This is a genomic window from Burkholderia perseverans (genome assembly GCF_022870505.1).
Taxonomy (GTDB): Bacteria; Pseudomonadota; Gammaproteobacteria; order Burkholderiales; family Burkholderiaceae; genus Burkholderia; species Burkholderia plantarii.
This window is the reverse complement of the sequence record NZ_CP045094.1, coordinates 1436812-1493063: the sequence shown is the minus strand read 5'-3', so window position 1 is coordinate 1493063 and position 56252 is coordinate 1436812. Positions and strand designations below refer to the sequence as shown.

Genomic DNA, 56252 nt, shown 5'->3' with positions numbered 1-56252 from the left:
CCGTGAACCTGGTGCGCCTGATGCAGCTGCCCGACCTGGTCGACCTGCCCGAGCTGAAGTTCGTGCCGCACACGCCGTCGACGCCGGCCGCGGTCGCCAACACCACCTCGATGTTCAGCGCGATCGATCGCGGCGACATCCTGCTGCATCACCCCTACGAAAGCTTCCAGCCCGTGCTGGAGCTGCTGCGCGAGGCCGCCAAGGATCCCAACGTGGTCGCCATCAAGCAGACCATCTATCGCACCGGCACCGATTCGCCGCTGATGGACGCGCTGATGGAAGCCGCGCGCAACGGCAAGGAAGTGACGGTGGTGGTGGAGCTGCTCGCGCGCTTCGACGAGGAAACCAACATCAACTGGGCCTCGCGGCTCGAGGCGGTGGGCGCGCACGTGGTGTACGGCGTGGTCGGCCACAAGTGCCACGCCAAGATGATGCTGATCGTGCGCCGCGAGAAGCGCGGCGGCAAGACCGTGCTGCGCCGCTACACGCATCTCGGCACCGGCAACTACCATCCGCGCACGGCACGCCTCTACACCGACTTCGGCTTCATGACGGCCGACCAGAAGATCTGCGAGGACGTCCACCACGTGTTCCAGCAGCTGACCGGCATCGGCGGCGAGCTGAAGCTGCACGAGCTGTGGCAGTCGCCGTTCACGCTGCATCCGCTGCTGATCGACGGCATCCGCAACGAGGTCGCCAACGCGCGGGCCGGCAAGCGCGCGCGCATCGTCGCGAAGATGAACGCGCTGCTGGAGCCGTCGGTGATCGCCGAGCTCTACGAAGCCTCGCAGGCCGGCGTCAAGGTCGACCTGATCGTGCGCGGCGTGTGCGCGCTGCAGCCGGGCGTGCCGGGGCTCTCGGAGAACATCACGGTGCGCTCGGTGATCGGCCGCTTCCTCGAGCATCACCGGATCTTCTACTTCCACGCGAGCGGCGCCGAGCGCGTCTACCTGTCGAGCGCCGACTGGATGGACCGCAACCTGTTCCGCCGCGTCGAGGTCGCGTTCCCGATCCACGATCGCAAGCTCAAGCGCCGCGTGATCGCCGAGGGCCTCTCGGTGTTCCTCGGCGACAATCAATCGGCCTGGCTGATGCAGAGCGACGGGCACTACAAGCGCCGCCGCGCGGGCAAGACGCCGCGCAGCGCGCAGCTCGGGCTGCTGGAGAAGTTCGGCGGCTGAGTTCAGTGCTTGAATTCAGCGGTCCAAATTGAAAAAAGGCCGCCCGATGCGAATCGGGCGGCCTTTTTTCCGGTGGGCGCACGGCCTCAGGCCACGTGCTGGCGGCGAATCGTGCGCTGCGCCGGGAAGCGCGCCGTGAACGTGCTGCCGCGCCCTTCCTCGCTCTGGATCAGCAGCTGGCCGTCGTGGCGCTGCAGCACGTGCTTGACGATCGCAAGGCCCAGGCCCGTGCCGCCGGTGTCGCGCGAGCGGCTGCGGTCGACGCGATAGAAGCGTTCGGTGAGCCGCGGCAGGTCCTCGGCCGGAATCCCGAAGCCGCTGTCCTTGACCGAGAACACGGCCTGCGAGCCGTCGCGGCGCCAGCTCACGCGGATCCTGCCGCCCTCGGGCGTGTAGCGCACCGCGTTGGTGACGAGGTTGCCGAGCGCGCTGAAGATCTCGGTCTCGGCGCCCGTCACGGTCAGCGTCTCGTCGATCTCGAAGCTGATCTCGTGATGGCCGGCCGACAGCGTCTGCGCGACGTCCTCGAGATGGCCGAGCACGTCGTCCATGTCGACCGGCTTGTCGGTCGGCGGCTTGCCCTCGCCTTCGAGCTTCGCGAGCACCAGCAGGTCGGTGACGATCTTGCGCATGCGCGAGGCCTGCTGCTCCATCATGTCGAGGTAGCGCGCGCGCTCGTCGTCGGACAGCGGCAGCTCGCGCAGCGTCTCGAGGAAGCCCGAGAGCACCGTGAGCGGCGTCTTCAGCTCATGCGAGACGTTGGCCACGAAGTCGCGCCGCATCGCGTCGGTGCGCTCGACCTCGGTGATGTCCTGCGTGAGCAGCAGCTTGCGGTTGTCGCCATAGGGGAACACCTGCACCGCGATCACGTGCTGGCGCCCCTCGCCCATGCCGCGCATCACCACCATCTCGTCGTAGTGCTGCGAGTTCAGGTAGCGCACGAAGTCGGGATGGCGGACCAGATGCGTGATGTGCTGGCGCAGGTCGCGCTTCGCGTCGAGCCCGAAATGCAGCTCGGCGATCGCGTTGCACCACTCGATCTGGTCGTGGTCGTCGAGCATCGCCACGCCGTTCGGCGAGGCCTGGATCGCCTGGATGAAGCGCGAATGCTGCTGCTCGACCTGGCGCACCTGCGCGTGCCATTGCTTGGCGAGCTTGTGCAGCCGGTAGTAGATCTCGCCCCAGATGCCGGGCGCACTCGGCACTTCGCCGTACACAGGCGCGTCGAGCAGGCGCCAGAGGCGTTGCGTGTGGAAGGTGGCGAAGAATGCCTGGGCGACCAGCAGCAGGACGCCGACCGTGAGGCCCGCGCGCAGGCCGATCGTCACGCCGGCCAGGATCGCGACCAGCGCGAGGAGGACGAGCGACACCAGGAAGCGCACCCAGATGATGTTCATGGCTGGCGCTCGAAAGAAGACGGGAGAACGGTGAGAGACGGCGCGCGGCACGCGCGCCGTGCCAGGTTACGCGTGCTTGGCGAGGCGGTAGCCGCTGCCGCGCACGGTTTCGATCATAGCATCGCAGCCGGCGGGCTTCAGTGCCGCGCGCAGGCGCTTGATGTGGACGTCGACGGTGCGTTCCTCGACGAACACGTGGTCGCCCCACACCTGGTCGAGCAACTGCGTGCGGCTGTGGACGCGCTCCGGATGCGTCATGAAGAAATGCAGCAGGCGGAACTCGGTCGGGCCGAGGTCGAGCTTGATCTCGCTGCCTTCGGCGCTGGCCGCCACGCGATGCGTGGCCGGGTCCAGCCGCAGGCCGTTGATCGACACCACGTCCTCGGTCAGCTGCGGCGCGCGGCGGCGCAGCACCGCCTTGATGCGCGCCATCAGTTCCTTCGGCGAGAACGGCTTGGTGACGTAGTCGTCCGCGCCGATCTCGAGGCCCAGCACCTTGTCCTGCTCGTCACCGCGCGCCGTCAGCATGATGATCGGGATGTGCTTGGTGCGCTCGTTGTTGCGCAGTTCGCGCGCGAACGCGATCCCCGACTTGCCCGGCAGCATCCAGTCGAGCAGGACGAGATCAGGCAGCACGTCGCTGATCAGGTTCTGGGCCTGCTCCGCGTTGTACGCGCGAATCGCACAATGTCCCGCATGCTGAAGGTTCACCGAAATCAGTTCGGAAATCGCGGGCTCATCTTCGATGACGAGAATGTTGCTGGGCATCGGCACCTCTGTCCGTCCTTGTTCTGACGTAGGTTAGCTATTGGCTTCGCGATCGAGCAGGTCGCGCGGCTGGTGCCGGACGTCCGTGCCCTTCACGATGTAGATGATGAACTCCGCGATGTTCTTCGCGTGATCACCGATCCGCTCGATCGCCTTCGCGATGAACAGGAAGTCGAGGCCGACCGAGATCGTGCGCGGATCTTCCTGCATGTACGACACGAGCTTGCGCACGAACGCACGGAATTCCTGGTCGATTTCCTTGTCGTCCTTGACGATCTGCGCGGCGGCCACCGTATCCAGGCGCGCGAACGCGTCGAGCGCGCGGCGCAGGATCGTCACGGCCATCTCGCCCGACACCTTGATCTCGGCGATGTTCACGCCGCGCGCGAGCGGCTCGTCGGCGAGACGGCGCACGCGCTTGGCGATCTTCTCGGCCTCGTCGCCGGCACGCTCGAGGTTCGTGATCGTCTTCGAAATCGACATCAGCAGGCGCAGGTCGCGCGCGGCCGGCTGGCGGCGCGCGATGATGTTGCCGCACTCCTCGTCGATCTCGACTTCCATGTGGTTGAGCCGGTCTTCGTTGGTGATCACGCGCTCGGCCGCCTGGCGGTCGAACTCGTTCAACGCGAACATCGCCTCGGTGATCTGCGCCTCGACGAGGCCGCCCATTTCGAGAACCTTCGACGACACCGCGTTCAGATCGGCGTCGAACTGGCTCGACAGATGCTTATCGGTCATTGTGTGTACTCCGCCATCAACCGAAACGGCCGGTGATGTAGTCTTCCGTTTCCTTGCGGGCCGGCTTGATGAAGATTTTCTCGGTATCGCCGAACTCGATCAGCTCGCCCAGGTACATGTAGGCGGTGTAGTCGGAGCAGCGCGCCGCCTGCTGCATGTTGTGCGTGACGATCACGACCGTGTAGTCGCTCTTCAGCTCCGCGATCAGTTCCTCGATGCGGCCCGTGGAGATCGGGTCGAGCGCCGAGCACGGCTCGTCGAGCAGCAGCACTTCCGGACGGATCGCGATGCCGCGCGCGATGCACAGACGCTGTTGCTGGCCGCCCGACAGGCCGTAGCCGCTCTGGCTCAGCTTGTCCTTCACTTCGTTCCAGAGCGCGGCCTTGGTCAGCGCCCACTCGACGCGGTCGTCCATTTCCGAACGCGTGAGCTTCTCGAACATCTTCACGCCGAACGCGATGTTGTCGTAGATCGACATCGGGAACGGGGTCGGCTTCTGGAACACCATGCCGATGCGCGCGCGCAGCAGCGAGATGTCCTGCTTCGATTCGAGCAGGTTCTCGCCGTCCATCACGATCGCGCCTTCGGCGCGCTGCTCGGGATAGAGCGCGTACATCTTGTTGAAGGTACGCAGCAGCGTCGACTTCCCGCAGCCCGACGGCCCGATGAACGCGGTCACCTTGCCTTCGGGAATGCGCATGTTGATGTTCTTCAGCGCGTGGAACTTGTTGTAGAAGAAGTTCAGATTGTTGACTTCGATCTTCGCTTCAATCGGCGCGAGCGGGCGCTGTGCCGACGCGCCGTTGCCGTCAGCGGGCGCGCTACCGTGTTCGATGGGGTTCAGGTGGCTTTCTGCCATGTTCATCGGATTGCTCCGCCGTTACTTTTTCGAGAAGATCGAGCGCGCGAGGATGTTCAGTCCCAGCACCCCGAGCGTGATCAGGAAGACGCCTGCCCAGGCCAACGACTGCCATTGCGCGAACGGGCTCATTGCAAACTTGTAGATCGTGACCGGCAGGTTCGCGATCGGCTTGCTCATGTCGGCCGAGAAGAACTGGTTCGACAGCGCCGTGAACAGCAGCGGCGCGGTTTCGCCGGCGATCCGGGCAACCGCGAGCAGCACGCCGGTGGTGATGCCGCCGATCGACGCGCGCAGCGTGATCTTCAGGATCATGCGCCATTTCGGTGTGCCGAGCGCGAACGCGGCTTCACGCAGTGCGTTCGGCACCAGGTTCAGCATGTTCTCGGTGGTGCGGATCACGATCGGGATCTGCAGCAGCGCGAGCGAGATCACGCCGGCCCAACCCGAGAAGCGGCCCGAAGGCGCCACCACGACTGCATAGACGAACAGGCCGATCACGATCGACGGCGCCGACAGCAGGATGTCGTTGATGAAGCGCATCAGGCTCGCGAGCCAGTTGCGCTGGCCGTACTCGGCGAGATAGACGCCGGCCAGCACGCCCACCGGGGTGCCGACGCAGGTGCCGAGGCCCACCAGCAGCAGGCTGCCGACGATCGCGTTGGCCAGGCCACCGCCATCGGTGTCCGGCGCCGGCGTCGACTCGGTGAACAGCTGCAGCGACAGGCCGCCGATGCCGAGGTGCAGCGTCGTATAGAGAATCCAGACCAGCCAGACCAGGCCGAACAGCATCGCGGCGAGCGACAGCGTCAGCGCGATGGCGTTGGTGCCCTTGCGGCGACGCTGCAGGCGCTCGCGCATCGCGTCGAGCGCGGCGCCGGACTGGCCGCCCGGCATGTTCAGAACGCGTTCGCTCATTTCTTGCCTTCTCCCTTCTGGAGGCGCAACAACATCAGTTTCGAGATCGCGAGCACGATGAACGTGATCACGAACAGGATCAGGCCGAGTTCCATCAGGGCCGACGTATGCAGCCCGGGAGCGGCTTCAGCGAATTCGTTCGCGAGCGCCGAGGTGATGCTGTTGCCGGGCGAGAACAGCGACACGTTGTCGAGCAGGTTGGTGTTGCCGATCACGAACGTGACCGCCATCGTCTCGCCGAGCGCGCGGCCGAGGCCGAGCATCACGCCGCCGATCACGCCGCTCTTGGTGAAGGGCAGCACGATCTTCCACATCACCTCCCAGGTCGTGCAGCCGATGCCGTAGGCCGATTCCTTCAGCAGCACCGGCGTGACCTCGAACACGTCACGCATCACCGAGGCGATGTACGGGATGATCATGATCGCGAGGATCACGCCCGCGCAGAGCAGGCCGATACCGATCGGCGGGCCCTGGAACAGCGCGCCGATCAGCGGGATCGGGCCGAGCACCTGGCCGAGCGGCTTCTGGAAATAGCCGGCGAAGATCGGGGCGAACACGAGCAGGCCCCACATCCCGTAGACGATCGACGGGATCGCGGCGAGCAGCTCGATGGCGATGCCGAGCGGGCGTCGCAGCCAGACGGGCGACAGCTCGGTGAGGAACAGCGCGATGCCGAAGCTCACGGGCACCGCGATCACGAGCGCGATGACCGAGGTCGCGATCGTGCCGTAGATCGGCACGAGGGCGCCGTAGACATCGGCGTTGGGGTCCCATTCGGACCGCCAGAGGAAACTGAGACCAAATTTTTCGATGGTCGGCAGCGACGCGATGATCAGCGACACGATGATGCCGCCCAGGACCAGCAGCGTCACGATTGCCGCAATGCGCGTAAGACCGCCGAAAATGACGTCGCCGAGCCGGCCGGGCGCACGCATCTGGCTTGCGGAGCGCGACGTGATAGGAAGATCGGACATGGGGGCCTGATTGTTCAGTGGCGGGACGACATCGACTGCCCCGCTTCATACCGCACGCGCCGCCCGGCACGATTGCCGGGCGGCGCGACCACGACTTGCTGCTACGAAGCGCTTACTGGGCGACCGGCTTGCCCGAAGCGTCCGTGACCTTCGTCTTCCACTGCTTGCGGATTTCGGCCGTGACCGACGCCGGCAGCGAGATGTAGTCCAGATCCGTGGCAGCCTTGCCGCCGTTCTTGAACGCCCAGTCGAAGAACTTCAGCGTTTCGGCGCCCTGCTCCGGCTTGTCCTGCTTGGCGTGCAGCAGCACGAACGTTGCGCCGACGATCGGCCATGCGTCCTTGCCTTGCTCGTTCGTCAGGATCTGGTAGAACGACTGCGACCAGTTCGCGCCGGCAGCGGCGGCTGCGAACGTTTCGGCCTTCGGCGACACCACGGCGCCCGATGCGTTCTTCAGGTCCGTGTAGATCATCGCGTTCTTCTTCGCGTAGGCCGATTCGACATAGCCGATCGCGCCCGGCAGGCGCTGCACGAAGGCGGCGACGCCGTCATTGCCCTTGCCGCCCGTACCCGTCGGCCAGTTGACCGTCGTGCCTTCACCGACCTTCGCCTTCCAGTCGGCGTTGACCTTCGACAGGTAGTTCGTCCAGATGAACGACGTGCCCGAGCCGTCAGCACGACGGACCACGGCGATGTCCAGATCCGGCAGCTTGACCTTCGGGTTCAGCGCAACGATCTCCGGATCGTTCCACTTCTTGACCTTGCCGAGGTAGATGTCGCCGAGCACTTCGCCCGACAGCGTGATTTCACCCGCCTTGATGCCCGGGATGTTCACGACCGGCACGATACCGCCAACCACCGTCGGGAACTGGAACAGGCCTTCCTTCGCGAGTTCGTCGTCCTTCAGCGGAGCGTCCGAGCCGGCGAAATCGACCGTCTTCGCGATGATCTGCTTCAGGCCGCCGGACGAGCCGATGCCTTGATAGTTGACCTTCGCGCCGCCGGTTTGCTGGTATTCGGCTGCCCATTTCGTGTAGATCGGCATAGCGAACGTGCTGCCCGCGCCAGTGATGTCGGCTGCGTGAGCGGCGACAGCGAAGAGCGCGCCGGCCAGGCCAGCAAACGCGGTTTGCATCAATTTCATGAGACCTCCAGTGTGTGAGCGGATGACTACGGCACCGCGAAGATTAGGGGGTCATCATGACAGTCACGTGACAATTGATGAACCTGATGTGACAGCAACATGACAGTCCGAAAGGTCTCGCGCGTACTCCCGCACGCCCCCGAATAGCTGCTTTCGCCAAGCCGGACAAGGCTTTTCGGACTGGCTGCGAAAATCGCCGGCGGCTCCCGGCACTTTCGGCGCCGGCGCTCGAGCCAACAAAACCGGCATGACAGCGCCGATTGTTCACCGTGTCCCGACGCTGGCGGCGATGCTCAACCAGATTAGGAGAAATGTCACAAAATGGCAGATTTTCCAGCGCGCAAACGATTTCGTCTGGGGAATCGCCTGCATCGATACTTGAGCGCTTCGGTCGGAAAAGCGCGGCGCGGCATGCAATCGGCTGGGGAAAATCGGGAAATCGCGATGCCCGCGACGGCTTCGACACGCCTGCCTGTGACAACAAGGTGCGCTGAACTGCCGCGGAAATGACAACGGCCGGGCGCCGGCATGGATCGCATCCGGCCGCACTGGTTCATCGGCGGCGAAGCAGCTGGCGGGTGAGTCGAACGCACCCGGCGATCAGGGTAAACATACGCGGCGAATCGACGTAGCGAAAACGGGCAGCGAAGCGCCCGGAGACGTCAGGGTTCGCCGCGCCCTTCAGCGCCCTTCAGCGTCCTTCAGCGCCGGCCAGCGGCGCGCGGCCTGAGCCGGCCCGCAACGCGGGCGCCCGCCCCCGACCGGCATCTGCCCCGCCGCGCCGCCGTTCAGGCCGTCGCGAGCCGCACCGCGCCGGCGATCGCCTCGGCGTGACGCTGCGCGTCGGCCGCGTCGCGCGCCTCCACCATCACGCGCAGCACCGGCTCGGTGCCCGAGGCACGGATCAGCACGCGCCCGCTCTCGCCGAGTTCGCGCTCGGCCGCGCCGATCGCGGCCTGGATCGTGGTGTCGTCCTTCCAGTTCGCGCCGGCCTTCATGCGCACGTTGATCAGCGTCTGCGGGAACAGCGCCACGCCCTCGAGCATCTGCGCGAGCGTCTTGCCACTGCGCTTCATCGCCGCCAGCACGAGCAGCGCCGAGACGATGCCGTCGCCGGTCGAATGCCGGTCGAGCGAGAGGATGTGGCCCGAGCCTTCCGCGCCGAGCAGCCAGCCGCGCTCGCGCAGCTGTTCCAGCACGTAGCGGTCGCCGACCGCCGCGCGCACGAACGGCACGCCGAGCTTCTGCAGCGCCACCTCGACCGCGAGGTTCGTCATCAGCGTGCCGACCGCGCCATGCACCTTGCCGCTGGTTTCGAGCCGATCCTTCACGAGCACGTAGAGCAGTTCGTCGCCGTTGTAGAGACGCCCGTCGCCGTCGACCACGAGCAATCGGTCCGCGTCGCCGTCGAGCGCGATGCCGAGGTCGCCGCCCTGCTCCTTCACCGCCGCGATCAGCGCCTCGGGCGCCGTCGCACCGACCTTGTCGTTGATGTTGAAGCCGTTCGGCTTCACGCCGATCGGCACGACGTCGGCCCCGAGTTCATGGAACACGTGCGGCGCGATCTGGTAGGCCGCGCCGTGCGCGCAGTCGATCACGAGCTTGAGCCCGCGCAGGTCGAACGCGGCCGGGAACGTGCTCTTGCAGAACTCGATGTAGCGGCCGTTCGCGTCGTCGAGCCGGCGCGCCTTGCCGAGGCCGTCGGACGCCTCGCAGGCGAGCGGCTTGTCGAGCCACGCCTCGATCTCCTCCTCGGTCTCGTCGGGCAGCTTGTTGCCGTCGGCCGAGAAGAACTTGATGCCGTTGTCGTGATACGGGTTGTGCGACGCGCTGATCACCACGCCGGCCGCGAGCCGCAGCGCGCGCGTCAGGTAAGCCACGCCCGGCGTCGGCATCGGGCCGGCCAGCATCACGTCAACGCCGGCCGCCGAAAAGCCGGCCTCGAGCGCAGCCTCGAGCATGTAGCCCGAGACGCGCGTGTCCTTGCCGATCAGTACCGTCGGGCGTCCCGACGTGCCGCGCGCGTTCGCGTGCGCGAGCACCTTGCCGGCCGCGTAGCCGAGCCGCAATACGAAATCGGGGGTGATCGGCGCCACGCCGACCTCGCCGCGAATCCCGTCCGTACCGAAATAACGACGTCCCATGGATCGATTCCTCCTTGTCTGTCCGTCCGTTGTTGCTATGCGTGTTGCGCCGCGGCCCGCACGGCGCCCCAGATCTTCAATGCGTCGACCGTCGGCGCGACGTCGTGGACGCGGATGATGGCCGCGCCGCGTTCGGCCGCGCAGACCGCCGCCGCCACGCTCGCGGCGACGCGTTCGGCCGCCGGCCGGTCGATCAGCGCGCCGAGCATCGACTTGCGCGACATGCCGGCGAGAATCGGGTAGCGCGCACCGTCCGGGCGCGCCGGCGCGGTGTCGGGCAGCTTCGCGAGCAGCGCGTAGTTGTGTTCGACCGTGGCCTTGCCGAAACCGAAACCGGGATCGACGCTGATCCGCCGCGGCGCGATGCCGGCCGACACGAGCGCGGCCGCGCGTTCCGCGAGAAACTCGCGCACCTCGGCCACCACGTCGAGATAATCGGGTTCGCCCAGCTGCATCGTCTGCGGCTCGCCGAGCATGTGCATCGCGCAAAGCCCGCAATTCGCGCCGCTTACCGCTTCGATCGCGCCGGGCTGGCGAAAGCCCCAGATGTCGTTGATCAGGTCGGCGCCGGCCGCAAGCGTGGCGCGCATCACGTCGGGCTTGTAGGTGTCGATCGACAGCGGCACGTTCATCGCATGCAGCGCCTCGACGATCGGGACCACGCGCGCGAGTTCCTCGTCGAGCGGCACGGGCGGCGCACCGGGCCGCGTCGACTCGCCGCCGATGTCGATCAGGTCGGCGCCGTCGGCAAGCATGCGCTCGGCCTGGCGCAGCGCGGCGTCGCGGACCACGTAGCGGCCGCCGTCGGAAAACGAGTCGGGGGTCACGTTGAGGATGCCCATCACGAGCGGGCGCTCGAACGTCAGCGTGAAGCGGCCGCATTGCAGCGGCGCGGGAATGCAATGATCGGGGAAAATCGACACGTCAGCGAAAATCTGGGGCAAGCCGGAAACAAAACGGGCCGGTGTGATTCACACCAGCCCGTCAACTCGATCTCGTTACAAGACTACATCAAGCCGGCGCCGTCGCGTTGCCCGGCTTGACTTCGGCGCCGGCACCGCCCGACGGATCGCTCGCCGGCGGCACGTTGCCGCTGTTCTTCGGCGAACGCGGCGGCCGGCCGGCCATGATGTCGTTGATCTGGTCGGCGTCGATCGTTTCCCACTCCATCAGCGCGGCGGTCATCGCCTCGACCTTGTCGCGATTCTCGTCGAGCAGGCGGCGAGCGAGGCCGTATTGATCGTCGATCACGCGGCGGATTTCCGCATCGACCTTCTGCTGCGTCGCTTCCGAGATCGCGCGCGTGAAGCCCTTGCCGAACGGGCCGCCGTCGTTCTCGTCGTCGGCGTAGACCATCGGCCCGAGCGCGTCGGTCATGCCGAAGCGCGTCACCATCGCGCGCGCCGTCTGCGTCGCCTTGTTGAAGTCGTCCGACGCGCCGGTGCTCACGAGGTTCATGAACAGTTCCTCGGCCACACGGCCACCGAACAGGATCGCGAGGCGATCGAGCAGGTAGTCCTTCGAGTACGTCTCGTTGTCATGCTCGGGCAGCTGCCAGGTCACGCCGAGCGCGCGACCGCGCGGGATGATCGTGACCTTGTGGACCGGATCGGCCTTCGGCAGCAGTTTCGCGATCACGGCATGGCCGGCTTCGTGGTACGCCGTGGCGCGCTTCGCCTCTTCACGGATCACGGCCGACTTGCGCTCCGGACCCATGAAGATCTTGTCCTTGGCGTCCTCGAAATCCTGCATCTCGACGATGCGCTTGCCGCGGCGTGCCGCGAACAGCGCCGCCTCGTTGACGAGGTTCGCGAGATCGGCACCCGAGAAGCCCGGCGTGCCGCGTGCGAGCACGGCCGCGTCGACGTCGTTCGAGATCGGCACCTTGCGCAGGTGGACGCGCATGATCTGCTCGCGGCCACGAATGTCGGGCAGGCCGACGTAGACCTGGCGGTCGAAACGGCCCGGACGCAGCAGCGCCTTGTCGAGCACGTCGGAACGGTTCGTCGCGGCGATCACGATCACGCCCGAGTTCGCCTCGAAGCCGTCCATCTCGACCAGCATCTGGTTCAGCGTCTGCTCGCGCTCGTCGTTGCCGCCGCCCATGCCGGCGCCGCGATGGCGGCCGACCGCGTCGATTTCATCGATGAACACGATGCACGGCGCATGCTTCTTGGCCTGCTCGAACATGTCGCGCACGCGGGCCGCGCCCACGCCGACGAACATTTCGACGAAATCCGAACCGGAGATGCTGAAGAACGGCACCTTCGCTTCGCCGGCGATCGCGCGGGCGAGCAGCGTCTTGCCGGTCCCCGGTGGGCCGACCAGCAGCACGCCGCGCGGGATGCGCCCGCCGAGCTTCTGGAATTTCTGGGGGTCACGCAGGAAATCGACGAGTTCGGAGACTTCCTCCTTCGCTTCGTCGCAGCCGGCGACGTCGGCGAAATTCACGGCGTTGTTGTTCTCGTCGATGAGCCGCGCGCGCGATTTCCCGAACGAGAACGCGCCGCCTTTGCCGCCGCCCTGCATCTGTCTCATCATGTAGAACCAGAACACGATGATGAGCAGCGTCGGCCCGAGATAGTACAGCGCGGAGACCAGCGCGTTCGGTTCGTCGTCGGCCTTGCCGCTCACCTGGACGCCGTACTTCATCAGGTCACCGACCATCCAGATGTCGCCGGGCGACACGATCTGGTATTTCTGGCCTTCGGCGGGAGTGACGGTGAGGTTACGCCCCTGCACGATGACGTTCTTGACCTTGCCGTTCTTCGCGTCGTCCATGAACTGCGAATACGACACACCTTCCTGGACGCGGGGCTTGTCGAACTGCTTGAACACTGTAAACAGCACCAGTGCGATCACGAGCCACACTGCCGCTTTCGAGAACATATTGTTGTTCAAAGCACCACTCCTTCACTCATAGACGAGCGCCTACATTCTACTTGCGGCGCTCCTGAGGCATTCTAATCCAGTCCGAAGCCCGTCGCCATAAGGTTCGCCAAACGCTGCGATAGTCAAACCCTACGGCCGGCAAGGCTCCGGCCGGTCTGCGGCGGCCGCCGCATCCGCTTCAGCGCGGATGCTTCAGATGCCGGCCCAAAATAAACGTCTCCGACGACTTGTCGCGCGAGGCCTTCGGCTTGCGCGGGGCGACCGTACGGAACTGATGCTTGAACTTTTCGACAATCTGGCTGTAGCCGCTGCCGTGAAAGCACTTCACTAAAAGGGCGCCATCCGGCTTCAGATGGTTCTGCGAGAATTCGAGCGCCAGATCGCAAACGTGTTCGATCCGCGCCGCATCCGCCGACGCCACTCCCGACAGGTTGGGTGCCATGTCGGAAATTACAAGGTCGACCACGCGGCCGTCGAGCAACGCCTCGAGCTGGTGCAGCACCGCGTCTTCGCGGAAGTCGCCCTGGATGAAGTGGACGTCGGCCACCGGCTCCATCGGCAGCATGTCGAGCGCAACGATCATGCCGTCGATCCCGCCCTCGCGCTGCGCGTCGCGGTTCTTGCCCAGCGCGAGCTTGTTGCGCGCGTACTGGCTCCAGCTGCCGGGCGCCGCGCCGAGATCGACGATCACCTGGCCCGGCCGGATCAGCTTGTCCTGCTCGTCGATTTCCTTCAGCTTGTACGCCGCGCGTGCGCGGTAGCCTTCCCGCTGCGCCATTTTGACGTAGGGGTCGTTGATATGGTCGTGCAGCCACGACTGGTTGAAGCGATTCTTTGCCATGCAGAAGGAAAAATTCAGCCAAAAGGCCACAAAACGGGCCGTGAAAACGGGCGATTCCTGCGCCGATTGCGCAATGGCTTCGTCAGCCCGGGCTTTTGGCGGATAATACGCGTCTTATTCGCGCGGCGGACGCCTCGATAGCGTGCCAGCCGCGATTTTACGTGGTTTTCGCGCGCGCCCGTCCGGCGCGCCGTCCTAGAGATTCCAGAGTTCCGATGCCTGCCCTTTCGCTTTCCCCCGCCGAGCGCTCTGCCCTGCGTTCGCAAGCCCATGCGCTGAAGCCCGTCGTGCTGATCGGCGCCGAAGGCCTGACCGACGCCGTGCTGGCCGAGATCAAGGTCCACCTGGCCGCCCACCAGCTGATCAAGATCCGCGTGTTCGGCGACGAGCGCGACGCCCGCATCGCGATCTACGAGGAAATCTGCGAGCGCCTCGGCGCGGCGCCGATCCAGCATATCGGCAAGCTGCTCGTGATCTGGCGTCCCGAGCAGGTCGAGCCGGCCCCGAAGCGTGGCGCGCGCGGCGTGCCGAGTGCGCGTGAGGCCGCCAGGCGCCTGCCCGCCGGCGAACCGGAAACCGCCAAGGGCCGCGCGCCGCGCGTGGTCAAGGTGGTCAAGCATTCGCCCGACGCGAGCCCGGTGCGCAAGCCGCGCGCCACCAAGGTCGTCGTGCGCGGCAACGAGCGCGTGACGGCAGGCGGCACCGTGAAACGCGCGAAAAAGCGTCAGCAGAGCGCGAAGCGCCCGTTCCAGAACGACAAATAAGGGAACCCGGCCGGCTTCGGCGCCCGGCCAGCGCCTGATGAGCGCCCGCCGGCTCCGCCGCCCGCGCGCTCAGGCGCGCGTGGCGCGCACCTCGCCCGCCCCGGGCAGGATCCAGACGAGCCAGAGCCCGAACAGGCTTTCGATCAGATAGAACAGGCTCGACACGCCGTGCAGCATGCCGAAGCGGCCCGCGTAGGCGGAATGGCCGACGTCGGTGCCCGCCTCCTGCGCGGCCACGCGCAGTGCGTTCATGAACGGCTCGATCGCGAAATATCCGACGATCACGCACGCCAGCATCACGGCCACGATCAAGCGAAGGCGGCGATATGCCGCATCACCGTCGCGCACCCGCGCGTTCGCCGTGACCAGCATCAACACGCCACACACCACACCGATCCAGCCCTCGATCCGGAACAGGCGCGCCGCCACCTCGCCCGCGGCTACCCGATCGAGCGCCGTGAACAGCACCGGCGCGACCGCGTAACCGATCGTCAGCAGGCTGCCGACCCAGACGGTCGCGAGAAAACGGAACAACCGGAGGGAACTGCGCATCGGCGTCGCTCCCGGCTTCAGACGTAGCTGACCGAGATGATCTCGTACTCGCGCACGCCGCTCGGCGCCTGGACGGCCGCGACGTCGCCTTCCGACTTGCCGATCAGCGCGCGTGCGATCGGCGAGCTGACGGAAATCAGGCCGCGGTCGATATCGGCTTCGTCGTCGCCGACGATCTGGTATTTGACGGTGTCGCCCGAGGCGAGATCCTCGAGTTCGACGGTGGCCGCGAACACGACGCGGCCTTCGGCGTCGAGCACGGACGGATCGATGATCTGGGCCGCCGACAGCTTCGATTCGAGATCAGCGATCCGCCCCTCGATGAAGCCCTGCTTTTCCTTGGCGGCGTCGTACTCGGCGTTTTCGGAAAGATCGCCCTGCGCACGCGCCTCGGCGATCGCGTTGATCACGGCCGGACGCTCGATCGACTTCAGGCGCTGCAACTCTTCGCGCAGCTGTTCGGCGCCGCGCTTGGTCAATGGAATGGTGCTCATAAACGGCTCAATAACAAAAATGCGGCATAAAAAAAATCACCGCGATTAAGCGCATTTCCGGCGGACCGGAAACGCCGCTTAATCGCGGCCTGTGTTGCCCGGGACTGAACCCGACGGCTTAGTTTAGGCGACCGTGAAGACCTTGTAAATCATAGACTTCGAGGTCCTTCAGGTAGCGCAGGCCCTCCACCGCCGCGCGCGCGCCCGACATGGTCGTGTAGTACGTGACCTTCTGCGCCTGCGCGCTCATGCGGATCGAACGCGAGTCGGCAATCGCCGTGCGCGTCTCGTCGACCGTCGTGAACACCAGCGCGATCTCGCCGTTCTTGATCATGTCGACGATGTGCGGACGGCCGTCCTTGACCTTGTTGACGACCTTCACCGGCACGCCGGCCGCCTCGATCGCGGCGGCCGTGCCGCGCGTGGCGACGATCGGATAACCGAGCTCGTGCAGCATGCGCGCGACCTCGACCGCCTTCGGCTTGTCGGCATCCATCACGGTCAGCAGCACCGTGCCCGACTCCGGCAGGCGCGAGCCGGCCGCGAGCTGCGACTTGAACAACGCCTCGCCGAACGTGCGGCCCACGCCCATCACCTCGCCCGTCGAACGCATTTCCGGTCCGAGCACCGGATCGACGGTCGGGAACTTCACGAACGGGAACACCGCTTCCTTGACGCTGTAGTACGGCGGATCGATTTCCTTCGTCACGCCCTGCCCGGCCAGCGTCTGGCCGACCATCGCGCGCGCGGCGATCTTCGCCAGCGGCAGGCTGGTGGCCTTCGACACGTAGGGCACCGTGCGCGAGGCGCGCGGGTTCACTTCGAGCACGTAGATCACGTCCTGCTTTGAACCGTCGTCCTGCGGCACCTGCTGGATCGCGAACTGCACGTTCATCAGGCCGACCACGTTCAGCGCGCGCGCCATCGCGCCGGTCTGGCGCTTGAGCTCGGCGACGGTTTCCTTCGACAGCGAGTACGGCGGCAGCGAACAGGCCGAATCGCCCGAATGGACGCCCGCCTGCTCGATGTGCTCCATCACGCCGCCGATGAACACGGCCTCGCCGTCGCAGATGCAGTCGACGTCGCATTCGATCGCGTCGTTGAGGAAGCGGTCGAGCAGCACCGGCGAGTCGTTCGACACCTTCACGGCCTCGCGCATATAGCGTTCGAGGTCGCGCGGCTCGTGGACGATCTCCATCGCGCGGCCGCCCAGCACGTAGGACGGACGCACCACCAGCGGATAGCCGATCTCGTCGGCCAGCGCCAGCGCCTCGCTCTCGGCGCGCGCGGTGCGGTTCGGCGGCTGGCGCAGGCCCAGCTCCTGCAGCAGCTTCTGGAAGCGCTCGCGGTCTTCCGCGGCATCGATCATGTCCGGCGAGGTGCCGACGATCGGCACGCCCGCGGCTTCCAGGTCGAGCGCGAGCTTGAGCGGCGTCTGGCCGCCGTACTGCACGATCACGCCGACCGGCTTTTCCTTGTCGACCACTTCGAGCACGTCCTCGAGCGTGAGCGGCTCGAAGTAGAGGCGGTCGGAGGTGTCGTAGTCGGTCGAGACCGTTTCCGGGTTGCAGTTGACCATGATGGTTTCATAGCCGTCCTCGCGCATCGCGAGCGCGGCATGCACGCAGCAGTAGTCGAACTCGATGCCCTGGCCGATCCGGTTCGGGCCGCCGCCCAGCACCATGATCTTCTTGTTGGTGGTGGGCTGCGCCTCGCATTCTTCCTCGTAGGTCGAGTACATGTAGGCGGTCTTGGTGGCGAACTCGGCCGCGCAGGTGTCCACGCGCTTGTAGACCGGGCGCACGTTCAGTTCCAGACGGCGCGCGCGCACTTCGGCCGCGCTCGCGCCGACCAGTTTCGCCAGGCGCCGGTCCGAGAAGCCGCTCTGCTTCAGGAAGTACAGCTCGTCCTTCGACAGGCTCGCCAGCGTGCGGCCGCCGAGCGCCTTCTCCTTCACGATGATCTGCTCGATCTGCGCGAGGAACCACGGATCGATCGCGGTTTCCTCGAAGATCTGTTCGGCCGTCATGCCGACGCGGAACGCGTCGCCGACGTACCAGATCCGGTCCGGGCCCGGCTCGCCGATCTCGCGGACGATCTCGTCGCGGTCGGTGGTCTTCTCGTCGAGGCCGTCCACGCCGACTTCGAGGCCGCGCAGCGCCTTCTGGAACGACTCCTGGAAGGTACGGCCGATCGCCATCACCTCGCCGACCGACTTCATCTGCGTGGTCAGGCGCGAATCGGCCTCGCGGAACTTCTCGAACGCGAAGCGCGGGATCTTGGTGACGACGTAGTCGATGGTCGGCTCGAACGAGGCCGGCGTCTGGCCGCCCGTGATCTCGTTCTTCAGCTCGTCGAGCGTGTAGCCGACGGCCAGCTTCGCCGCGACCTTAGCGATCGGGAAGCCGGTGGCCTTCGAGGCCAGCGCCGACGAACGCGACACGCGCGGGTTCATCTCGATCACGACCATCCGGCCGTCCTTCGGGTTGATCGAGAACTGCACGTTCGAGCCGCCGGTATCGACGCCGATCTCGCGCAGCACGGCGAGCGACGCGTTACGCAGGATCTGGTATTCCTTGTCGGTCAGCGTCTGGGCCGGCGCGACCGTGATCGAATCGCCGGTGTGCACGCCCATCGGGTCGAGGTTCTCGATCGAGCAGACGATGATGCAGTTGTCCGCGCGGTCGCGAACCACTTCCATCTCGTACTCCTTCCAGCCGAGCAGCGATTCCTCGATCAGCAGCTCGCGCGTGGGCGAGAGATCGAGACCGCGCTTGCAGATTTCCTCGAACTCCTCGCGGTTGTAGGCGATGCCGCCGCCCGAGCCGCCCAGCGTGAACGACGGGCGGATCACCGTCGGGTAGCCGCTGCCGCCCGTGGCGACGGCGATCTCGGCCTGCACCTTGAGCGCTTCTTCCATCGAGTGCGCGATGCCCGACTTGGCCGAACCGAGGCCGATCTTGGTCATCGCTTCCTTGAACTTCTGGCGGTCCTCGGCCTTGTCGATCGCCTCGGGCGAGGCGCCGATCAGCTCGACCTTGTATTTCTCCAGCACGCCGTGGTGGTGGAGGTCGAGCGCGCAGTTCAGCGCGGTCTGGCCGCCCATCGTCGGCAGGATCGCGTCCGGGCGCTCCTTGGCGATGATGCGCTCGACGACTTCCCAGGTGATCGGCTCGATGTACGTGACGTCGGCCGTGTTCGGATCGGTCATGATCGTCGCCGGATTGCTGTTGACGAGGATGACCTTGTAACCCTCCTCACGCAGCGCCTTGCATGCCTGCGCGCCCGAGTAGTCGAACTCGCACGCCTGGCCGATGATGATCGGGCCGGCGCCGATGATGAGGATGCTGTTGATGTCTGTGCGTTTTGGCATGGCTCGAGTATTCAAAAAGTAATCGTTAATGCGCGGCGGCGGCGCAGTCGGTCATCGGATCGTCGCGAACGCGAGCTTGAGGCCGAAGCCGATGAACAGACTGCCCACGCCGCCCGCCGCGCCCGCCGCGAGCTTGCGGCGGCGGCGAAACTGTTCGGCGAGACGCGCGCCCGCGAAGATCAGCGTGCTCAGGTACAGGAAGCTCGTGAACTGCGAAATCGCGCCCAGCACGACGAACGACACGGCCGGATAGCGGTAGGTCGGATCGACGAACTGGATGAAGAACGAAATGAAGAACAGGATCGCCTTCGGGTTCAGCAGGCTGACGAAGAGCGCCTTGCGGAACGGCCGCTCGCCGTCCGCCGCGCGCGGCGCCTCGGCGATGGCCGGCGCGCTCGCGGCTTGCGCCTGCGTGGCGCGCAGCCCGCGCGAGCCGCTCTTCAGCATCGCGAACCCGATGTAGAACAGATAGGCGGCCCCGCCGTATTTCACGACGGAGAACAGCAGCGGGTTCGCCTTCAGCAGCGAGGCGACGCCGGCCGCCGACAGCAGCATCAGCACCGCATCGCCGACGAACACGCCGCAGGCCGCGCGATAGCCGGCCTTGACCCCGCGCTGCGCCGCGAGCGACAGCACGTACATCGAATTCGGACCGGGCAGCAGGACGATGAACACCGCGCCGACGACGTAGGTCCAGAAGTCCGTGATTCCGAGTGCATGGCCGAACATGAGGTGCCGTCTCCCGTCAGCCTCAGGCGCGCGCCTTGGCCGTGTCCATCAGCGCGGTGAAGCGGTCGAACAGATAGCCGATGTCGTGCGGGCCGGGCGAGGCTTCCGGGTGGCCCTGGAAGCAGAACGCCGGCTTGTCGGTCAGCTCGAAGCCCTGCAGCGTGCCGTCGAACAGCGAGACGTGGGTCGCGCGCGCGTTGGCCGGCAGCGAGTCGGCATCGACCGCGAAGCCGTGGTTCTGCGAGGTGATCACGACGCGGCCGTCGGCCAGGTCCTTGACCGGATGGTTCGCGCCGTGGTGGCCGGTCTTCATCTTCAGCGTCTTCGCGCCGACCGCGAGGCCCATGATCTGGTGGCCAAGGCAGATGCCGAAGGTCGGCACGCCGCGTTCGATGAACTCGCGCGCCGCGGCGATCGCGTAATCGCACGGCTCCGGGTCGCCGGGGCCGTTCGACAGGAAGATGCCGTCCGGATTCAGCGCCAGCGCATCGGCCGCGCTGGCCTGGGCCGGCAGCACGGTGACGTCGCAGCCGCGCTCGGCCAGCATGCGCAGGATGTTGTACTTGACGCCGAAATCGTAGGCGACGACCTTGTAGCGCGGCGCGGTCTGCTCGCCGTAGCCGCCTTCGAGGCGCCATTCGGTCTGCTTCCAGGCGAACGGCTTGTCGGTCGAGACGACCTTCGCGAGATCCATGCCGGCGAGGCCCGGGAACGAGCGCGCGAGTTCGATCGCCTTCGCCTCGTCGTCGGAACCGGTCAGGATGCAGCCGTTCTGGGCGCCCTTGTCGCGCAGCACGCGGGTCAGCTTGCGGGTGTCGATGCCGGCGATCGCGACCACGCCTTCGTCGCGCAGGTAGTCGCCGAGCGTGCGGTCCATGCGGAAGTTCGAGGCCAGCACCGGCAGGTCGCGGATGATCAGGCCGGCCGCGTGCACCTTGGTCGCTTCGACGTCTTCGCGGTTCACGCCGACGTTACCGATGTGCGGATAGGTGAGCGTCACGATCTGTCGTGCGTAGCTCGGGTCGGTGAGGATTTCCTGATAGCCGGTAATCGCGGTGTTGAACACGACTTCGCCGATCGTATGGCCGGTCGCGCCGATCGAATAACCGCGAAAGACCGTGCCGTCGGCAAGTGCGAGCAAGGCGGGAGAAAAAGACGGCAACACGGGAGGCTCCTTGGGGGACACCCTTGCTGCCGACCTGTCGACCTGTCGCGGCCGGTTCGCCCCATCGAGGGGCGTTCGCCGGCGCTCGCCCGGCTGGCCCGGAGGAGGCGCACGATGCGCGCGCGGGCTGGCCGCGGGCTGCATTCGACGCGTCACGTGCCGGGAGGCAGGCGGCGGAAGACGGGGAGTTGGAGGTAGGCGCTAGGGTGCGGGGTTGAATTGCGCAAACCTTCAAATTATAGCGCGAAACCGGACCTATCTCAAAGCCTGCCGTGCCATCTCCGTATGACAGGGATGGGTCTGGAAACAATCGCGATATCGAAAACACCGCGCGAAATGGCCGCCGCGAGGCCGCCGCGACTGATATTCAGGGGCAAATCCCCTGCCCTCGCGCGGCGCGTCAACCCGGATGGCGTTCGGCGCCGATCGTCGCGCGCCCCGGCAGCACGTACCAGATCGCGCCCGCGATCTGCAGCACGACCAGTATCGTCCAGGCGGTCAGGTGCGCGGCGCGCGGATAATGGCCGCCCTGCGTCGGCCACTGCGACAGCACCGCGCCGACGCCGACCTGGAAGCCGAAGATCAGCACGAAGATCACCAGCGTGATGGTGGTGTTGGCGCGGCCGATCAGGTGCGACGGGAAATGCTCGGCGAGGATCGCGTAGCTGAGGATGCCGATCCCGCCGAACGCGCCGTAGCAGGCCCACAGCACGGCGGCCGGCAGCGGCGCGCGCAGCATGATCGCCAGCTGCGTGGCGACGAAGCAGCCCATGCCGATCCCGCAGAACGCATAGACCGACAGGCCGCGCCGTTCGAGCACGCGCGCCACCGCGCCGGTGGCGAAGCTGCCCGCCATCATCGCGAGCCCGATCACCGAGACCAGCGCGGCGGCCTGATGCGGCGCGAAGCCCATCACGTCGCGCAGGTAGGGGCCGACCCACAGCGACTGCATCGCGAAGAACACGCCCTGCGTGACCACCGAGAACGAGGCGATCTTCCAGAACGCGGCGCTCTGCAGGATGTGCCAGGTGCCCTTGAACTGGCTGACGAGGCTGGCCTGGCGGTGCGTGCGCGCGGCGTCGGGCGCACCGCTCCAGAGCAGCGCGGCAACCAGGATGGTGAACACGCAGAGCCCGGCGCAGACCATCCGCCAGCTGACCATGCCGAGCGTCCAGGCGAGCGGCGAACCGACCGCGACGCCGCCCATCCCGCCGACCGCCATCACGCAGCCGTTCACGAGCGGCAGCCGCGCGACCGGGAAAAACTCGGCGATCGCCTTGAACGCGGCGCCGAGGCACACCGATACGCCGATCCCGATCAGCAGGCGGCCGGCCATCATCGCGCCGATGCCGTGCGCGAGGCCGAACACGGCGATGCCGGTCGCCGCGAACAGCAGCATCGCGGCCGTCACGCGCCGCGGGCCGTAATGGTCGAGCAGCACGCCGGCCGGGATCTGCGCGCCGGCGAAGCCGAGAAAATAGAGGCTCGTCAGCAGCCCCAGGTCCGCGGCGGACAGCCCGAGGTCGTGCGTGATCAGCGGCGCGAAGCCGAGATTGACGCCGCGGAACACGTACGACACGAAATAGCCCATCGAAAACAGCGCGAACACGCGCCACTGCACGGAAGACATGCGTCCCCTCCGAATCCGCCGCCCGCGTTGCGGGCGGCCTGCCCAAATGAAAACGCCGTCACCTCGGTGACGGCGTGCGCGCGAATCATAAGCGACGCGCTGCGCAGCGGGCACAAAGCCCCCACGCGCGCGGCGACCGAATCGCGTTACTTCTTCTTCGTCTTGTGCGACGCAGTCTTGGCGGCCGGCTTCGCGCTCCTGGCGACGGACTTCGCGGCCGGTTTGGCCGCCGCCTTCGAAGGCGCCGCGCGGCGCCCGTGCGCCGCGGCCTTGCCGCCCGTGTGCAGGCTCGCGCGTTCGATGCGCGCGCCGCCGACCGAGGTGGCGATTCGCTCGGGACCGGGTTCGGCCGGCACGGCACGGCCCACCGGCACGTGCAGCACGATGGTCTGGCCCGGCACCACCAGGTCGCGGTGGGTGCGGTTCCAGCCCTTCAGCTGGCCGACCGACACGCCGTAGCGGCTCGCCAGCGATGCCATCGACTGCTTGCGACGCACGCGGATCAGCATCTTGCGCGTGTCGGGCACGTCGGGTTCCATCGCGAGCATGGCGTTCTCGGCCACGTCGGCGCTGATGTCCTCGTCGTCGTCGTCGCCGCGCGGCACGACGATCGTCGAGCCCGGCTTCAGCCGCATCCCGGCCGGAATCTTGTTCACCTGCATCAGCGTGTCGGCGTCCACCCCGATCTTCTCGGCGATCGCCGCCGGCCGCGCGCGCTCGGTGACCGTGTAGGTGGTCCAGCTGGAGAGCTGGCCGTCATACGACTTCAGGCCCTTCTCGAACTGCGAGGCGTTGTCGAACGGCAGCAGGATCTGCGGCTGGGTCGCGCCGAGGATCACCGGCTTCGAGAACGACGGGTTCAGCGCCTTGAACTCTTCGAGCGAGAGGCCGGCCAGCTGCGCCGCCATCTTCACGTCGATGTCGTGCGAGGTCGTGACCGTCACGAAATACGGGTGGTTCGGAATCTCGGGCAGCGTCAGGCCGTACTGCTGCGGATTGGCGATGATGTTCTTCACCGCCTGCAGCTTCGGCACGTAGTTGCGCGTCTCGTTCGGCATGCGCAGGCTCTGATAGTCGGTCGGCAGGCCGGCCGCCTGGTTGCGCGCGATCGCGCGCTGCACGTTGCCCTCGCCCCAGTTGTAGGCGGCCAGCGCCAGGTACCAGTCGCCGAACATGTCGTGCAGGCGCGACAGGTAGTCGAGCGCGGCGCTGGTCGAGGCCAGCACGTCGCGGCGCTCGTCCTGCCACATGTTCTGCTTCAGGTTGTAGGTGCGGCCGGTGCCGGGAATGAACTGCCACATGCCGGCGGCCTTCGCGACCGACAGCGCCTGCGGGTTGTAGGCCGATTCGATGAACGGCAGCAGCGCGAGCTCGGTCGGCATGTTGCGCGCCTCGAGCTCCTCGACGATGTGATAGAGATATTTCTGCGAGCGCTCCGTCATGCGCTGCACGTAGTCGGGACGTTCGGTGTACCAGGTCGTCTGCATGTCGACCTGGTCGCTCTGCAGATCGGGAATCTGGAAGCCGCGGCGGATGCGTGCCCAGAGATCGGAATCCTTGGTGGTCAGATCGCCGACCGACTGCTTGTCGACGTCGACGGTGTCTTTGGAGGTCGCGGTCTTGCGAAGGAAATCGGCAGCGGCTTGCGGGTCGGAAGCGGCGGATGGGGCGGTCGGTCCGGGGCTCGCGCAGGCGGCGAGCAGCAAAACCAATAGCGCACTGATCAGGAATCGCATGTAAATCTCGGCTTCCAACGGCTGGAAATTGCAGGCGATAGTAAGGGAGGCGCGTACATCGCGTCAATAAAAAGCCCAAAAATGCCGATAAATCCGGTATTTGGGGCCGATTCTCCAGATTCCGGATGAGCATCGGACTACTCTGGATAGGGGCTTTCCCGCGCCCCGGGAAAGCCCCGGTGCCGCCCCGTCGCGACGCGCCGGTCACCCTGAAACCGGAATCGGGGCGACGGGCAAAGGGCAAGGGCGATGCGGGGCGGCCGGCGCGGCCATGCGGGCGATTCAACGGAAGCGGTTCTTCCACTCGCGCATCAGCGTGAACGCGGCGAGCCGGCTCGCCGGCGCCTCGTGCAGTTCGGCCTCGAGCGTCGCCGCGATCGACGCGCTGTCGGCACGCAGGAACGGATTGACCGCGCGCTCGTGCGCGATGGTGGTGGGCAGGGTCGGCTCGCCGCGCGCGCGACGCGCCTCGGCGCTGTCGCGCCACGCGGCCAGCGCCGCGTTGTCGGGCTCGCAGGCGAGCGCGAAGCGGATGTTCGAGAGCGTGTATTCGTGGGCACAATGCACCTGCGTGTCGCCGGGCAGCGCGGCCAGCGCGTCGAGCGAGGCCAGCATCTGCGCCGGCGTGCCTTCGAACAGGCGCCCGCAGCCGCACGAGAACAGCGTGTCGCCGCAGAACAGATGCGGCGCCGGATGGCCCGCGCCGGCCGTCTGGAAATAGGCGATGTGGCCGCGCGTGTGGCCCGGCACGTCCAGCACCTCGAACTCGAGCGCCGGCTTGCCGATCCGCACGCGCGCGCCGCCCGCGAGCGGCTGCGTGACCTGCGCGATCGCCTCGCCGGCGGGACCGTAAACCGGCACGGGCGTGATCTGCTTCCGGTCATCGACGAGCGCCGACACGCCGCCGACGTGGTCGGCATGATGGTGCGTGAGTAGAATAGCGGCTAGCCGCCAGCCCCGCGCGTCGAGATATCGCCGCACCGGGGCGGCGTCGCCCGGATCGACGGCGACCGCGTCGCTGCCATCCGACACGAGCCAGATATAGTTGTCTTCAAATGCCGGCACCGGCACGTATTCCAGCTCGTTCATGGGCGCGCACTCATCGATATGTCAGACCGTCCGATTATAGACTGGCCCGCCTGGAGCGCCTCGCCGCCCGGCCGCTACGTGCTCGAGTGGGAACAGGCCCAGCTCGACCGCGTGGTGTCCGACGTGTTCGGCTTCCACGCCCTGCAGCTCGGCCTGCCCCAGCTCGATTCGCTGCGCGAGAACCGCATGCCGGGCCGCGGGCTCGTGCTCGATCCCGCCAGCGGCGCGAGCGAGCCGTTCCGCTACCCGTGGGCGGGCGACCCGCCCGGCCCGCACCACGCCCCGGCCGGGCGCAGCACCGTCTGGTGCGACCTGCTCGACCTGCCGTTCGAATCGCAGAGCGTGGACCTGATCGTGATGCCGCACACGCTCGAATTCACCACCGATCCGCACCGCCTGCTGCGCGAGGCCGAACGCGTGCTGATGCCGGAAGGCCGGCTCGTGATCACCGGCTTCAACTCGTTGAGCCTGTGGGGCGCGCGCCAGTCGGTCGGGCGCATCGCGCACCGGCCGTTCGTGCCGGCCGCGCGCGACCCGATCGCGTTCATTCGTCTGAAGGACTGGATGAAGCTGCTCGGCTTCGACATCGAGCGCGGCCGCTTCGGCTGCTATCGGCCGCCGCTCGCCACCGACAAGTGGATGGCGCGTTACGCCTTCATGGAGGCCGCCGGCGACCGCTGGTGGCCGATCTTCGGCGCGGTCTACATGGTGACCGCCGTCAAGCGCGTGCGCGAGATGCGGCTGGTCGGTCCGATCCGGGTCCGGAAACCCGTTCGCGCGCCCGGCCTCGCGCCCGCCGCGACCCCTACCACTCATCAAGAACACTCATGACGTTGCAACTGATCGACATCTATACCGACGGCGCCTGCAAGGGCAATCCCGGCCCCGGCGGCTGGGGCGCGCTGCTGCGCTTCGGCGACCAGGAAAAGGAACTGTTCGGCGGCGAGCCCGGCACCACCAACAACCGGATGGAGCTGCTCGCCGTGATCAAGGCGCTCGAGGCGCTCAAGCGCCCCTGCCGCGTGGTCGTCCACACCGATTCGCAGTACGTGCAGAAAGGCATCAGCGAATGGATCCACGGCTGGAAGAAAAAGGGCTGGGTGACCGCCGCGAAGACGCCGGTGAAGAACGCCGACCTCTGGAAGCAGCTCGACGCGCTGGTCGGCCAGCACGAGATCGAATGGCGCTGGGTCAAGGGCCACGCCGGGCACGCCGAGAACGAGCGCGCCGACGGACTCGCCAACCGCGGCGTCGAATCACTGTCGCAGCGGGCATGAGCGGGCATCCCGCCGCCTGCCGCGCAGCCAGCTGCACACGCCGTCCGCATTCCGCCGCGCCGGGTCAGTTGCCCGGCGCCGCCCTGCCCGGCCCGCGCGCCGGCACTTTTTGAAGAATCGTCATGCGTCAGATCATCCTCGATACCGAAACCACCGGCCTCAACGCCCGCAACGGCGACCGCATCATCGAAATCGGCTGCGTCGAAATGCTGAACCGCCGGCTGACCGGCAACAATCTGCACTTCTACGTGAATCCCGAGCGCGACAGCGATCCGGGCGCGCTCGCCGTCCACGGCCTCACCACCGCGTTCCTCAGCGACAAGCCGAAGTTCGCCGAGATCGCCGAGGCGCTGCGCGATTTCGTGCGCGGCGGCGAGCTGATCATCCACAACGCGCCGTTCGACATCGGCTTCATCGACGCCGAATTCGAGCGGCTCGGCATGCCGCCGCTGCTCGAGCACTGCGACGGCGTGATCGATACGCTGGTGCAGGCCAAGTCGATGTTCCCCGGCAAGCGCAACTCGCTCGACGCGCTGTGCGACCGGTTCGGCATCAGCAACGCGCACCGCACGCTGCACGGCGCGCTGCTCGACTCGGAACTGCTCGCCGAGGTCTATCTGGCGATGACGCGCGGCCAGGAAAGCCTCGTGATCGACATGCTCGGCGACGGCGGCGACCACGGCGGCGAGGCGGGCGGCTCGCGCGTGTCGTTCGCCTCGCTCGACCTGCCGGTGCTCGCGGCGAGCGAGCAGGAGCTGGCCGCGCATCAGGCGCAGCTCGACGACCTCGACAAGTCGGTCAAGGGCGCCTGCGTCTGGCGTCAGGAGGCGGCGCCAGCCGCCTGAGCGGGCCTGGCGCCTTCGCGGGCGCCGCTTGCCCCGCTTTACCCCGCAGCCGCTCCGGCGCGGGGCGTTCCTCCCTCCTCGCGCTCAGACGCGCGGCTGCAACGCGATCACGGCCATCCCGGCCAGCGCCAGCACCGCGCCGGCCCAATCCCAGCGCGACAGCGCCATCCCGTCCACCACGCGCAGCCAGACCAGCGCCACCGCGATATAGACGCCGCCATAGGCCGCATAGGTGCGGCCGGCCGCGCTCGGGTGCAGCGTCAGCAGCCAGGCGAACAGCGCGAGCGAGACGGCCGCCGGCACCAGCAGCCAGGCGCTGCGCCCGCCCTTCAGCACCAGCCAGGGCAGATAGCAGCCGACGATTTCGGCCAGTGCGGTCAGGACGAACAATCCGGCGATCTTGATCAGGTCGGGCATGGGAAGCGAAAACGGCAATCGTGAACCGGAACGGAAAGCAGGCGGCAAGCGAACGCCGCTGGCCGATGCGGGAACGCCGCCTGCGAGGCGGGCGCGCGCAAAATCGGCCGGCCCCGATTATCCCTCGGCAAAGCCCCGTCGGGCGGGGCCTGGCAGGCAATTTGCCCGATCGTCTGTCATCGTGCTATCATAGCGGCTCTTTCATTATCTATTTCGTTCATTTAGGTTGTCGCTACGAGCGTCCGCGGTTTCCGCCCTCGCTTCGTCGCACGAAATATCGATCACAGGCAGGGCGTCCCGTTTCGGCGCGTCCGCTTCGTTTCAACGCCCTTCACAGGGTTTCGTCACCGGTCTCGCAGGCGCCACGCCGCGCACCGGTCGCCGCCGGTCCCCCTAATCAGGCCAGCCCGGCGGCAATCTCATGAGCGCATCGACGCGGCGGCCAATGGCGCGCCGCACGCGGCCCCCTTTCCGACCGGCGTCACCGTGCGCCGACGTTCCGTGCCGCCACGCCGCTGCGCTCCCCGGCAAACCGTGGCGAAACGCGTGCCGCCAGGCCCGTGCTTCGTCCGCTGTCAAAGGAGCCCAAATCTTGACCGCCTCACACGTCAGCCCCGCCGCTGCTTCCGCGTCGTCCACCGACGCCCCCGTCACCGTCAGCGACATCACCGTCGTCGACCAGAGCCTGCTCAAGCGCGCGGTCCGCGCGATGGCCATCGGCAATGCCATGGAATGGTTCGATTTCGGCGTCTACAGCTACATCGCCGTCACGCTCGGCCAGGTGTTCTTCCCGTCCAGCAACCCGTCCGCGCAGCTGCTCGCCACCTTCGGCACGTTCGCGGCCGCGTTCCTCGTGCGACCGCTCGGCGGCATGGTGTTCGGCCCGCTCGGCGACCGCATCGGCCGCCAGCGCGTGCTCGCCATGACGATGATCATGATGGCGCTCGGCACCTTCTCGATCGGCCTGATCCCGAGCTACCACTCGATCGGCATCCTCGCGCCGGTGCTACTGCTGGTCGCCCGCCTCGTGCAGGGCTTCTCGACCGGCGGCGAGTACGGCGGCGCGGCCACCTTCATCGCCGAGTTCTCGACCGACAAGCGCCGCGGCTTCATGGGCAGCTTCCTCGAGTTCGGCACGTTGATCGGCTACGTGCTCGGCGCCGGCACGGTCGCGGTGCTGGCGGCGCTGCTGCCGCACGACGCGCTGCTGTCGTGGGGCTGGCGCGTGCCGTTCCTGGTGGCCGGCCCGCTCGGCCTGATCGGGCTCTACATCCGGATGAAGCTCGAGGAAACGCCGGCTTTCAAGCGTCAGGCCGAACTGCGCGAGGCGCAGGACAAGTCGATGCCGAAGGTCAAATTCACCGAGACGCTCGGCCGCCACTGGCGCGCGATGCTGCTCTGCGTGGGCCTCGTGCTGATCTTCAACGTGACCGACTACATGGCGCTGTCGTATCTGCCGAGCTACCTGTCGTCGACGCTGCATTTCAACGAGACGCACGGCCTGCTGCTGGTGCTGCTCGTGATGGTGCTGATGATGCCGATGACGCTGGCGGCCGGCCGCCTGTCCGACGCGGTCGGCCGTAAGCCGGTGATGCTGGCCGGCTGTATCGGCCTGATCGCGCTGTCGATCCCGGCGCTGATGCTGATCCGCACCGGCGAGATGCTGCCGGTGTTCGGCGGCCTGATGATCCTCGGCGTGCTGCTGTCGTGCTTCTGCGGCGTGATGCCGTCGGCGCTGCCGGCGCTGTTCCCCACCGAGATCCGCTACGGCGCGCTCGCGATCGGCTTCAACATCTCGGTGTCGCTGTTCGGCGGCACGACGCCGCTCGTCACGGCATGGCTGGTCGATCGCACCGGCAACTTGATGATGCCCGCCTATTACCTGATGGGGGCCGCCGTGATCGGCGCGGTGTCGGTGCTGACGCTGCGCGAGACGGCACGCCAGCCGCTGGAAGGCTCGCCGCCCGCCGTCGCCTCGCGCCGCGAAGCGCATGCGCTGGTGCGCGAACTGCGCGAGCAGGCGTCGAACGACGACAGCCCCGGCTATCCGAGCGTGTCGGCCGCGCGGGCGTAAGCCGCCGCTGCCCATCACCGCCGCACCGCTTCATGACACCGCGCCGACCTTCCGGGTCGGCGCGGTGTTTTTTTTATCGACGCGCCGCGCCGCCACCGCCGGCCCCAAAAACCGACACCCCCGCGCAGGCGGGGGTGTCGTGTCGATCGGTCCGGGATGCGCCGGCGGTCGATCCGCCGGCGCGGTACCGCGCGGCGCTCAATGCACGCTGCAGCCGCGGCAGGCCTGCCGGCAGGCGAGGCAGCTGACGAACGAGCGCGAGCGCTCGACCACCGTGCGCACGCCGCGCCCCGCCACCACGAAACCGACCTGCCCGAGATTGAAGTCGAGCGTCACCATCAGTTGCATCAGCGAGACCATCGGCAGCACGACGGACGGGTGATACAGGCGGTTTTCGATCAGGGTTCTCATGGCGGGCTCCGGCGGGCAGACTGGGATTCGACGTAGTGGATTCTACGGATTGCCCTGTCGCCGATAAATGCGCAAACGCCGAAGTCACTTGTTGGCCCGCCTGAACAATCGCCGCTCGCCTCGCGCGAGCGGTCCGCCGGCGAGTCAGTCGAGCGGCGTGCCGGCGAACTCCGGCAGTGCCTCGGCGCGTTCGGACAGCGCCGCGATGGTCGGATAGCGTGCCGCGTCGACGCCGCCGAGGATCGGATGGTCGCCGCGCACGTATTGCGTGAAGCGCCAGACCACGGCCGTCGTGACGTCGGCCTGGGTGATTCGCTCGCCGAGCAGCCAGCCGGTGGTGCCGAGGATGCGCGCCTCGAGCGCGCCATAGGCGCCGTCGAGCTGCCCGAGAATCCGGTCGAGCCACGGCTGGTGCTGCTTGTCGTCGGGACGCAGGCCGTATTCATAGGCGATCTGCACCGTCTTCTCGGCCGCCGCCAGCGCGAGCCCGATCAGCTCGAGCGAACGCAGCCGCCCGGCGGCATCGACCGGCAGCAGGCGCCGCTCCGGCTCGACCAGATGATCGAGGTAATCGACGATCAGCGACGAGTCGAGCACCATGGTGCCGTCGTCGGTCAGCAGCGTCGGCGCCTTCACGACCGGGTTCACCGCCTTGAACGCGTCGAAATGACGAAACACCGACAGCGGCTCGTGCTCGAACGAGAAGCCAAGCAGCTTGGCCGACACCGCGGCGCGGCGCACGTAGGGCGAATCCAGCATTCCGATCAGCTTCATCTGAATCTCTCTCCTGTCAACGGGGATCGGTCAATGTAACAGCGTTGCGCCGGCGTGGGAGACCGGTCAGCACCGGCCCACGCCGCTCAGGCCGCGATGAGCCACGCCACGGCCGATGGCCAGAGCGCGCGGTTGTCGTCGCGGAAGTAACCGTCGCGGCCGATCGGCCGCTGGCCCGCGTGCGGTGCGATCTCACGCAGCTCGACACGAGCGCCCGAGAAGCGGCGATGCAGCGCCGCAACGGCGGCGCGCGGCGAGAACGGATCGTCCTCGACCGCGTAGGCGAGCAGCGGGCCGCGATAAGCCTCGAAGCCGGCGCGTCCCGCCGCGTCGATGCCGGCCGCCGCGTGCCGGCAGCCGCGCGCCCAGTCGAGCGCGACGCCGGCCGGCACCTCGGCGCCGGCGCCGACGAGACGCCCCGGCACGCGCGCGGTGAAGCGGCCCGCGAGCGGCAGCACGCCGTAGGCGAGCAGCGCGAGCACGAGGCGCGCCGCGCCGCGCGCATCGGCCCAGTGGCCGGTGCCGGTCGCGATCGTGACGATGCCTTCCAGCTGCGCCAGATTCGGCGCGCCGCCGAGCAGCCGGCCGCCCGCGCCGTGGCCGATCGCGAAGTAGCGCGCGCCGGGCGTGCGCGAGACGAGGCAGTCGAGCGCGGCCGGCAGATCCGCCTCGCCCCACTGCCGCAGCGTCGCGCGCTCGGGCCGGCCGCCCGGTGCGCGCGAGCCGCCGATGCCGCGATAGTCGAACGTCAGGACCGGGAAACCGGCCTCGGCGAGGAACCGCGCGTAGCCGTCGTAACGCGCGCGCGGCACGCCGAGCGCGCCGCTCAGCAGCACCGCGCGTCCGTTCGATCTGCCGGGAATGTGAAGCGAGCCCATCAACGGTCTTCCGTCGCGAGCCGCGAACTGGAGAGTCTCGACCGTGGTCGCCATCGTCTGCCTCGTCGTGGGAGCGGCTATTGTGCAAGCGAATCAGGCGGTGCGCCACCGGCGCCGCCGGTGCCGGGCCGTGGCCGGCAGGCTGCCGGGCTCGCCGCGAGGACGCGCCTCGGCGCCTCGGCAAGGCCGCTTCGGCCCGTATGGGGCCAGAGCGGCGTGACGGCGGGATGACAGCGGGATCGCCGTAGCGACAGGCCGCGCGCAGCGAGCGCATCGAGCCGTCCGGATTGCGGTCGGCCCGGTTGCCCGGGATTCCGCGCCCGGCTCGATTTCGGGTTCGTCGGCGCGGCGGCTCCGCTCAACGGCCGCCGGCCAGGCGATAGAGGCGCCAGAACGCATGCGCATAGGTCTGCGCGAACTGCGGCACGCCGCGAAACACGTTCAGCCCGCGCATCGGATCGCCTGCCCGCGCGGCGGTGGCGATTGCCGCCACGCCCGCCGGCGCGCTGATCGCGACCGCGTCGTCGACGACCACGAACGGCTGGCGCATCAGTCCGGGCCGACGCGTGGACGCAAAACCGATGCCCGCCTCCGCGAGAAATGCCGTGCCGCTGTAGCGCACGCGGCGCCCTGAACGGTCGAGCACGACGCGCACCGCCACACCGCGCGCGCAGGCGTCGCGCAGCGCCGCGGCCAGCGCCGGCGGCACCGCGTCGTAGCCCGCCACCAGCACGCGCTGGCGCGCGGCGCGCACGAGTTCGACGGCGGGATCGACGGGCGCGTCGTCGGGCGCGAAATAGAGGCTCGTGGCGGTGCTCGTGGCCGCGCCGACGAACGGCGCCGGCAGCGCGAAAACACTGGGGGAAGCGAGGGCGAGGATCGCGACGGCGAGCGCGACGAGGCAGGCATACGGTTTCATCGGGCGCGTATTGTAATCACGCCGGATCGGGCCGCAAGCGGTTTGCGCCGAGCGTGGCGCCGCGACGACGAACCCGCGCGCGCCGCTCGACAAACGGGCTGGCGATGCGTTGGTTTTGGGGGGCTTGTGGTTTCGTGGTTTGCAGCGGCGACCGACCAGGTGCCAGCCACTCGCTCCAGCCAGACTAGATAGAAGGCTGTCCCACGAGCGGAAATCGGCGAGGCTGCGCGCGGGTATCGATGGATGCGCGACGGACGCCATCGTGGCACCGTGGTTTGCTGCGCCGGCGCCGGCTGGCACCGCCAAGCCACGGCAAGATCGAAGCCCCCGCGCCAGCCGGACGATCAGGCGCCGGCCACGCGCTCCAGCCACGCCCGCACGCCATCCCAAGAGCGGAAATCAGCAAGGCTGCGCGCGGGAATCGACGGATACGCGCCGGACGCCATCTCGGCCAGCGCGCGCCCCGGCCCGAGTTCGACGAACGCGCTCGCGCCGGCCTCCACGCAGGCGGCGAGGCAGGCCGCCCAATCGACGGGTTCGGCGATCTGCCGCGCGAGCTTGTCGAGGCCGCCGCCGTCATCGATCACGACGGCGCCGTCGATGCCGCTGACGAGCCGCGTGCCGGCCGCGCCGCGGCTCAGGCTCACGGCGCCGAGCGCGGCACGGAACACCGGCACCGCCGAGGCCAGCCGGCGCGTATGCGAGGCGATCCGCACCGGCACCGGCGCCACGCGGGTGGCGCCCTGCGCGTGCGCCGCGTCGGCCAGCCCGGCCAGCGCGTCGGCCGCGCCGGCCAGCACCCAGGCATCGCCGGGATTGACGATCGCGATCGCGGCGTCGCGCCCGGCGCAAAGCGCCTCCACGGCGGCGCGCCCCAGCCCGCGCACGAACAGCATGCCCTCGTCGCCGGTGCTGGCCGCGTCCATCGCGTCGGCGCGCGCGGCGATCAGGTCGAGCGTGTCGCTCGCGCCGATCCGTCCGGCCACATGCCACGCGGCGATCTCTCCGACACTGTAGCCGGCCACGCAGCGCCGCCTCGGCAGCAATGGCGCGAGCCGCGCATGGGTGGCGATCGCGTGGAGCGTGCAGAGCCGCTGCGCGGCGCCGTTGCCGCGCAACGCGTCGTCATCGGCCGTGCGCACCCAGTCGCGCGGATCGGCGCCGAACCAGCCGGCCGCCTGCGCGAACAGCGGTTCGAGCGAGGGCGGCATGCCGCCCTCGCCGATCAGCTCGAACATGTCGGGGCCTTGCCGTCCCTGCCCGGAGCACAGCAGCGCGATCGTCATGGCGCCTCGCTGGCGGCCGCGAACAGGCTCATCGCGAGCAGGTCGGCCGCGCCGCCGGGGCTTAGCCGGCGCACGACGAACGCGCGATGGACGGCCTCGGCGCGCGCGAGCCAGTCCGCCGCGCCGATGCCGCCGCGCGCGAGGAAATCGCGCGCGCGGCGCTGCGCGAACGCGAGGCCGCCGGCGCCGCCGCGATGCAGCAGGTTCGTGTCGGCAACGGCCGCGATCAGCGCGAAGCAGGCCTGTACGCGCGCGGCGAGCGCATCGCCGGGACGCAGCGCCTGCGCCTCGCGCAGGGCCCGCAGCCCGATTTGGTAGACGCTCGGGAAACCGCTCGCGGCCTCCTGGCGCGCGCCGCCGACGCCGTGGCGGCGTACCGCCATCTCGCCGTGGCTGTCCGAGGCACGCGGCCCGACGAGGATCTCGGCGCCCCACTGCTGCGCGACGATTTCGCCGAGGGTCGGAACCGCTGCGGGAATTGAAGCGCCGGGAATTGAAGCACCGAAAGCTGACGTGCCTGAAGTAGGCGCACCCGAAACCGATGTATACAAAGCCGGCGCGCTCAACGCCGACATCCCCGAGGCAAGCTCACCCGCCCCCATCGCAGCGCGCAAACCCGCCGCCGCACACAGCAAACCAAGCCCGAAGATCGCCCCACGATGCGTATTCACGCCGCCCGTCGCCGCGAGCATCGCGTGCTCGGCACGCAGGCCGATGCGCCGCAGCACGGCCATCTCCGCGCGCGCGGCGCCGGCCGCCGCGAGTTCGGCCAGATATGGCCGGATCGCGGCAGCGCTGCGCGCGAACGTGCCGGCATCCATGTCGTCGTGACTGCCGGTGTCCACCTCGCTGACGAGCCCTGGCTTCGGCCAGGTCTGGACTTCGAGGCGCAGGCAGGTCGCGCCAAGCTCGGCGATCGCCTCGGGCGAAGCCGGCAAGGCAGCGGCAAACCCTGCTCCGACCGGCACCCATGCCACACGCAGCCCTTGCGTCATACCGCGCCCTCCAGGAACGCACGCGGCGTCATCAGCACGACTTCGGCCGCCGTCTTCGCGACGATCTCGTCATGCTCGCCGCGCGCCGCATGCCATTCGCGCCAGTTCGCGCCGGCGCCATCGGTGCGGATCAACTCGCCGTCGATCCGCATCGGCGCAGCCGCGTCGCAGGTGGCAATGCCGTCGAGCAACGCGGCTAGCGCCTCGCGCCCGCCGGCCGATCCAGCCGGCAACTCGAACAGCAAATCGAGATCCGAGCCAGGAGACAAATAAGTCAGCCCCGTCAACGCCTGCCAGGCAAGACTACCGAACGCACGGCAACCGACCCGATGGCGACGCGCGAGCGCATCGAGCGCATCGATCGTCGCGCGCCACGTCTCGGGCGCGACATCCCGCAGCGCGGCGAGCGCGGGCGGCGCCTCGCTCGACACGATCGCATCCACCGGCACCACCACGCCAATCCGCCGCTTGCCCATCGACGGCGGCAGCGGCAGACCAAGCGGCACGCCCGGGCTGGCCGCGTCGCACGGCCCGGCGCGCCGCACCATCAACGGCCGGCCACGCGCGGCCCATTCGCGGATCACCACCGCGTCGTCGGCCGGCAGCGCCAGCCGCGCGACGAGCGGCCCGGCAAGCGCCGCCCACGCGTCGGGCGCGATGTGCACGACGCGATGCCGAATCCGTGCGGCTTCAGCCGCCTGAGCGGGCGAGTTCATGAACCCGTTGCGCGATGCGCGCCGCCGCCGGGCGGCCGCCGCGCGCCTTGCCGAGCCGGTCGCGACCGTCGGCGCGCGCGGCCGGTTCGGCAAGCCAGCGAGCAACCTGCGCCGCGAGCGGCTGCGCGGGATCGAGCACTGCGTCCACGGCGCCCGTCTGTTCCAGATTGGCGAGGCCCGGCGCGAACACGGCCGTCGACTTCGCCTTCTCTTCGAGCACCTCGAGCGGCAGCTTGGTCACGCGCGCCATCGACGGCAGGTCCATCACGGCCGGCTCGGCCCCCGGCAGCGCGAGCAGCACGCGCGTGGCGAGCGCGGTCGCGATGAACGCGCCGGCCGCCGTGCCGCCGTACAGCAGCCCGATGGTCGGATGGCCGCGCCCGCTCGCGAGCATCAGGCTCTTGGCCAGATGCGACAGGCATTCGTTGAGGCCCAGCAGCTCGTCGCGCTTGCTCATGCGCTGGCTGCCGCTGTCGAGCAGCACGAGGATCGGCGTGTCGCCGCCGCGCCGCACGGTGTCGAGCACGCGCGCCGACAGCCACAGCGCCTCGTCGACGCCGACGAACGCGCGGCCCGACACGCCGATCACGTCCACCTGCCGGCCGTCGAGCGTGGCGCGCCCGGCCAGCAGGCCGTCGTCGCGGCGGGTCAGGTCGTGATCGAACGAAGTGAGAATCTCATCGAGCGTCATCGCGCCCCTCCTGAAGACGGTCGGCGAGCGCGGCGAAGGTCTCGCCGGGCATCGCGGGAATGGCCTCGGCCTCGGCTTCGGTCGCGCCGAGCCGGCGCCAGACGTCGCGCGCGTCGCCACAATCGCCGAACGCGGCGAGCCGTGCCTCGAGCCGCGCCTGCTCGGCTTCGAGCACGTCGAGTTCGAAGCCGTGGCGCGCCGCGAGCAGCGCGAGCGCGGCGGCGCGGAACGCGGGCAGCGTGTCGTCGACGAAGCGCTCGACGCCGCCGATCAGCCGGCGATGCTTGCCGCCCATGGTGCGCCAGACCAGCGCGCGGTCCTTCGAATCGAATTCCTCGACGCCGCGGTTGGTCTCGATCACCTCCGGACCCGATACGCTGATGCGGCCCGGCTCCGAGACCGCCAGCGCCGAGCAGCACGCGGCCAGCAGGCCGCCGCCGCCGTAGCAGCCGGCGCGACCGCCGACCAGCCCGATCACCGGCACGCCGGCCGTGCGTGCGTCGATCAGCGCCCGCATGATCTCGGCGATCGCGAGCTCGCCGGCGTTGGCTTCCTGCAGCCGCACGCCGCCGGTGTCGAACAGGATCAGCACCGGCGTGCCGAGCTCGCGCGCCGCGCGCAGCAGCCCGGTGAGCTTGGCACCATGCACCTCGCCGAACGCGCCGCCCATGAAGCGCCCTTCCTGCGCGGCCACCAGCACCGCGCGGCCATCGAGCGCGGCGCGCCCGACGATCATGCCGTCGTCGAACTGGCGCGGCAGGTCGAACAGCGGCAGGTGCGGACTCATCTCGCGCTCGGCCGGGCCGACGAATTCGGCGAACGTGCCGGCATCGACCAGCCCGTCGATGCGCTGGCGCGCCGACGCCTCGTACCAGCTCGCGCCGGCCGCGATCGGATCGAAACCGTTCATCGCGCGTCTCCCTCGATCGCGCGCACCGCCTGCGCGAGCCGCAGCGCCACCGTGTCGGGCCGCGCACCGCCGTCGTTGATCGACAGCCGCAGGCCGCCCGGCGAGCGCCGCTCGACGAAATCGGCGACCACCGCCTGCCAGACCTCGCCGAAGCCGGTGGCGGCGGTCTGGATGTCGATCTCGCACGCGTTGCCGGGCAGCACGCGCTCGACCAGCACCTCGAGATTGCCCGACGCGACCACGCCGACCAGCGCCGAGGCCGCGTCACCGGCCGCGCGCTCGCGCGCGACGTGACGATAATTGAGCTGTTCCATTCGATCCCTCCGTCCTCGGCCGTTCGCGCAGGCGCGCGGGGCCGCGGGTTGTCATGCGACGCGGCGCTTCCCGCCAGCCGCGTCGCACGGTTCCGTTACCAGTTCCGAAAACGCGACGGCGGCGCGTAGAGCCCGCCCGACCAATGCACGAGATCCTTCACCGAGCGCGCGGCCAGCAGCCGCCGGTCCGCGTCGAGCGGATCGATGCCGAGATCCTCGGGGCGCCGGATCACGCCGCGCTCGCGCAGCCGCTCGACGAGCCGCCGGTCACGGCCGCGGCCGATCTCGGTGTAGCCCGCCACGCCGCGGATCGCATGCTCGCGTTCGTCGGCGTCGCGGCACAGCAGCAGGTTCGCGATGCCTTCCTCGGTGACCACGTGCGTGACGTCGTCGCCGTACACCATGATCGGCGCGAGATCGAGCGAGAGCCTGTCGGCCAGCCGCAGCGCGTCGAGCTGCTCGACGAACATCGGCACGTTCTTCTCGCCGAAGGTCTCGCCGATCTGCACCACCAGCTTGCGGCCGCGCCGCAGCGCCGCCGGCGTGGCCGGATCGGCCTGCTCGCCCGCCTTCAGCCACGGCTCGCTCGGATGGCGCCGGCCGCGCGCGTCGCTGCCCATGTTCGGCGCGCCGCCGAAGCCGGCGATGCGGTTCTCGGTGACGGTCGAGGAATGGCCGGCCAGGTCGATCTGCAGCGTCGAGCCGATGAACATGTCGCAGCCGTACAGGCCGGCCGTCTGGCAGAACGCGCGGTTAGAGCGCAGCGAGCCGTCGGCGCCCGTGAAGAACACGTCGGAGCGCGCGCGGATGTATTCGTCCATGCCGACCTCGGAGCCGAAGCAGTGGACCTGCTCGACCCAGCCCGACTCGATCGCCGGGATCAGCGTGGGGTGCGGGTTCAGCGCCCAGTGCGTGCAGACCTTGCCCTTCAGGCCGAGGCGCTCGCCGTAGGTGGGCAGCAGCAGCTCGATGGCGGCCGTGTTGAAGCCGATGCCGTGGTTCAGGCGGCGCACGCCGTAGGGCTCGTAGATGCCCTTGATCGCGAGCATCGCGGTGAGGATCTGGGTCTCGGTGATCGCGGCCGGGTCGCGCGTGAACAGCGGCTCGACGAAGAACGGCCGGCCGGCCTCGACCACGAAATGCACGCGGTCGCCGGGGATGTCCACGCGCGGCACGCGGTCGACGATCCGGTCGACCTGCGCGATCACGATGCCGTCCTTGAACGCGGTGGCCTCGACCACGGTGGGCGTGTCCTCGGTGTTCGGGCCGGTGTAGAGGTTGCCGTCGGCGTCGGCGCTGACCGCCGCGATCAGCGCGACCTGCGGCGTCAGGTCGATGAAGTAGCGCGCGAACAGTTCCAGGTAGGTGTGGACGGCGCCCAGTTCGATGCGCCCGCCGAACAGCAGCTTGGCGATGCGCTGCGACTGCGGGCCGGAATAGGCGTAGTCGAGCCGTTTCGCGATGCCGCGCTCGAACACGTCGAGGTGTTCGGGCAGCACGATGCCCGACTGCACCATGTGCAGGCCGTGGATCTTCGCGCTGTCGACCTCGGCGAGCGCCGTGGCGAGCAGGTCCGCCTGCTTCTGGTTGTCGCCTTCCAGGCAGACGCGATCCCCGGGGCGCAGCACCGCCTCGAGCAAGGCCGTCGCGTCGTCGGCCGCCACCCGCTTGCCGCGCGCGAACTGCGCGCCGGCCGCGAGGCGTGCGTCGCGCGCTTGCCGCGCGTGATTCCATCCCGTCATTGCGTCTCTCCTGCGATGGGTATCAGGTATCAGGTCGTGACGACGATTCTAAGCCGCGCCGCGCGCGCCATTGATGATGTTGCCCAATGTCACTCAGAGGCCGCGCCGATCGATCCCGCGCCGCCCGCGGCCGTCTTGCCGTAGACTGCTGCGACGGCGCGCGAGCGGGCCGGCCGCCGCGCCCTCCGGCCAACCGGGCGCGGCCCGCCGGCCGCGCGAACGCCCTCCGCCGCCGGCCGTCGCCGGCGTCGCTCCACTGGATTCCGCCATGCGTCCGTTACCGCCCGAGCTGCTGCGCAGCTTCGTCGCCGTCGCCCAGACCGGCAGCTTCACCGCCGCGTCGGAGCGCGTCAACCTTTCGCAATCCACCGTCAGCCAGCATATCCGCCGGCTCGAGGAACTGCTCGACCGGCCGCTGTTCGAGCGCGACACGCGCAACGTGCGGCTGTCGGCCAACGGCGACGCGCTGCACCGCTACGCGGGCCGCATCCTGGAGCTGATGGACGAGGCGGTGCTGTCGGTGTGCGGGCCGCCGCTGTCGGGCAAGGTGCGGCTCGGCATGTCGGAGGATTTCGCCTCGACGCACCTGGCCGCCGCGCTCGCCAGCTTCATCCAGCGCAATCCCGAGATCGAGCTGGAAATCGCCACCGGGCTCTCCGGCGACCTGTTCGCCTCGCTCGACGAGGGCCGCCACGACCTGGTGTTCGCCAAGCGCATCGCCGGCAGCCGGCGCGGCCGCGTGATCCGCACCGAGCCGCTCTACTGGTGTACCGGGCCCGGTTCGCCGATCACGGGGCGCGAGCCGGTGCTGCCGCTCGCGCTGCACCCGGAGCCGAGCGTGTCGCGGCGGCGCGTGCTGGAAACGCTCGACGCGATCGGCCGGCCCTACCGGATCGCCGTGTCGAGCAGCAGCATCGCGGCGCTGCGGGCCGCGGCGGCGGCCGGGCTCGGTGTGTCGGCGTTCGCCGGCTACGTGATTCCGCAGGGGCTGGCGCGGCTCGAGGCCGATTTGCCGGCGCTCGGCGACCTCGAATACGTGATCGACCGGCCCGCGTCGGCCTCGCGTTCGGCGCTTGCGCTGGAAGCGACGCTGGTGGCGGCGGCCGCGGAGTTTTGAAGCGGCGTGTTGGGGTTTGACGGCGGTGTGATTTCGTGAGGGCCGGGCGGGATCGATATCGACTGTCGGGCGATCGTCGGCATGGCTACGGCGATTCGTCAGCCTCGCCGCCCGATTTAGGAGTCGCCATCCCGCAGGATCCCGAAGCGAACCGGCAACTGACGCGCGTGCCATCGTCCGGTCACGGTCCGGGCAGTGTCGGCCGCCCAGAATGCGTCGCACCGGCCGCCGCGCAACCCGCGCGGGCGTGCCGGAACGCATTCGAAGGAGCCCGTCATGCGAATTTCGTCCTGTTTGCCGCTGCTATTGGCGGCCGCCGCGCCGTTCGCGCAGGCCCAGACCGCCGATCCCCAGCCGGTGCCCGAAAAAACCCACGCGCAGGTGGTGGCCGAACTCGTGCAGGCCTATCGCGACGGCACGATCCCGACCACCGACGGCGACTATCCGGCCGGCGACCAGACCGTGCAGATGAACCGCGCACGCTTCCAGGCCGCGCCGCCGCCCTGGGCGCAGGGCCGCTGAGCGGCGCTTGGCGCTTGGCGCTTGGCGCTTGGCGCTTGGCGCTTGGCGTTTGGCGTTTGGCGTTTGGCGTTTGGCGTTTGGCGTTTGGCGTTTGGCGTTTGGCGTTTGGCAGCGATGATGCCCGGCGGGCGACAGCCGCGGCATGCCTGAAGCGTATCGCGCCGGCCGGCGCGAGCCGCCACCCGCAGCCGGCTCGGCGCTCCCCCTGGGCCCGCCGCTGATCGCGCACCGGCTGCCCGCCCCAACCGCCGGCCGCCCGCACAATCGCCGATTGGCGAACGCGCTGAAACCCCCTACGATTGGCGCGTCCCGCTCGCGGCATCGTGCCGCGCGCTCGTCGCCCGATCCGTCGCCATGTCCCCGTTCGCCGTTTCCCGCTCGGCCGCGCAGCCGCCCGTCGATCATCTGCCGTTCGAAAATACGCCGCGCCCGGTCGCCGCGATGGCCGCGCGCTATCCGCACGGCACGCTGATCGCGCCGCACCGCCACCGCCGCGCGCAGCTGCTGTACGCGATCGAGGGCGTGATGCAGATCACGGCCGAGACCGGCGCGTGGGTGGTGCCGCCCACGCGCGGCGTCTGGCTCGAGGCCGGCCTCGACCATGCCGTGCGGATGAGCGGCGACGTGCAGATGCGCACGGTGTTCGTCGAGCCTTCGGTGGCGCAGCCGCTACGCGCGCGCACCGGCGTGGTGGACGTGCCGCCGCTGCTGCGCGAACTGATCGTGGCGGCGATCGACGTGCCGCTCGACTACCAGCCCGGCTCGCGCGACGACCATCTGATGCAGCTGATCCTGGCCGAACTGATCTCGGTGCCGCAGCTGCCGCTGCATCTGCCGTGGCCGCGCGACGCCCGGCTGCGCGCGGTCTGCGACGCGCTGCTCGCGTCGCCGCACGACGACCGCACGGTGGCCGAGTGGGCCGGCGAGCTCGGCATGTCGGAGAAGACGCTGTACCGCTGGTTCAACCGCGAGACCGGGCTCACGTTCGGGCGCTGGCGCCAGCAGGCGCGGCTGCTGCTCGCGCTGCAGCGGCTCGCGCACGGCGAGAAGATCCTCGGCGTCGCGCTCGATCACGGCTATCGCAGCCAGAGCGCGTTCACGGCGATGTTCAAGCGCCACTTCGGCGTGGCGCCCTCGGCGTTCTACAACTGAGCGCGCGGCCGGCCGGTGTCGGCGCCGCGCTCAGGGCAGGAAGCTGCGGCGGCGCGCCTCGATCAGTTCGACCAGCAGCCGGTCGCGCTCGGCGCCCCACTCGGCGATCGAGCGCTCGCCCTGGATCGCGCGCAGTTCGTCGCCGAGCTGGCGATCGACGCGCGCGTCGAACGACGGCGTGCCGAGATCGTCCCACCAGCTCGTGATCGGCCCGGAGAGATGGTCGAGGAAATGCTCGATGCCGCCGTCGCCGCCGCCGAGGTGATAGGTCAGCGCCTGCCCCATCAGCCCCCAGCGCAGCCCCGGCCCCCACGACACGGCCTTGTCCACGTCGGCGACGCTGACCACGCCCTCGCCCACCAGGTGATAGACCTCGCGAAACAACGCCGCGGCGAGCCGGTTCGCGACGTGGCCGGCCATCTCGCGGTTCAGCACGATGGTGACCTTGCCGAGGCCGTCGTAGAAGCGCCTGGCGCGCTCGATCGTGTCGCGCGAGGTGGCCTCGCCGCCCACCAGCTCGACGAGCGGAATCAGATGCGGCGGGTTGAACGGATGCGCGATCAGGCAGCGCTCGGGGTGCCGCTCGCAGGCGGTCTGGATCGCCGACATCTTGAGCCCCGACGAACTCGAGGCGATGATCGCGTCGGCGCCGAGCCGCGCGTCCATCGCGCGATACAGCTCGCGCTTGACGTCGAGCCGCTCGGGGCCGTTCTCCTGCACGAACCCGACGCCGTCGAGCGCCGCGTCGAGATCGGCCGAGAAGCGCAGCCGCGGCGCGCGTTCCTGCAGGCGCGCCGCGCCGAGGAAGCGCGTGAGCGTGGCCTGCAGCCGCTCGTGCGCGTCGGGCGCCGGGTCGCTCACCACGACCTCGAAGCCCTGATCGAGATAGAACGCGGCCCAGCTCGCGCCGATCACGCCCGCGCCGACCACGGCGATCCGTTGGATGTCCATGAACCCGTCTCCGATATCGATGAATGGCGACGATTGTCGCATCGAATCGGGCCGGCGCGTACGGTCGCTCGCGAGCGATGCGGAGCGCCGCGAGCGGCCGGCCATCTGGTTGCATTCACAACGAGTCCACGATAAAAAACGCCGCACGGTTCGAAGCCCGTGCGGCGTCGCCGCTGGTGCCCGACATCGGCGCGGGCGCACGCTTCGTCAGCCGGCCAGTCGCGCCTCGAACTTCGCGCGCGTCTCGGTCAGCGCCTCGGGCAGCCGCGCCTTCAGCTTGTCGAACAGCTCGTCGTGCAGCGCGAGTTCGTCGCGCCACGCGTCGCGATCGACCGACGCCACCTGCTCGTACTGCTCGGGCGTGAACGCGAGCCCGTCCCAGTGCAGGTCGCCGTAGCGCGGCGTCACGCCGAGCGCATGCTCGACGCCCTCGCCGCGTCCGTCGAGGCGTTCGAGCATCCACTTCAGCACGCGCATGTTCTCGCCGAAGCCGGGCCAGGCGAAGCGGCCCTGCGCGTCCTTGCGGAACCAGTTCACGCAGTAGATCTTCGGCAGCGCCGCGCCGGCCGCCTCGAGCCGCGCGCCGAGCGCGAGCCAGTGCGAGAAGTAGTCGCTCATGTTGTAGCCGCAGAACGGCAGCATCGCGAACGGGTCGCGCCGCACCACGCCCTGCTGGCCGGCGGCCGCGGCCGTGGTCTCGGAGCCCATGGTGGCCGCCATGTAGACGCCCTCGGTCCAGTCGCGCGCCTCGGTCACGAGCGGCACCGTGGTCGAGCGACGGCCGCCGAACACGAACGCGTCGATCGCGACGCCGGCCGGGTTGTCCCAGTCGGCGTCGATCGACGGGCACTGCGAGGCCGGCGCCGTGAAGCGCGCGTTCGGATGCGCGGCCTTGCGGCCGGTCTCGCGGCCGATCCCGGGGGTCCAGTCGTTGCCCTGCCAGTCACGCAGGTGGGCGGGCGGCGTATCGGTCAGCCCTTCCCACCAGACGTCGCCGTCGTCGGTCAGCGCGACGTTGGTGAAGATCACGTTCTCGCGCAGCGTGGCGAGCGCGTTCGGGTTGGTCTTCTCGCCGGTGCCGGGCGCCACGCCGAAGTAGCCGGCCTCGGGGTTGATCGCGTAGAGCCGGCCGTCGGCGCCGGGCTTGAGCCAGGCGATGTCGTCGCCGATCGTGGTGACCTGCCAGCCCTCGAAGCCGGCCGGCGGAATCAGCATCGCGAAGTTGGTCTTGCCGCAGGCCGACGGGAACGCCGCCGCGATGTGGCGCTTGGTGCCGTCGGGTGCGGTCACGCCGAGGATCAGCATGTGCTCGGCGAGCCAGCCCTGGTCGCGGCCCATGGTCGAGGCGATCCGCAGCGCGAAGCACTTCTTGCCGAGCAGCGCGTTGCCGCCATAGCCGGAACCGTAGCTCCAGATCTCGCGCGTCTCGGGAAAATGGACGATGTACTTGGTGTCGTTGCAGGGCCAGCGCACGTCGGCCTCGCCGGCCGCGAGCGGATGGCCGACGCTGTGGACGCAGGGCACGAAATGGCCGTCCTCGCCGAGCACGCGATACACGTCGCGGCCCATGCGCGTCATGATCCGCATGTTGACGACCACGTAGGGGCTGTCGGACAGTTCCACGCCGACGTGCGCGATCGGCGAGCCGAGCGGCCCCATCGAGAACGGCACGACGTAGAGCGTGCGGCCGCGCATCGCCCCGCGAAACAGGCCGTCGAGCGTCGCGCGCATCTCGGCCGGCGCGATCCAGTGATTGGTCGGGCCGGCGTCGTCGCGCGACTCGCTGCAGATGAAGGTGCGATCCTCGACGCGCGCGACGTCGGACGGATCGGATAGCGCGAGGAACGAGTTCGGGCGCTTGACCGGATCGAGCCGGATCAGGGTGCCCTGCCCGACCATCTGCTCGCAGAGCCGGTCGTATTCGGCCTGCGAGCCGTCGCACCAGACCACGCGCTCCGGCTCGGTCAGCGCGGCGACGCGCGCGACCCAGTCGATCAGGCCGCGATGCTTGACGTAATCGGGTACGTCGAGCAAGGCGGAATGCGTGGCCTCGACCGCATTGCTTCGGGTCATGGAAATCTCCTGGTAGTGGGGAAAGGGAATCGGAATCGGGGGGCGGCGCGTGTCAGGTCGGACATCGCGGCACGCGGGTGCGGCCCGGCGAGGTACGCGGCGGTTCGCGGCGAGGCGAGCCTGGCGGGACGTCGGGCGGCACTGGTGAGAGGGACGAGGCCCGGCGCGATGCGGCCGGCGCAAGCGGGCCGGCGGCGCGGCGCGCGCCGGTATCGAGGGTGGAAACGATCGCGTCGATCGGCATTGCCGATACGAATCCTCGTCATAAAAGAAAGAAAACCAGCATACCATCGCGCTCCCGCAGTGTGGGACGGCGGCGCGGCAAGCTAGGGGATGATCCCGATAGGGATCGCCCTGAAGCGAAGGGGCACGACCCCGACGCCGGCGCCCGTGGCCGGTGCGCTCGACCGGTCGATACGACGCGTTGGCTGTTGCAAGACGAGCCCCCCGTCACGGCACGCCCCCTCGACCGCAACGCGACCCATTACCCGCTCCCCGATCGATGCACCCGCAAGCATCGATTCATCGGCACCCCAATTTTTTCCTCTTGAATTCGTCGGCACCGCTCCTACCTGTGGAGCCATGAGGCGGCTGCACAGGGCACCGCCGGTTGACAACGCATCGCACACGTCGCGTGCCGTTCGCGCTCGCGCTTCGTGCCGATCTTCGAGAGGATTCGAACCATGACCACTTATCGTTTCGGGGCCGGCCTGTTCGGCGAACTCGACCGGCTGCAACGGCAGATGTCGGGGCTGTTCGCGGCACCGACGTTCACGGCCGCCGCGCGCGCCGGCCGCTTCGACGCGTTCCCGCCGATCAACGTCGGCATCACCGACGACGCGATCGAGATCGTGGCGCTCGCGCCCGGCATGCAGGCCGCCGATTTCGACGTGACCATCGACAAAGGACTCCTGACGATTACCGGCGAGCGCAAGCCGGCCGAGGAGGCCGACGCGTCGCGCGTGCTGGCCCGCGAACGCTTCGCCGGACGCTTCCGCCGCGCCGTCGAGCTGCCGTCGACGGCCGATGCGGGGCAGATCGAGGCGCGCTACGACAATGGTTGTCTGCGCATCCGTATTGCGAAGCGCGCGGCATCGCAGCCGCGTTCGATCCACGTTCAATAATTTGCCGCGAGGAATATCGCCATGACCACGACTCCCGAACTCATCGAGCGCCCCGCCACCGTCGCGCCGGATCACACCGCCACGGCGCCGCAAGCTGCGGCACCGGAAGCGGCAACGCCGCAAGCCGGCGTGCGCCACGAACCGGCCGCGACGCGGAGCGTCACCGTCACGCCGGCCGTCGACATCGTCGAGGACGCGCAGGGCGTGACGCTGCGCGCCGACCTGCCCGGCGTCGCGAAAGCGGGCCTCGACCTGCGCGTCCACGAGGCGCGCCTCACGATCGACGCGCGCGCCGAACTGCCGGACACGGCGGGGCTGCGCGTGCAGCACGCCGAGTGGCACGCGCCGCGCTACCTGCGCAGCTTCACCGTGAGCCCGTACCTCGATACCTCGCGCATCGACGCGAGCCTGCGCGACGGCCTGCTGACGCTGCGGATTCCGCGCCGCGACGAAGCGCTGCCGCGCAAGATCGAGGTCGGCACGGGCGCGGCCTGATTGAAGGCGGGGTGGCGCGGCACGCGCGCCGGACGCGTCGGGCGCCGCCGCGCCCCGCCTCGCCCAGGAAGACCGGGCTTCGAACCGATCCCGCCGCAACGCCGGCGGGATTTTTTTCGTGTCGGATCCAACACCGCAACTGCGGGGCGGCATCAGGGGAAACTATAATAGCGGCCGGTCACGCCTTCGGCCCGGCGTCGCGTCACGCGTCGGCGGGCGCGTGCCACGTGGCCCACCCTCTACCCGACGCCATGCACAATCGATCCAGACTGATTTCCCTCACCTGCGCGCTCGCGGCCTCGGCCGTGCTGGCGGCCTGTTCGTCGGCGCCGAAACCGCTTTACACGCAGGAGCAGTTCGACGCATCGAGCAGCCCGTACACGCACACCTTCCACGAGAACGCGACGGCCACCTGCGAGGCCGCGCGGCGCGCGCTGCTGAGCCAGGGCTACATCACCAACCTGACGCGGCCGGACACCGTGGACGGCAGCAAGAACTTCCAGCCGAACAACGATTCGCACGTGACGATCGAGTTTCACGTGGTCTGCGTCGACGCGGACGCCGATTCGACCTCGACCATCGCCTACGTGAACGCGGTGCAGGATCGCTACACGCTGAAGAAGGCCACCACCTCGGCGAGCGTGGGGCTCTCGGTGCTCGGTTCGGTGTCGCTGCCGATCGGTTCGAGCGACGATTCGATGGTGAAGATCGCGAGCGAGACGATTCCGGCCGGGGTGTTCTACGACCGCTTCTTCAAGCTCGTCGATCACTTCCTGAAGGTCGATCCGGCTCGGCACGGCAAAGCGGCCGCGAAGGCCGCCGAGAAGGAACCGGTGGCGCCGCTGCCGGAACCGGCGCCGAGCACCGGCGCGCCCGGCGACGACGGCGCCGTGAAGCTGAAGACGCCGGCCGTGCCGACGCCGCCGGTGCCGTCGCCCGCGCCGGTATCGGGCCTCGCGCCGGTGCCGGTCGCGGCGGCGGGGGCCGCCGGCGCGCTCGCCACGGCCGCGCCGAACGGCGCGGTCTCGGCCACGCCGGCGACGTTCCCGGCGGTATCGCCGGCCGCCGCGCCGCATGCGCAGGCCGCGGCGAACGGCGGTGCGGGGGCGAATCTCACGCACGCCGCGAACACCAGCAATGCGGACAACGCCGCCAACGCGGCGCCGAGCCCGGCCACGCATGCGGCGGGCGGCCCGCAGGCCGTGGTCGCCTCGACCGGCACCTCGGCCGTGACCACCGGCTCGGCCGCGCAGCCGATCGCCACGCCGGCACCCGATGCACCGGCCGCGCCGGCCGACGTGCAGTCGGCGCTGGCGACGCCGCACACGGCGGGCACGATGGCCGCGCCGGCGGCGAATCCGGCCGCCGCGGCGCCCGGCGAGCCGAACCAGCCGGGCACGCCCGCTGCTGCGCCGGCCGCGCCTGCCGCGAGCAGCGCGGCCGCGGCGAGCGCGGCGGCGGCAGTCACGGCGGCCACGGCAACGACGCCCGCCGCGTCGGCCGCCGCCGCGCAGCCCGCCCCGGCATCGCAGCCCGATCCGGCCGCCGCCAAGGCGGCAAACCCCACCACCCGCGCCGCGAACCCGCCGGCAGCCGCCCCGGCACAACCGGCGCCGGCCGCCTCGGCTGCTCAACCGTCGTCGGCCGCCTCGGCCAACCCCGCCTCCACCCCGCTCACGCCGGCCGCACCGGCGCCGGCCAGCGCCCCGCAATAAGCGCGCGGCGCACTCAATCCCAGTCGGGCGCCAGCCCCGCCGGGCTCACTTCGCGTCCGTTGCGTTCGAGTTCGGCGATGCGCGCCATCTCGTCCTCGTCGAGCCGCAGGTTGCGGGCCAGCAGATTGCTCGCCAGATTCGCGCGCTTCGTCGACGACGGAATCACCGCATAGCCAAGTTGCAGTGCCCAGGCCAGCGCGACCTGCGCCGGCGTCGCGCCGCGCGCGGCCGCGATCGCGCCGAGCACCGGGTCGCCGAGTACCTTGCCGTAGGCGAGCGTCATGTACGAGGTCACGGCGATGCCCTGCGAGGCCAGGAACGCCACCAGCGCGCGGTTCTGCAGATACGGGCTCAGCTCGATCTGGTTGGTCGCGATCGCGCCGGCGCCGAGCACGTCGATCGCCTCGCGCGTCAGCGCGACGTTGAAGTTCGAGATGCCGATCTCGCGCGTGAGGCCGCGCGCTTTCGCGTTGGCGAGCGCCTCGAGCGTGGCCGCGAGCGGCACGCCGTTGCCGGGCGCCGGCCAGTGGATCAGCGTCAGGTCGACCCGGTCGGTGCGCAGCTTCGCGAGACTGGCCTCGAGGCTCGGCACGAGCCGCTCCGGCGCGTAGTGATCGACCCAGATCTTGGTCGTCACGAACAGCGCGTCGCGCGCGATGCCCGATTCCGCGATCGCGCGGCCCACCTCGGCTTCGTTGTCGTAGATCTGCGCGGTGTCGATCGCGCGGTAGCCGAGTTCGAGCGCGTCGCGCACCGAATCGACCACCACCTGCCCTTTCAGGCGAAACGTGCCGAGGCCGAACGGAGGAATGCGATTCATGATTCGTTGTCCTGTCGATGAGAACGGAGAAAGACCGGCGCGGGCGGGCCACCGCGCGCCCGAAAGCCGATGCGCGGTGAGGTGGGCGCCGCGGCGCCATCGATGAAGACGGGCGACCGGCCGGCCGATACGGTTGACGTTGCTGCCGCGGCTCAGCAGGCGGCCGGGCTCGGGCGCCGGCGCATCTGCGAAAGCACCAGCAGCAGGCCGAGCACGGCGATCGAGGCGCCGACGACCGGCACCGCCGCGTAGCCGAGGCCGGACGAGATCGCCGCGCCGCCGGCCGCCGCGCCGAGCGCGTTGCCGAGGTTGAACGCGCCGACGTTGACCGACGAGGCGAGCCCCGGCGCCTCGGCCGCGGCGCGCATCACGCGCATCTGCAGCGGCGGCACCACGGCGAAGGTGGCCATGCCCCACACCAGCAGCGCCAGCGCGGCGCCGAGATGGGTGGCGGCCAGCACCGGGAACGCGGCCATCACGACGATCAGCAGCAGCAGGAACGCGATCAGGCTGCCGTCGAGCGAACGGTCGGCGAGCTTGCCGCCCGCCACGTTGCCGATCGAGAAGCCCACGCCGATCAGCACCAGCATCGCGGTCACGAAGGCCGGCGTGGCATGCGTGAGCTGCGCGAGCGCGGGCGCCACGTAGGTGTAGAGCGTGAACATCGCGCCGGCGCCGAGCACCGTGGTGGCGAGCGCGCCGAGCACCACCGGCCGCGTCAGCACCGCGAGTTCGGCGCGCAGGTTCGGCATCGCGCCCGTCTCGCCCTTCGGCAGCGCGGCGAGCAGGCCCGCGATCGCGAGCAGGCCGAGGCCGGCCGTGGCGACGAACGACATGCGCCAGCCGATCGCCTGGCCGAGCCAGGTGGCGGCCGGCACGCCGCCGACGTTGGCGATCGTGAGCCCCATGAACATGGTCGCCACCGCGCTGGCCTGGCGCTCGCGCGGCACCACCGAGGCGGCCACCACCGAGCCGATGCCGAAGAACGCGCCATGGTTGAGACTCGTCACGAGCCGCGCGAGCAGCAGCGTGGTGTAGTCGGGGGCCAGCGCCGAGAGCAGGTTGCCGAGCGTGAAGATGCCCATCAGCAGGATCAGCGCGGTGCGCCGCGAGGCGCGCGCGAGCAGCAGCGTCATGATCGGCGCGCCGACCATCACGCCGATCGCGTAGGCGCTGATCAGCATCCCGGCGGTCGGGATCGACACGTGGACACCGTCGGCGATCACGGGCAGCAGGCCCATCGGCGAGAACTCGGTGGTACCGATACCGAACGCGCCGACGGCCAGCGCCAGCAGCGGCAGGTTCGAGCGCGCGGCCGGCTGCGCGGCGCGGGTGGGGGAAGCGTTCATGGCGGGCGGATCCTGTAACGGAGCGGGCGCGGCCGGCGGGAAGCCCGCCGCCGCGCCCGCGGATTCGGTTGAGGCGTAGTGTGCCCGGCATGTTGCCATGCAAAAAGCTGCCTTGTCGCGAAAGACCCTTGATTGCGAGTCAAGGATCATGGCGTGGCCCGGATCGGAAGCCGGCGCGAAATCGCGCTCGAATTCGGCGGAAACATCGCATGAAATCCAATCTTTCCCGGATTTCATCCAATAATTTGTCGGAAATACGAATGAAACGGCATCGCTTCCCGCCATGCTTTTCATGTCGGATCGGCCACCGTCGAACGTCGAATTTCATCCAACAATTCACGTTCGAGCCTTTGCTCAAACTTCAGACGATTGATCTTTTCGCATCGCAACAATCGATATGACGCGTCGCGCTGCGTCCTCATCTCACCTGAGACACACGGTCGCAGTACCGGTCTGCCGCCCCGAGCCAGGGCGCGACATCGTTGCGCCGCATGCCGCCAACCGGTCGCTCCGACCGTCGTGCCGACCGATGTTACCGGTATGATGACTCGTTACCGCAGGAGAAACACATGTCATCCCCCCTCCCCTCCACCCCGCACGAGGACCGCGCGCTGATCAGTGACTGCGATGGCGTGCTGGTCGACAGCGAAGCGATCGCCGAGCGCATCGTGATCGAACGACTCGAAGCCCTCTGGCAGGTCGAAGGCGTCCACGACGCGATCCGTCCGCTGCTCGGCATGCGCACCGCGGTCGTGCTGACCCGGGCCGCCGCCGCGTTCGGCCGCACCATCAGCGAAGAACAGATCCATTCGATTCGCGAGGAAATCCGCACGCGCGCGGCCGACGCGCCGCAGATCCCCGGCGCCGTCGAGGCGCTGCACGCGCTGCCGCTGCGGCTCGCCTGCGCGAGCAACAGCGATCTCGACTACGTGGAACGCGTGGTCGCGCGGCTCGGCCTCGATGCCTGCTTCGGCGGCCGGCTCTTCACGGGCGACCGCGTCGCGCAGCCGAAGCCGGCGCCCGACGTCTACCTGGCCGCCTCGCGCGAGCTGCGGGTGCCGCCCGCCGGCTGCGCGGTGGTCGAGGACAGCGTGACGGGCGCGCGCGCCGCGCTCGCGGCCGGCATGACCGTGCTCGGCTTCACCGGCAGCGCCCACCATCCGGCCGAGCGCCGCGAGGCGCTGCGCGAGATCGGCGTCCATGAAACGTTCGAGCGGATGAGCGAGCTGCCGGGGCTGGTCGAGCGCTGGCTCGACGGCGAATTCGGCGTGGCGCGCGAGGCGCGCGAGCGCGCCGGCTCGGAAGCCTGACGGCACGCGGCATCGCGAAGTGATGCCGGCGGCGCGTGAAAGCGGCGGAATGAACGCTGAATGAACTTCGAATGACCGGCATGTTGCGGTGGCCACGCGGCGGTCTGCACCACGCCGCCGCGCCGGTCTTGCCGGCAGCCCCGGTCTTGCCGGCAGCCCGTCAGGCAGCCGCGATCACGTCGATGCGCAGCGCGCCGCCGCCCGCGGCGACTTCGAGCAACCGATCGACGTTCGGATGCGCGCCGGGACGATTGCGTGCGTCGGCCGTGTGCTCGCCGAACACCGCGAGGCCGTGCTCGGCCGCACGCGCGTCGAGCGTGCCGAACGCCTGCTGCAGATAGTGATAGACGGCCAGCGAGCCCTGCTTGCCCGGCTGGTTCTCGATGGTCGCGACGACGGCGCCGCCGGCATCGACGAGCTCGATCCGTTCGATGCCGTCGATCGACGGCAGTTGCGCGAGATTGTCCTTGAAGACGAGAGTCGGTTGGATCACGGCGGGTTCCTCGGGTTCGGGAAAAGTCGGGGGCTCGTATGGTAGCGGAACGCAGCGGAAGTGGCGCAAGTTGGTGGCCGTCCCGGTAGAATCGGCCGCTTCGCCCATCTTCCCGCATGCTTTCATGAAGCCTTTCACTCCCGTCCGGCTCGAACACGCGAGCCGCCTGCTGAACCATGGCCCGACCGTGCTCGTCACGAGCAGCGACGGCACGCGCCGCGACGTGATGGCCGCGGCCTGGTCGATGCCGGTCGAATTCACGCCGCCGCGCCTCGCCGTGGTGATCGACAAGACCACCTTCACGCGCGAGCTGATCACGGCGAGCGGCACGTTCGGCATCGTGGTGCCGGGCTTCGCCGCGCTCGACCTGACCTTCGCGGTGGGCGGCACGAGCGGGCGCGACGGCGACAAGTTCGCGCGCTACGCGATCGACGCGCGGCCCGGCCCCGTGCTCGGCGTGCCGGTGATCGAGCGGGACTGCGTGGCCTGGCTCGAATGCCGGCTGATCCCCGAGCCGCACACCGAGCAGGCCTACGACACCTGCTTCTGCGAGGTGGTGTCGGCGGCGGCCGACAGCCGCGCGTTCTCGAACGGCCACTGGACGCTCGACGACAGCAACGAAGCGCTGCACACGATCCACCATCTCGGCGCCGGCAAGTTCGTGCGCGCCTCGGGCCTGATCGCCGCGAAGCCGCTGTAACGGCGCGCCTCCTCCCCTTCCCGACTGCCCAGGCGCACCACGCTCACAGCAGCGCGATCAGGTTCGCGACCACCGCCTCGCGCTCGCGGTCGCGCGTGGCCAGCGCGAGCCGCGCCACGGCCGGCACGCCGTCGATGTCGAGATAGCGCACGCCCTGCACGCGCACCTGCTCGAACGCGGCCGGCACGATCGACACGCCGAAGCCGGCCGCCACCAGATTGATCACCGACGAGATCTGCGGCGCCTCCTGCGCGAGCCGCGGCGTGAAGCCGGCGCGCCGGCACGCGTCGAGGATCTCGGCGTAGAGCGTCGCGCCCGACGGCCCCGGCACCAGCACGAAGGCCTCGTCGGCGAGCGCGTCGAGCGCCACGCGGCGGCGCTTCGCGAAACGGTGCACGGCCGGCACGACGAGCTTCATCGGCTCGTCGGCGAACGCGCGCAGCCGGATCCCGTCGAACGCCTCCACGCCGGGCCGCACGAATACGGCGTCGAGCTGCTCGTCGAGCAGGCGGCGCACCAGGCTCGGCGTGTTGGCCTCCTCGAGCGTGACCTCGACGGCCGGCCACGCGGCCTTGAAGCGCTGGATCAGCGCCGGCACCACCGGATTGAACACGGCCGAGGCGGTGAAGCCGAGCCGCAGGCTGCCGGTCTCGCCGCTGCCGGCCTGCCGCGCCGCGCGCATCGCGCGCGCGGCGTCGTCGAGCGTGCGCGCGGCCTCAACGCGAAACGCCTCGCCGGCGCTCGTCAGCACCACGCCGTGCGCGGTGCGCCGGAACAGCTCGACGCCAAGCTCGCGCTCGAGATTGCGGATCTGCTGGCTCAGCGGCGGCTGGCCGATGCCGAGCCGCTCGGCGGCACGCGTGACGTTCGACGCCTCGGCGATGGCGAGGAAATAACGAAGATGGCGTAGCTCCATGGTATCTGTGAAACGTCTTTCTCCAATCCTTTTCATATATTGGACAGTATAACTACGGGTGCGGACAATGGAGCCCTGTCATCCGTTACCCGTCCGCCGGCGCGTGCCGGCCATCGCCATGAACACCGTCTCCCCCGCCTGCACCGCGCCCGGCGCCGATACCCGCATCGCGCCCGGCAGCGCCAGCTATCGCCGCGTCAGCCTCGCGCTGTTCCTCGCCGGCTTCTCCACGTTCTCGCTGCTCTACTGCGTGCAGCCGCTGCTGCCGCTGTTCGCGAATGCGTTCTCGATCGGCGCGGCGCAGAGTTCGCTCGCGCTGTCGCTGTCCACCGGCTGCCTCGCGTTCGCGATCCTGGCGGCGAGCGCGCTATCCGAGCGCCTGAGCCGGCGCCGCCTGATGTTCGTGTCGATGGCGCTGGCCGCCGCGCTGAACCTGGTGGCGGCCTGGATGCCGAGCTGGTCCGGCGTGCTGGTCGCGCGCGCGCTCGAAGGGCTGGTGCTCGGCGGCGTGCCGGCCACCGCGATGGCCTACCTGGCCGAAGAGATCCAGCCGCGCGGGCTGGGCCTGTCGATGGGGCTCTACGTGGGCGGCACCGCGTTCGGCGGGATGGTCGGCCGGGTCGGCATGAGCGTGCTCGGCGACTGGATGTCGTGGCGCGCGGCGATGCAGTGGATCGGCGTGATCGACCTCGCGGTGGCGGCCGGCTTCGCGCTGCTGCTGCCGGCCTCGCGCCATTTCGCGCCGCGCGCGGGCGTGCGGATCGCCGAGCACGTCGCGTCGTGGCGCCGCCAGCTCGCGCATGCGGCGCTACCCGCCGTGTTCGCGATCGGCTTCCTCGCGATGGGCGAGTTCGTGACGATCTACAACTACGCCGGCTTCCGGCTGATGGCGCCGCCGTTCTCGCTCGACGCCACGCGCACCGGCCTGATCTTCAGCGCCTACGTGTTCGGTATCGCCGCCTCGTCGACGGCCGGCGCGCTGGCCGACCGCTTCGGCCGGGTTCCCGTGATGGTGGCCGGCATCGCCACCAGCGCGGCCGGTGTCGCGCTCACGCTCGACGCGTCGCTGGCGGTGGTGATCGCCGGCATCGCGGTACTGACGATCGGCTTCTTCATCACGCACTCGGTCGCGAGCAGCTGGGTCGGCCTGCTCGCGCAGGGCGCCAAGAGCTACGCGTCGGCGCTCTACCTGCTCGCGTACTACCTCGGGTCGAGCGTGCTCGGCTCGTGGGGCGGGCAGTTCTGGCAGCAGGGCGGCTGGCACGCGGTGGCCGGCTATGCGCTCGCGTTGCTGGCGGCGGGCATCGTCTGCGTCGCCTATCTGGCGCGCGTCACGCGCGCGGCGCCGGTCGCGGCGGGGGTCGCGACGCGCGGCTGAGGGCGGGTACGCGCGCCGCGCCGGGGATCGGGGGGACGAGCCGAGCGGCCTACGGGCCGGACTCATGCGCGGCCCCCGAGGCCCTGGCGGATCCCGGGCGGGCGGGATGACCAGCGGCCGGCCGATTCATGATGCTTCGCTCGGGCATCGCCGGCACCCCACCGGGCGCCCGCCGTCGCGCGCCGGCTCCTGCGACGACGAGCTTGCCGGCCATGTCGGCACGGCCCCCGCCGGCCATCCGCGTGCGCCGCCAAATGCCGGCCGTCGCCTGTCGCTCACGCTCATGTGCACCGCTCATGTGCACCGCTCATCGCCGCCGCCCGGGCCGCCTCGCCGGAACATGCGCCCGGTCCTCGTCCGTCAGTGCCGTCCGTCGCCCCTCTCGTCGTCCCGCCTGTGTCTCGCGCCTCGTGTCTCGCCCGCGCCTCACGCTCCGACCGCGCACCCATCCTCGCCCCTGCCCCGGAACTGCCACGCAAGCCTGCAACACTGGCACCTCG

The 56252-nt window shown here is 69.3% G+C and carries 53 protein-coding genes (1 of these 53 running past the window's edge); 16 read left to right on the top strand and 37 right to left on the bottom strand.

Annotation, left to right across the window (positions count from 1 at the left end; genetic code table 11):
* On the top strand, positions 1-1181 hold the 3' portion of the coding sequence (gene ppk1 / locus BpN12_RS21220; protein WP_246797418.1) for a polyphosphate kinase 1. The gene continues 883 nt to the left of window position 1, outside the view; only the last 1181 of its 2064 coding nucleotides appear in the window; its start codon lies off the left edge, out of view; its stop codon occupies positions 1179-1181.
* An 86-nt stretch (positions 1182-1267) separates the two neighbouring features.
* Here the strand turns inward: ppk1 and phoR are convergent, their stop codons facing one another.
* The 7 genes from phoR to pstS all read right to left on the bottom strand — a co-directional run bounded on the left by phoR (position 1268) and on the right by pstS (position 7979).
* Positions 1268-2578, bottom strand: coding sequence for a phosphate regulon sensor histidine kinase PhoR (gene phoR, locus BpN12_RS21215; RefSeq protein WP_246797417.1), 1311 nt, complete (start codon positions 2576-2578; stop codon positions 1268-1270).
* 66 nt (positions 2579-2644) lie between these two features.
* A complete protein-coding gene (phoB, locus tag BpN12_RS21210) occupies positions 2645-3346 on the bottom strand; it encodes a phosphate regulon transcriptional regulator PhoB (protein ID WP_026051494.1) in 702 nt (233 codons plus the stop codon).
* Positions 3347-3379: 33 nt separating this feature from the next.
* Positions 3380-4084 carry a phosphate signaling complex protein PhoU gene (gene phoU, locus BpN12_RS21205; protein ID WP_042624435.1) on the bottom strand — a complete coding sequence of 235 codons (705 nt, stop codon included), beginning with the start codon at positions 4082-4084 and terminating at the stop codon, positions 3380-3382.
* 16 nt (positions 4085-4100) lie between these two features.
* The gene (gene pstB, locus BpN12_RS21200; protein ID WP_246797416.1) at positions 4101-4949 is read right to left on the bottom strand and encodes a phosphate ABC transporter ATP-binding protein PstB; all 849 of its coding nucleotides are present in this window, start codon (positions 4947-4949) and stop codon (positions 4101-4103) included.
* A gap of 15 nt (positions 4950-4964) precedes the next feature.
* The gene (pstA, locus tag BpN12_RS21195; protein ID WP_246797415.1) at positions 4965-5861 is read right to left on the bottom strand and encodes a phosphate ABC transporter permease PstA; all 897 of its coding nucleotides are present in this window, start codon (positions 5859-5861) and stop codon (positions 4965-4967) included.
* Positions 5858-6835: a phosphate ABC transporter permease PstC gene (gene pstC, locus BpN12_RS21190; RefSeq protein ID WP_246797414.1), complete on the bottom strand. Its 978-nt coding sequence runs from the start codon at positions 6833-6835 to the stop codon at positions 5858-5860. Before pstC ends, pstA begins: the two co-directional genes overlap by 4 nt.
* Positions 6836-6947: 112 nt before the next feature.
* Positions 6948-7979 carry a phosphate ABC transporter substrate-binding protein PstS gene (gene pstS, locus BpN12_RS21185; RefSeq protein WP_246797413.1) on the bottom strand — a complete coding sequence of 344 codons (1032 nt, stop codon included), beginning with the start codon at positions 7977-7979 and terminating at the stop codon, positions 6948-6950.
* A gap of 247 nt (positions 7980-8226) precedes the next feature.
* On the opposite strand from pstS, the gene BpN12_RS33325 reads away from it, so the two are divergent.
* Positions 8227-8361, top strand: coding sequence for a hypothetical protein (locus BpN12_RS33325; RefSeq protein WP_280529157.1), 135 nt, complete (start codon positions 8227-8229; stop codon positions 8359-8361).
* Positions 8362-8767: 406 nt separating this feature from the next.
* Here the strand turns inward: BpN12_RS33325 and glmM are convergent, their stop codons facing one another.
* From glmM to BpN12_RS21165, 4 genes are all read right to left on the bottom strand, one after another.
* On the bottom strand, positions 8768-10123 hold the full coding sequence (gene glmM / locus BpN12_RS21180; protein WP_246797412.1) for a phosphoglucosamine mutase: 1356 nt from the start codon (positions 10121-10123) through the stop codon (positions 8768-8770).
* 35 nt (positions 10124-10158) lie between these two features.
* Positions 10159-10965 carry a dihydropteroate synthase gene (gene folP / locus BpN12_RS21175; RefSeq protein ID WP_425306369.1) on the bottom strand — a complete coding sequence of 269 codons (807 nt, stop codon included), beginning with the start codon at positions 10963-10965 and terminating at the stop codon, positions 10159-10161.
* Positions 10966-11134: 169 nt separating this feature from the next.
* Positions 11135-13024, bottom strand: a complete 1890-nt coding sequence (gene ftsH, locus BpN12_RS21170; RefSeq protein WP_246797411.1) for an ATP-dependent zinc metalloprotease FtsH — start codon at positions 13022-13024, stop codon at positions 11135-11137.
* Positions 13025-13193: 169 nt separating this feature from the next.
* On the bottom strand, positions 13194-13856 hold the full coding sequence (locus BpN12_RS21165; RefSeq protein WP_012735198.1) for an RlmE family RNA methyltransferase: 663 nt from the start codon (positions 13854-13856) through the stop codon (positions 13194-13196).
* A gap of 215 nt (positions 13857-14071) precedes the next feature.
* Here BpN12_RS21165 and BpN12_RS21160 point away from each other — a divergent pair, with 215 nt between their 5' ends.
* Positions 14072-14620: a YhbY family RNA-binding protein gene (locus tag BpN12_RS21160; RefSeq protein ID WP_198249569.1), complete on the top strand. Its 549-nt coding sequence runs from the start codon at positions 14072-14074 to the stop codon at positions 14618-14620.
* A gap of 69 nt (positions 14621-14689) precedes the next feature.
* Here BpN12_RS21160 and BpN12_RS21155 read toward each other — a convergent pair whose 3' ends face one another.
* The 8 genes from BpN12_RS21155 to gloB form a co-directional block, all read right to left on the bottom strand.
* Positions 14690-15172: a DUF4149 domain-containing protein gene (locus BpN12_RS21155; RefSeq protein ID WP_246797410.1), complete on the bottom strand. Its 483-nt coding sequence runs from the start codon at positions 15170-15172 to the stop codon at positions 14690-14692.
* 17 nt (positions 15173-15189) lie between these two features.
* Entirely contained in the window at positions 15190-15666 is a 477-nt protein-coding gene (gene greA / locus BpN12_RS21150; RefSeq protein WP_246797409.1) for a transcription elongation factor GreA, read from the bottom strand.
* Between the two features lie 118 nt (positions 15667-15784).
* Positions 15785-19039 (bottom strand): carbamoyl-phosphate synthase large subunit, encoded by a 3255-nt coding sequence (gene carB, locus BpN12_RS21145; RefSeq protein WP_246797408.1) that lies wholly within the window; start codon positions 19037-19039, stop codon positions 15785-15787.
* 51 nt (positions 19040-19090) lie between these two features.
* Positions 19091-19768 carry a leucine efflux protein LeuE gene (gene leuE, locus BpN12_RS21140; protein WP_246797407.1) on the bottom strand — a complete coding sequence of 226 codons (678 nt, stop codon included), beginning with the start codon at positions 19766-19768 and terminating at the stop codon, positions 19091-19093.
* 22 nt (positions 19769-19790) lie between these two features.
* Complete coding sequence (gene carA, locus BpN12_RS21135; protein WP_246797406.1) at positions 19791-20933, bottom strand: glutamine-hydrolyzing carbamoyl-phosphate synthase small subunit; 1143 nt, start codon at positions 20931-20933, stop codon at positions 19791-19793.
* A 400-nt stretch (positions 20934-21333) separates the two neighbouring features.
* Positions 21334-22563 carry an MFS transporter gene (locus BpN12_RS21130; RefSeq protein ID WP_246797405.1) on the bottom strand — a complete coding sequence of 410 codons (1230 nt, stop codon included), beginning with the start codon at positions 22561-22563 and terminating at the stop codon, positions 21334-21336.
* A 146-nt stretch (positions 22564-22709) separates the two neighbouring features.
* Entirely contained in the window at positions 22710-24299 is a 1590-nt protein-coding gene (locus BpN12_RS21125) for a transglycosylase SLT domain-containing protein (RefSeq protein ID WP_246797404.1), read from the bottom strand.
* A 282-nt stretch (positions 24300-24581) separates the two neighbouring features.
* Complete coding sequence (gene gloB / locus BpN12_RS21120) at positions 24582-25388, bottom strand: hydroxyacylglutathione hydrolase (RefSeq protein WP_246797403.1); 807 nt, start codon at positions 25386-25388, stop codon at positions 24582-24584.
* A gap of 18 nt (positions 25389-25406) precedes the next feature.
* Here gloB and BpN12_RS21115 point away from each other — a divergent pair, with 18 nt between their 5' ends.
* The 3 genes from BpN12_RS21115 to dnaQ all read left to right on the top strand — a co-directional run bounded on the left by BpN12_RS21115 (position 25407) and on the right by dnaQ (position 27510).
* Positions 25407-26219: a class I SAM-dependent methyltransferase gene (locus BpN12_RS21115; protein WP_246797402.1), complete on the top strand. Its 813-nt coding sequence runs from the start codon at positions 25407-25409 to the stop codon at positions 26217-26219.
* A complete protein-coding gene (gene rnhA, locus BpN12_RS21110) occupies positions 26216-26665 on the top strand; it encodes a ribonuclease HI (protein WP_246797401.1) in 450 nt (149 codons plus the stop codon). Before BpN12_RS21115 ends, rnhA begins: the two co-directional genes overlap by 4 nt.
* 122 nt (positions 26666-26787) lie before the next feature.
* Positions 26788-27510: a DNA polymerase III subunit epsilon gene (gene dnaQ, locus BpN12_RS21105; protein WP_246797400.1), complete on the top strand. Its 723-nt coding sequence runs from the start codon at positions 26788-26790 to the stop codon at positions 27508-27510.
* Positions 27511-27594: 84 nt separating this feature from the next.
* Here dnaQ and BpN12_RS21100 read toward each other — a convergent pair whose 3' ends face one another.
* Positions 27595-27927: a YnfA family protein gene (locus BpN12_RS21100; RefSeq protein WP_246797399.1), complete on the bottom strand. Its 333-nt coding sequence runs from the start codon at positions 27925-27927 to the stop codon at positions 27595-27597.
* Positions 27928-28519: 592 nt separating this feature from the next.
* On the opposite strand from BpN12_RS21100, the gene proP reads away from it, so the two are divergent.
* Complete coding sequence (gene proP / locus BpN12_RS21095) at positions 28520-30001, top strand: glycine betaine/L-proline transporter ProP (RefSeq protein ID WP_246797398.1); 1482 nt, start codon at positions 28520-28522, stop codon at positions 29999-30001.
* A gap of 198 nt (positions 30002-30199) precedes the next feature.
* Here proP and BpN12_RS21090 read toward each other — a convergent pair whose 3' ends face one another.
* From BpN12_RS21090 to mdcA, 11 genes are all read right to left on the bottom strand, one after another.
* On the bottom strand, positions 30200-30412 hold the full coding sequence (locus BpN12_RS21090; RefSeq protein WP_246797397.1) for a hypothetical protein: 213 nt from the start codon (positions 30410-30412) through the stop codon (positions 30200-30202).
* Positions 30413-30556: 144 nt separating this feature from the next.
* Positions 30557-31186, bottom strand: coding sequence for a glutathione S-transferase family protein (locus BpN12_RS21085; protein WP_246797396.1), 630 nt, complete (start codon positions 31184-31186; stop codon positions 30557-30559).
* Between the two features lie 86 nt (positions 31187-31272).
* Positions 31273-32064 (bottom strand): alpha/beta hydrolase family protein, encoded by a 792-nt coding sequence (locus BpN12_RS21080; protein ID WP_246797395.1) that lies wholly within the window; start codon positions 32062-32064, stop codon positions 31273-31275.
* Between the two features lie 358 nt (positions 32065-32422).
* Positions 32423-32983, bottom strand: a complete 561-nt coding sequence (locus BpN12_RS21075) for a phospholipase D-like domain-containing protein (RefSeq protein ID WP_246797394.1) — start codon at positions 32981-32983, stop codon at positions 32423-32425.
* 344 nt (positions 32984-33327) lie between these two features.
* Positions 33328-34269, bottom strand: a complete 942-nt coding sequence (locus BpN12_RS21070; protein WP_246797393.1) for an acyltransferase domain-containing protein — start codon at positions 34267-34269, stop codon at positions 33328-33330.
* Positions 34266-35264, bottom strand: coding sequence for a triphosphoribosyl-dephospho-CoA synthase (locus BpN12_RS21065; RefSeq protein ID WP_246797392.1), 999 nt, complete (start codon positions 35262-35264; stop codon positions 34266-34268). Before BpN12_RS21065 ends, BpN12_RS21070 begins: the two co-directional genes overlap by 4 nt.
* A complete protein-coding gene (gene mdcG, locus BpN12_RS21060; RefSeq protein ID WP_425306355.1) occupies positions 35261-35980 on the bottom strand; it encodes a malonate decarboxylase holo-[acyl-carrier-protein] synthase in 720 nt (239 codons plus the stop codon). Before mdcG ends, BpN12_RS21065 begins: the two co-directional genes overlap by 4 nt.
* The gene (gene mdcE / locus BpN12_RS21055; protein WP_246797390.1) at positions 35955-36671 is read right to left on the bottom strand and encodes a biotin-independent malonate decarboxylase subunit gamma; all 717 of its coding nucleotides are present in this window, start codon (positions 36669-36671) and stop codon (positions 35955-35957) included. The genes mdcG and mdcE overlap by 26 nt, the downstream gene beginning before the upstream one ends.
* Positions 36658-37581, bottom strand: a complete 924-nt coding sequence (locus BpN12_RS21050; protein ID WP_246797389.1) for a biotin-independent malonate decarboxylase subunit beta — start codon at positions 37579-37581, stop codon at positions 36658-36660. Before BpN12_RS21050 ends, mdcE begins: the two co-directional genes overlap by 14 nt.
* The gene (gene mdcC / locus BpN12_RS21045; RefSeq protein WP_246797388.1) at positions 37578-37895 is read right to left on the bottom strand and encodes a malonate decarboxylase acyl carrier protein; all 318 of its coding nucleotides are present in this window, start codon (positions 37893-37895) and stop codon (positions 37578-37580) included. Before mdcC ends, BpN12_RS21050 begins: the two co-directional genes overlap by 4 nt.
* Before the next feature lie 95 nt (positions 37896-37990).
* Positions 37991-39637 (bottom strand): malonate decarboxylase subunit alpha, encoded by a 1647-nt coding sequence (gene mdcA / locus BpN12_RS21040; protein ID WP_246797387.1) that lies wholly within the window; start codon positions 39635-39637, stop codon positions 37991-37993.
* Between the two features lie 268 nt (positions 39638-39905).
* Here mdcA and BpN12_RS21035 point away from each other — a divergent pair, with 268 nt between their 5' ends.
* The 3 genes from BpN12_RS21035 to BpN12_RS21025 all read left to right on the top strand — a co-directional run bounded on the left by BpN12_RS21035 (position 39906) and on the right by BpN12_RS21025 (position 42428).
* Positions 39906-40754, top strand: a complete 849-nt coding sequence (locus tag BpN12_RS21035) for a LysR family transcriptional regulator (RefSeq protein WP_246797386.1) — start codon at positions 39906-39908, stop codon at positions 40752-40754.
* A gap of 276 nt (positions 40755-41030) precedes the next feature.
* On the top strand, positions 41031-41276 hold the full coding sequence (locus BpN12_RS21030; protein WP_246797385.1) for a DUF4148 domain-containing protein: 246 nt from the start codon (positions 41031-41033) through the stop codon (positions 41274-41276).
* A gap of 354 nt (positions 41277-41630) precedes the next feature.
* Positions 41631-42428, top strand: a complete 798-nt coding sequence (locus BpN12_RS21025; protein ID WP_246797384.1) for an AraC family transcriptional regulator — start codon at positions 41631-41633, stop codon at positions 42426-42428.
* Between the two features lie 30 nt (positions 42429-42458).
* Here the strand turns inward: BpN12_RS21025 and BpN12_RS21020 are convergent, their stop codons facing one another.
* Both BpN12_RS21020 and BpN12_RS21015 read right to left on the bottom strand, forming a co-directional pair.
* On the bottom strand, positions 42459-43379 hold the full coding sequence (locus BpN12_RS21020; protein WP_246797383.1) for a 3-hydroxyacyl-CoA dehydrogenase NAD-binding domain-containing protein: 921 nt from the start codon (positions 43377-43379) through the stop codon (positions 42459-42461).
* Between the two features lie 207 nt (positions 43380-43586).
* On the bottom strand, positions 43587-45452 hold the full coding sequence (locus BpN12_RS21015; protein ID WP_246797382.1) for a phosphoenolpyruvate carboxykinase (GTP): 1866 nt from the start codon (positions 45450-45452) through the stop codon (positions 43587-43589).
* Positions 45453-46135: 683 nt separating this feature from the next.
* On the opposite strand from BpN12_RS21015, the gene BpN12_RS21010 reads away from it, so the two are divergent.
* The 3 genes from BpN12_RS21010 (at position 46136) to BpN12_RS21000 (ending at position 48786) form a co-directional block, all read left to right on the top strand.
* Positions 46136-46576 (top strand): Hsp20/alpha crystallin family protein, encoded by a 441-nt coding sequence (locus BpN12_RS21010; protein ID WP_246797381.1) that lies wholly within the window; start codon positions 46136-46138, stop codon positions 46574-46576.
* 21 nt (positions 46577-46597) lie between these two features.
* On the top strand, positions 46598-47071 hold the full coding sequence (locus BpN12_RS21005) for an Hsp20/alpha crystallin family protein (protein WP_246797380.1): 474 nt from the start codon (positions 46598-46600) through the stop codon (positions 47069-47071).
* 251 nt (positions 47072-47322) lie between these two features.
* Positions 47323-48786 carry a DUF2242 domain-containing protein gene (locus BpN12_RS21000; RefSeq protein WP_246797379.1) on the top strand — a complete coding sequence of 488 codons (1464 nt, stop codon included), beginning with the start codon at positions 47323-47325 and terminating at the stop codon, positions 48784-48786.
* Between the two features lie 13 nt (positions 48787-48799).
* Here the strand turns inward: BpN12_RS21000 and dkgB are convergent, their stop codons facing one another.
* Positions 48800-49606: a 2,5-didehydrogluconate reductase DkgB gene (gene dkgB, locus BpN12_RS20995; RefSeq protein ID WP_246797378.1), complete on the bottom strand. Its 807-nt coding sequence runs from the start codon at positions 49604-49606 to the stop codon at positions 48800-48802.
* A 152-nt stretch (positions 49607-49758) separates the two neighbouring features.
* Positions 49759-50955 (bottom strand): MFS transporter, encoded by a 1197-nt coding sequence (locus BpN12_RS20990; protein ID WP_246797377.1) that lies wholly within the window; start codon positions 50953-50955, stop codon positions 49759-49761.
* A 569-nt stretch (positions 50956-51524) separates the two neighbouring features.
* On the opposite strand from BpN12_RS20990, the gene BpN12_RS20985 reads away from it, so the two are divergent.
* Complete coding sequence (locus tag BpN12_RS20985) at positions 51525-52265, top strand: HAD family hydrolase (protein WP_246797376.1); 741 nt, start codon at positions 51525-51527, stop codon at positions 52263-52265.
* Positions 52266-52425: 160 nt separating this feature from the next.
* Here BpN12_RS20985 and BpN12_RS20980 read toward each other — a convergent pair whose 3' ends face one another.
* Positions 52426-52758: a DUF2322 family protein gene (locus tag BpN12_RS20980; RefSeq protein WP_246797375.1), complete on the bottom strand. Its 333-nt coding sequence runs from the start codon at positions 52756-52758 to the stop codon at positions 52426-52428.
* A 124-nt stretch (positions 52759-52882) separates the two neighbouring features.
* On the opposite strand from BpN12_RS20980, the gene BpN12_RS20975 reads away from it, so the two are divergent.
* Entirely contained in the window at positions 52883-53458 is a 576-nt protein-coding gene (locus BpN12_RS20975) for a flavin reductase family protein (protein WP_246797374.1), read from the top strand.
* Between the two features lie 43 nt (positions 53459-53501).
* Here BpN12_RS20975 and BpN12_RS20970 read toward each other — a convergent pair whose 3' ends face one another.
* Entirely contained in the window at positions 53502-54374 is an 873-nt protein-coding gene (locus tag BpN12_RS20970) for a LysR family transcriptional regulator (RefSeq protein ID WP_246797373.1), read from the bottom strand.
* Between the two features lie 118 nt (positions 54375-54492).
* On the opposite strand from BpN12_RS20970, the gene BpN12_RS20965 reads away from it, so the two are divergent.
* The gene (locus BpN12_RS20965) at positions 54493-55752 is read left to right on the top strand and encodes an MFS transporter (protein ID WP_246797372.1); all 1260 of its coding nucleotides are present in this window, start codon (positions 54493-54495) and stop codon (positions 55750-55752) included.
* Positions 55753-56252 lie beyond the last annotated feature (500 nt).

Bases quoted from the DNA above. Each gene is read 5' to 3' on its own strand.
- phoR (WP_246797417.1), bottom strand. From the start codon at position 2,578: ATGAACATCATCTGGGTGCGCTTCCTGGTGTCGCTCGTCCTCCTCGCG.
- phoB (WP_026051494.1), bottom strand. From the start codon at position 3,346: ATGCCCAGCAACATTCTCGTCATCGAAGATGAGCCCGCGATTTCCGAA.
- phoU (WP_042624435.1), bottom strand. From the start codon at position 4,084: ATGACCGATAAGCATCTGTCGAGCCAGTTCGACGCCGATCTGAACGCG.
- pstB (WP_246797416.1), bottom strand. From the start codon at position 4,949: ATGAACATGGCAGAAAGCCACCTGAACCCCATCGAACACGGTAGCGCG.
- pstA (WP_246797415.1), bottom strand. From the start codon at position 5,861: ATGAGCGAACGCGTTCTGAACATGCCGGGCGGCCAGTCCGGCGCCGCG.
- pstC (WP_246797414.1), bottom strand. From the start codon at position 6,835: ATGTCCGATCTTCCTATCACGTCGCGCTCCGCAAGCCAGATGCGTGCG.
- pstS (WP_246797413.1), bottom strand. From the start codon at position 7,979: ATGAAATTGATGCAAACCGCGTTTGCTGGCCTGGCCGGCGCGCTCTTC.
- BpN12_RS33325 (WP_280529157.1), top strand. From the start codon at position 8,227: ATGACAGCGCCGATTGTTCACCGTGTCCCGACGCTGGCGGCGATGCTC.
- glmM (WP_246797412.1), bottom strand. From the start codon at position 10,123: ATGGGACGTCGTTATTTCGGTACGGACGGGATTCGCGGCGAGGTCGGC.
- folP (WP_425306369.1), bottom strand. From the start codon at position 10,965: ATGGGCATCCTCAACGTGACCCCCGACTCGTTTTCCGACGGCGGCCGC.
- BpN12_RS21165 (WP_012735198.1), bottom strand. From the start codon at position 13,856: ATGGCAAAGAATCGCTTCAACCAGTCGTGGCTGCACGACCATATCAAC.
- BpN12_RS21160 (WP_198249569.1), top strand. From the start codon at position 14,072: ATGCCTGCCCTTTCGCTTTCCCCCGCCGAGCGCTCTGCCCTGCGTTCG.
- BpN12_RS21155 (WP_246797410.1), bottom strand. From the start codon at position 15,172: ATGCGCAGTTCCCTCCGGTTGTTCCGTTTTCTCGCGACCGTCTGGGTC.
- greA (WP_246797409.1), bottom strand. From the start codon at position 15,666: ATGAGCACCATTCCATTGACCAAGCGCGGCGCCGAACAGCTGCGCGAA.
- carB (WP_246797408.1), bottom strand. From the start codon at position 19,039: ATGCCAAAACGCACAGACATCAACAGCATCCTCATCATCGGCGCCGGC.
- leuE (WP_246797407.1), bottom strand. From the start codon at position 19,768: ATGTTCGGCCATGCACTCGGAATCACGGACTTCTGGACCTACGTCGTC.
- BpN12_RS21130 (WP_246797405.1), bottom strand. From the start codon at position 22,563: ATGTCTTCCGTGCAGTGGCGCGTGTTCGCGCTGTTTTCGATGGGCTAT.
- BpN12_RS21125 (WP_246797404.1), bottom strand. From the start codon at position 24,299: ATGCGATTCCTGATCAGTGCGCTATTGGTTTTGCTGCTCGCCGCCTGC.
- gloB (WP_246797403.1), bottom strand. From the start codon at position 25,388: ATGAACGAGCTGGAATACGTGCCGGTGCCGGCATTTGAAGACAACTAT.
- BpN12_RS21115 (WP_246797402.1), top strand. From the start codon at position 25,407: ATGTCAGACCGTCCGATTATAGACTGGCCCGCCTGGAGCGCCTCGCCG.
- rnhA (WP_246797401.1), top strand. From the start codon at position 26,216: ATGACGTTGCAACTGATCGACATCTATACCGACGGCGCCTGCAAGGGC.
- dnaQ (WP_246797400.1), top strand. From the start codon at position 26,788: ATGCGTCAGATCATCCTCGATACCGAAACCACCGGCCTCAACGCCCGC.
- BpN12_RS21100 (WP_246797399.1), bottom strand. From the start codon at position 27,927: ATGCCCGACCTGATCAAGATCGCCGGATTGTTCGTCCTGACCGCACTG.
- BpN12_RS21090 (WP_246797397.1), bottom strand. From the start codon at position 30,412: ATGAGAACCCTGATCGAAAACCGCCTGTATCACCCGTCCGTCGTGCTG.
- BpN12_RS21085 (WP_246797396.1), bottom strand. From the start codon at position 31,186: ATGAAGCTGATCGGAATGCTGGATTCGCCCTACGTGCGCCGCGCCGCG.
- BpN12_RS21080 (WP_246797395.1), bottom strand. From the start codon at position 32,064: ATGGGCTCGCTTCACATTCCCGGCAGATCGAACGGACGCGCGGTGCTG.
- BpN12_RS21075 (WP_246797394.1), bottom strand. From the start codon at position 32,983: ATGAAACCGTATGCCTGCCTCGTCGCGCTCGCCGTCGCGATCCTCGCC.
- BpN12_RS21070 (WP_246797393.1), bottom strand. From the start codon at position 34,269: ATGACGATCGCGCTGCTGTGCTCCGGGCAGGGACGGCAAGGCCCCGAC.
- BpN12_RS21065 (WP_246797392.1), bottom strand. From the start codon at position 35,264: ATGACGCAAGGGCTGCGTGTGGCATGGGTGCCGGTCGGAGCAGGGTTT.
- mdcG (WP_425306355.1), bottom strand. From the start codon at position 35,980: ATGAACTCGCCCGCTCAGGCGGCTGAAGCCGCACGGATTCGGCATCGC.
- mdcE (WP_246797390.1), bottom strand. From the start codon at position 36,671: ATGACGCTCGATGAGATTCTCACTTCGTTCGATCACGACCTGACCCGC.
- BpN12_RS21050 (WP_246797389.1), bottom strand. From the start codon at position 37,581: ATGAACGGTTTCGATCCGATCGCGGCCGGCGCGAGCTGGTACGAGGCG.
- mdcC (WP_246797388.1), bottom strand. From the start codon at position 37,895: ATGGAACAGCTCAATTATCGTCACGTCGCGCGCGAGCGCGCGGCCGGT.
- mdcA (WP_246797387.1), bottom strand. From the start codon at position 39,637: ATGACGGGATGGAATCACGCGCGGCAAGCGCGCGACGCACGCCTCGCG.
- BpN12_RS21035 (WP_246797386.1), top strand. From the start codon at position 39,906: ATGCGTCCGTTACCGCCCGAGCTGCTGCGCAGCTTCGTCGCCGTCGCC.
- BpN12_RS21030 (WP_246797385.1), top strand. From the start codon at position 41,031: ATGCGAATTTCGTCCTGTTTGCCGCTGCTATTGGCGGCCGCCGCGCCG.
- BpN12_RS21025 (WP_246797384.1), top strand. From the start codon at position 41,631: ATGTCCCCGTTCGCCGTTTCCCGCTCGGCCGCGCAGCCGCCCGTCGAT.
- BpN12_RS21020 (WP_246797383.1), bottom strand. From the start codon at position 43,379: ATGGACATCCAACGGATCGCCGTGGTCGGCGCGGGCGTGATCGGCGCG.
- BpN12_RS21015 (WP_246797382.1), bottom strand. From the start codon at position 45,452: ATGACCCGAAGCAATGCGGTCGAGGCCACGCATTCCGCCTTGCTCGAC.
- BpN12_RS21010 (WP_246797381.1), top strand. From the start codon at position 46,136: ATGACCACTTATCGTTTCGGGGCCGGCCTGTTCGGCGAACTCGACCGG.
- BpN12_RS21005 (WP_246797380.1), top strand. From the start codon at position 46,598: ATGACCACGACTCCCGAACTCATCGAGCGCCCCGCCACCGTCGCGCCG.
- BpN12_RS21000 (WP_246797379.1), top strand. From the start codon at position 47,323: ATGCACAATCGATCCAGACTGATTTCCCTCACCTGCGCGCTCGCGGCC.
- dkgB (WP_246797378.1), bottom strand. From the start codon at position 49,606: ATGAATCGCATTCCTCCGTTCGGCCTCGGCACGTTTCGCCTGAAAGGG.
- BpN12_RS20990 (WP_246797377.1), bottom strand. From the start codon at position 50,955: ATGAACGCTTCCCCCACCCGCGCCGCGCAGCCGGCCGCGCGCTCGAAC.
- BpN12_RS20985 (WP_246797376.1), top strand. From the start codon at position 51,525: ATGTCATCCCCCCTCCCCTCCACCCCGCACGAGGACCGCGCGCTGATC.
- BpN12_RS20975 (WP_246797374.1), top strand. From the start codon at position 52,883: ATGAAGCCTTTCACTCCCGTCCGGCTCGAACACGCGAGCCGCCTGCTG.
- BpN12_RS20970 (WP_246797373.1), bottom strand. From the start codon at position 54,374: ATGGAGCTACGCCATCTTCGTTATTTCCTCGCCATCGCCGAGGCGTCG.
- BpN12_RS20965 (WP_246797372.1), top strand. From the start codon at position 54,493: ATGAACACCGTCTCCCCCGCCTGCACCGCGCCCGGCGCCGATACCCGC.